General features: G+C 54.4%; 52 protein-coding genes and 1 pseudogene. 17 read left to right on the top strand and 36 right to left on the bottom strand.

Features of this window, described 5'->3' with window-relative positions; translation table 11 throughout:
• Nucleotides 1–293: 293 nt before the first annotated feature.
• Complete coding sequence (oprI, locus tag ACZ9IM_RS25045) at nt 294–545, top strand: outer membrane lipoprotei OprI (RefSeq protein WP_003172710.1); 252 nt, start codon at nt 294–296, stop codon at nt 543–545.
• A gap of 124 nt (nt 546–669) precedes the next feature.
• Here oprI and ACZ9IM_RS25040 read toward each other — a convergent pair whose 3' ends face one another.
• The 3 genes from ACZ9IM_RS25040 to ACZ9IM_RS25030 all read right to left on the bottom strand — a co-directional run bounded on the left by ACZ9IM_RS25040 (nt 670) and on the right by ACZ9IM_RS25030 (nt 2,900).
• Complete coding sequence (locus ACZ9IM_RS25040; RefSeq protein ID WP_427624287.1) at nt 670–1,641, bottom strand: L,D-transpeptidase family protein; 972 nt, start codon at nt 1,639–1,641, stop codon at nt 670–672.
• A 303-nt stretch (nt 1,642–1,944) separates the two neighbouring features.
• Complete coding sequence (locus tag ACZ9IM_RS25035) at nt 1,945–2,238, bottom strand: hypothetical protein (protein WP_008075246.1); 294 nt, start codon at nt 2,236–2,238, stop codon at nt 1,945–1,947.
• Between the two features lie 56 nt (nt 2,239–2,294).
• Nucleotides 2,295–2,900, bottom strand: coding sequence for an arylesterase (locus ACZ9IM_RS25030; RefSeq protein WP_476225231.1), 606 nt, complete (start codon nt 2,898–2,900; stop codon nt 2,295–2,297).
• A gap of 10 nt (nt 2,901–2,910) precedes the next feature.
• Between ACZ9IM_RS25030 and ACZ9IM_RS25025 the strand changes: the two genes are divergently transcribed.
• The 4 genes from ACZ9IM_RS25025 (at nt 2,911) to ACZ9IM_RS25010 (ending at nt 7,666) form a co-directional block, all read left to right on the top strand.
• On the top strand, nt 2,911–3,594 hold the full coding sequence (locus ACZ9IM_RS25025; RefSeq protein WP_007899869.1) for an ABC transporter ATP-binding protein: 684 nt from the start codon (nt 2,911–2,913) through the stop codon (nt 3,592–3,594).
• Nucleotides 3,594–6,098 carry an ABC transporter permease gene (locus tag ACZ9IM_RS25020; protein WP_476225228.1) on the top strand — a complete coding sequence of 835 codons (2,505 nt, stop codon included), beginning with the start codon at nt 3,594–3,596 and terminating at the stop codon, nt 6,096–6,098. The genes ACZ9IM_RS25025 and ACZ9IM_RS25020 overlap by 1 nt, the downstream gene beginning before the upstream one ends.
• A gap of 34 nt (nt 6,099–6,132) precedes the next feature.
• Nucleotides 6,133–6,630, top strand: a complete 498-nt coding sequence (gene greB, locus ACZ9IM_RS25015) for a transcription elongation factor GreB (protein WP_123501220.1) — start codon at nt 6,133–6,135, stop codon at nt 6,628–6,630.
• Between the two features lie 172 nt (nt 6,631–6,802).
• Nucleotides 6,803–7,666: a PI-PLC domain-containing protein gene (locus ACZ9IM_RS25010; protein ID WP_427624284.1), complete on the top strand. Its 864-nt coding sequence runs from the start codon at nt 6,803–6,805 to the stop codon at nt 7,664–7,666.
• A gap of 14 nt (nt 7,667–7,680) precedes the next feature.
• On the opposite strand, the gene ACZ9IM_RS25005 is transcribed toward ACZ9IM_RS25010, so the two are convergent.
• The 3 genes from ACZ9IM_RS25005 to ACZ9IM_RS24995 all read right to left on the bottom strand — a co-directional run bounded on the left by ACZ9IM_RS25005 (nt 7,681) and on the right by ACZ9IM_RS24995 (nt 10,209).
• A complete protein-coding gene (locus ACZ9IM_RS25005) occupies nt 7,681–7,989 on the bottom strand; it encodes a class I SAM-dependent methyltransferase (protein ID WP_123723182.1) in 309 nt (102 codons plus the stop codon).
• A gap of 260 nt (nt 7,990–8,249) precedes the next feature.
• Nucleotides 8,250–8,684: a DoxX family protein gene (locus tag ACZ9IM_RS25000; RefSeq protein ID WP_063341098.1), complete on the bottom strand. Its 435-nt coding sequence runs from the start codon at nt 8,682–8,684 to the stop codon at nt 8,250–8,252.
• A 103-nt stretch (nt 8,685–8,787) separates the two neighbouring features.
• Entirely contained in the window at nt 8,788–10,209 is a 1,422-nt protein-coding gene (locus ACZ9IM_RS24995; protein WP_476225292.1) for an MltF family protein, read from the bottom strand.
• Nucleotides 10,210–10,445: 236 nt separating this feature from the next.
• Between ACZ9IM_RS24995 and ACZ9IM_RS24990 the strand changes: the two genes are divergently transcribed.
• Entirely contained in the window at nt 10,446–11,255 is an 810-nt protein-coding gene (locus tag ACZ9IM_RS24990; protein WP_427624283.1) for a TatD family hydrolase, read from the top strand.
• A 203-nt stretch (nt 11,256–11,458) separates the two neighbouring features.
• Entirely contained in the window at nt 11,459–12,940 is a 1,482-nt protein-coding gene (locus ACZ9IM_RS24985) for a methyl-accepting chemotaxis protein (protein ID WP_427624282.1), read from the top strand.
• 40 nt (nt 12,941–12,980) lie between these two features.
• Here ACZ9IM_RS24985 and ACZ9IM_RS24980 read toward each other — a convergent pair whose 3' ends face one another.
• A complete protein-coding gene (locus tag ACZ9IM_RS24980) occupies nt 12,981–13,172 on the bottom strand; it encodes a hypothetical protein (protein ID WP_427624281.1) in 192 nt (63 codons plus the stop codon).
• Between ACZ9IM_RS24980 and ACZ9IM_RS24975 the strand changes: the two genes are divergently transcribed.
• Nucleotides 13,158–13,526: an Mpo1-like protein gene (locus ACZ9IM_RS24975; RefSeq protein WP_008071687.1), complete on the top strand. Its 369-nt coding sequence runs from the start codon at nt 13,158–13,160 to the stop codon at nt 13,524–13,526. The genes ACZ9IM_RS24980 and ACZ9IM_RS24975 overlap by 15 nt on opposite strands.
• Here ACZ9IM_RS24975 and ACZ9IM_RS24970 read toward each other — a convergent pair whose 3' ends face one another.
• The 3 genes from ACZ9IM_RS24970 to ACZ9IM_RS24960 all read right to left on the bottom strand — a co-directional run bounded on the left by ACZ9IM_RS24970 (nt 13,527) and on the right by ACZ9IM_RS24960 (nt 15,645).
• Nucleotides 13,527–14,324: an acyl-CoA thioesterase gene (locus ACZ9IM_RS24970; RefSeq protein WP_427624280.1), complete on the bottom strand. Its 798-nt coding sequence runs from the start codon at nt 14,322–14,324 to the stop codon at nt 13,527–13,529. It lies immediately after the preceding gene.
• Between the two features lie 230 nt (nt 14,325–14,554).
• The gene (locus ACZ9IM_RS24965; RefSeq protein ID WP_427624279.1) at nt 14,555–15,322 is read right to left on the bottom strand and encodes a CHAD domain-containing protein; all 768 of its coding nucleotides are present in this window, start codon (nt 15,320–15,322) and stop codon (nt 14,555–14,557) included.
• 44 nt (nt 15,323–15,366) lie between these two features.
• Nucleotides 15,367–15,645 (bottom strand): hypothetical protein, encoded by a 279-nt coding sequence (locus ACZ9IM_RS24960; RefSeq protein WP_052964059.1) that lies wholly within the window; start codon nt 15,643–15,645, stop codon nt 15,367–15,369.
• Between the two features lie 232 nt (nt 15,646–15,877).
• Between ACZ9IM_RS24960 and ACZ9IM_RS24955 the strand changes: the two genes are divergently transcribed.
• Complete coding sequence (locus tag ACZ9IM_RS24955) at nt 15,878–16,918, top strand: patatin-like phospholipase family protein (RefSeq protein WP_476225224.1); 1,041 nt, start codon at nt 15,878–15,880, stop codon at nt 16,916–16,918.
• A gap of 123 nt (nt 16,919–17,041) precedes the next feature.
• Here ACZ9IM_RS24955 and ACZ9IM_RS24950 read toward each other — a convergent pair whose 3' ends face one another.
• From ACZ9IM_RS24950 to kdpF, 6 genes are all read right to left on the bottom strand, one after another.
• Complete coding sequence (locus ACZ9IM_RS24950; RefSeq protein ID WP_123357720.1) at nt 17,042–17,740, bottom strand: response regulator; 699 nt, start codon at nt 17,738–17,740, stop codon at nt 17,042–17,044.
• 48 nt (nt 17,741–17,788) lie between these two features.
• Nucleotides 17,789–20,440 carry a DUF4118 domain-containing protein gene (locus tag ACZ9IM_RS24945; RefSeq protein WP_427624277.1) on the bottom strand — a complete coding sequence of 884 codons (2,652 nt, stop codon included), beginning with the start codon at nt 20,438–20,440 and terminating at the stop codon, nt 17,789–17,791.
• Nucleotides 20,441–20,518: 78 nt separating this feature from the next.
• On the bottom strand, nt 20,519–21,064 hold the full coding sequence (kdpC, locus tag ACZ9IM_RS24940; RefSeq protein WP_063341105.1) for a potassium-transporting ATPase subunit KdpC: 546 nt from the start codon (nt 21,062–21,064) through the stop codon (nt 20,519–20,521).
• 263 nt (nt 21,065–21,327) lie between these two features.
• Nucleotides 21,328–23,385 (bottom strand): potassium-transporting ATPase subunit KdpB, encoded by a 2,058-nt coding sequence (kdpB, locus tag ACZ9IM_RS24935; RefSeq protein WP_427624275.1) that lies wholly within the window; start codon nt 23,383–23,385, stop codon nt 21,328–21,330.
• A gap of 10 nt (nt 23,386–23,395) precedes the next feature.
• Nucleotides 23,396–25,090, bottom strand: coding sequence for a potassium-transporting ATPase subunit KdpA (kdpA, locus tag ACZ9IM_RS24930; RefSeq protein ID WP_008071672.1), 1,695 nt, complete (start codon nt 25,088–25,090; stop codon nt 23,396–23,398).
• An 8-nt stretch (nt 25,091–25,098) separates the two neighbouring features.
• The gene (gene kdpF, locus ACZ9IM_RS24925) at nt 25,099–25,188 is read right to left on the bottom strand and encodes a K(+)-transporting ATPase subunit F (protein WP_007899818.1); all 90 of its coding nucleotides are present in this window, start codon (nt 25,186–25,188) and stop codon (nt 25,099–25,101) included.
• A gap of 405 nt (nt 25,189–25,593) precedes the next feature.
• Here kdpF and eat point away from each other — a divergent pair, with 405 nt between their 5' ends.
• Both eat and ACZ9IM_RS24915 read left to right on the top strand, forming a co-directional pair.
• Nucleotides 25,594–26,958, top strand: a complete 1,365-nt coding sequence (eat, locus tag ACZ9IM_RS24920; protein ID WP_063341108.1) for an ethanolamine permease — start codon at nt 25,594–25,596, stop codon at nt 26,956–26,958.
• Nucleotides 26,959–27,101: 143 nt separating this feature from the next.
• Nucleotides 27,102–27,269, top strand: a complete 168-nt coding sequence (locus ACZ9IM_RS24915) for a DUF2897 family protein (protein WP_008006000.1) — start codon at nt 27,102–27,104, stop codon at nt 27,267–27,269.
• Between the two features lie 125 nt (nt 27,270–27,394).
• Here the strand turns inward: ACZ9IM_RS24915 and ACZ9IM_RS24910 are convergent, their stop codons facing one another.
• The 6 genes from ACZ9IM_RS24910 to ACZ9IM_RS24885 form a co-directional block, all read right to left on the bottom strand.
• On the bottom strand, nt 27,395–28,246 hold the full coding sequence (locus tag ACZ9IM_RS24910) for an urea carboxylase-associated family protein (RefSeq protein WP_401172976.1): 852 nt from the start codon (nt 28,244–28,246) through the stop codon (nt 27,395–27,397).
• A 15-nt stretch (nt 28,247–28,261) separates the two neighbouring features.
• On the bottom strand, nt 28,262–28,915 hold the full coding sequence (locus ACZ9IM_RS24905; protein WP_476225223.1) for a GntR family transcriptional regulator: 654 nt from the start codon (nt 28,913–28,915) through the stop codon (nt 28,262–28,264).
• Nucleotides 28,916–28,986: 71 nt separating this feature from the next.
• Nucleotides 28,987–30,261 carry a beta-ketoacyl-ACP synthase II gene (gene fabF, locus ACZ9IM_RS24900; protein WP_476225222.1) on the bottom strand — a complete coding sequence of 425 codons (1,275 nt, stop codon included), beginning with the start codon at nt 30,259–30,261 and terminating at the stop codon, nt 28,987–28,989.
• Between the two features lie 32 nt (nt 30,262–30,293).
• Nucleotides 30,294–31,088: an SDR family NAD(P)-dependent oxidoreductase gene (locus ACZ9IM_RS24895; protein ID WP_476225221.1), complete on the bottom strand. Its 795-nt coding sequence runs from the start codon at nt 31,086–31,088 to the stop codon at nt 30,294–30,296.
• Between the two features lie 207 nt (nt 31,089–31,295).
• On the bottom strand, nt 31,296–31,631 hold the full coding sequence (locus ACZ9IM_RS24890; protein WP_476225220.1) for a ComEA family DNA-binding protein: 336 nt from the start codon (nt 31,629–31,631) through the stop codon (nt 31,296–31,298).
• A 112-nt stretch (nt 31,632–31,743) separates the two neighbouring features.
• Nucleotides 31,744–33,738: a polysaccharide biosynthesis protein gene (locus tag ACZ9IM_RS24885; protein WP_476225219.1), complete on the bottom strand. Its 1,995-nt coding sequence runs from the start codon at nt 33,736–33,738 to the stop codon at nt 31,744–31,746.
• Between the two features lie 398 nt (nt 33,739–34,136).
• Here ACZ9IM_RS24885 and ACZ9IM_RS24880 point away from each other — a divergent pair, with 398 nt between their 5' ends.
• From ACZ9IM_RS24880 to ACZ9IM_RS24855, 6 genes are all read left to right on the top strand, one after another.
• The gene (locus tag ACZ9IM_RS24880) at nt 34,137–35,075 is read left to right on the top strand and encodes a glycosyltransferase family 2 protein (RefSeq protein ID WP_476225218.1); all 939 of its coding nucleotides are present in this window, start codon (nt 34,137–34,139) and stop codon (nt 35,073–35,075) included.
• A gap of 545 nt (nt 35,076–35,620) precedes the next feature.
• Entirely contained in the window at nt 35,621–36,451 is an 831-nt protein-coding gene (locus tag ACZ9IM_RS24875; RefSeq protein ID WP_476225216.1) for an ABC transporter permease, read from the top strand.
• Nucleotides 36,441–37,760 (top strand): ABC transporter ATP-binding protein, encoded by a 1,320-nt coding sequence (locus ACZ9IM_RS24870; protein ID WP_476225215.1) that lies wholly within the window; start codon nt 36,441–36,443, stop codon nt 37,758–37,760. The genes ACZ9IM_RS24875 and ACZ9IM_RS24870 overlap by 11 nt, the downstream gene beginning before the upstream one ends.
• On the top strand, nt 37,757–41,332 hold the full coding sequence (locus ACZ9IM_RS24865; protein WP_476225214.1) for a polysaccharide pyruvyl transferase family protein: 3,576 nt from the start codon (nt 37,757–37,759) through the stop codon (nt 41,330–41,332). The genes ACZ9IM_RS24870 and ACZ9IM_RS24865 overlap by 4 nt, the downstream gene beginning before the upstream one ends.
• A gap of 79 nt (nt 41,333–41,411) precedes the next feature.
• Nucleotides 41,412–42,830, top strand: coding sequence for a mannose-1-phosphate guanylyltransferase/mannose-6-phosphate isomerase (locus ACZ9IM_RS24860; RefSeq protein WP_476225213.1), 1,419 nt, complete (start codon nt 41,412–41,414; stop codon nt 42,828–42,830).
• A 59-nt stretch (nt 42,831–42,889) separates the two neighbouring features.
• Nucleotides 42,890–44,779 carry an acyltransferase family protein gene (locus ACZ9IM_RS24855; protein WP_476225212.1) on the top strand — a complete coding sequence of 630 codons (1,890 nt, stop codon included), beginning with the start codon at nt 42,890–42,892 and terminating at the stop codon, nt 44,777–44,779.
• Between the two features lie 530 nt (nt 44,780–45,309).
• Here ACZ9IM_RS24855 and ACZ9IM_RS24850 read toward each other — a convergent pair.
• The 14 genes and pseudogenes from ACZ9IM_RS24850 to ACZ9IM_RS24785 all read right to left on the bottom strand — a co-directional run.
• A pseudogene (locus tag ACZ9IM_RS24850) lies at nt 45,310–45,600 on the bottom strand (transposase domain-containing protein); the annotation flags it as partial.
• 191 nt (nt 45,601–45,791) lie between these two features.
• The gene (locus ACZ9IM_RS24845; RefSeq protein WP_476225211.1) at nt 45,792–47,207 is read right to left on the bottom strand and encodes a hypothetical protein; all 1,416 of its coding nucleotides are present in this window, start codon (nt 47,205–47,207) and stop codon (nt 45,792–45,794) included.
• Nucleotides 47,200–48,261, bottom strand: a complete 1,062-nt coding sequence (locus tag ACZ9IM_RS24840; protein ID WP_476225210.1) for an acyltransferase family protein — start codon at nt 48,259–48,261, stop codon at nt 47,200–47,202. The genes ACZ9IM_RS24845 and ACZ9IM_RS24840 overlap by 8 nt, the downstream gene beginning before the upstream one ends.
• On the bottom strand, nt 48,251–49,222 hold the full coding sequence (locus ACZ9IM_RS24835) for a glycosyltransferase family 2 protein (RefSeq protein WP_476225209.1): 972 nt from the start codon (nt 49,220–49,222) through the stop codon (nt 48,251–48,253). Before ACZ9IM_RS24835 ends, ACZ9IM_RS24840 begins: the two co-directional genes overlap by 11 nt.
• A 1-nt stretch (nt 49,223) precedes the next feature.
• The gene (locus ACZ9IM_RS24830) at nt 49,224–49,598 is read right to left on the bottom strand and encodes a GtrA family protein (RefSeq protein ID WP_476225208.1); all 375 of its coding nucleotides are present in this window, start codon (nt 49,596–49,598) and stop codon (nt 49,224–49,226) included.
• Nucleotides 49,599–49,667: 69 nt separating this feature from the next.
• Complete coding sequence (locus ACZ9IM_RS24825; RefSeq protein ID WP_476225291.1) at nt 49,668–50,687, bottom strand: MraY family glycosyltransferase; 1,020 nt, start codon at nt 50,685–50,687, stop codon at nt 49,668–49,670.
• Nucleotides 50,684–51,646: a UDP-glucose 4-epimerase family protein gene (locus ACZ9IM_RS24820; RefSeq protein WP_476225207.1), complete on the bottom strand. Its 963-nt coding sequence runs from the start codon at nt 51,644–51,646 to the stop codon at nt 50,684–50,686. The genes ACZ9IM_RS24825 and ACZ9IM_RS24820 overlap by 4 nt, the downstream gene beginning before the upstream one ends.
• The gene (locus ACZ9IM_RS24815; protein WP_476225206.1) at nt 51,643–52,566 is read right to left on the bottom strand and encodes a glycosyltransferase; all 924 of its coding nucleotides are present in this window, start codon (nt 52,564–52,566) and stop codon (nt 51,643–51,645) included. Before ACZ9IM_RS24815 ends, ACZ9IM_RS24820 begins: the two co-directional genes overlap by 4 nt.
• 56 nt (nt 52,567–52,622) lie before the next feature.
• The gene (gene rfbA / locus ACZ9IM_RS24810; protein ID WP_476225205.1) at nt 52,623–53,513 is read right to left on the bottom strand and encodes a glucose-1-phosphate thymidylyltransferase RfbA; all 891 of its coding nucleotides are present in this window, start codon (nt 53,511–53,513) and stop codon (nt 52,623–52,625) included.
• On the bottom strand, nt 53,510–54,403 hold the full coding sequence (gene rfbD / locus ACZ9IM_RS24805) for a dTDP-4-dehydrorhamnose reductase (RefSeq protein WP_476225204.1): 894 nt from the start codon (nt 54,401–54,403) through the stop codon (nt 53,510–53,512). The genes rfbA and rfbD overlap by 4 nt, the downstream gene beginning before the upstream one ends.
• Nucleotides 54,400–55,476 carry a dTDP-glucose 4,6-dehydratase gene (rfbB, locus tag ACZ9IM_RS24800; RefSeq protein WP_476225203.1) on the bottom strand — a complete coding sequence of 359 codons (1,077 nt, stop codon included), beginning with the start codon at nt 55,474–55,476 and terminating at the stop codon, nt 54,400–54,402. Before rfbB ends, rfbD begins: the two co-directional genes overlap by 4 nt.
• A 226-nt stretch (nt 55,477–55,702) precedes the next feature.
• Nucleotides 55,703–55,942, bottom strand: coding sequence for a LapA family protein (locus ACZ9IM_RS24795; RefSeq protein WP_476225202.1), 240 nt, complete (start codon nt 55,940–55,942; stop codon nt 55,703–55,705).
• 27 nt (nt 55,943–55,969) lie between these two features.
• Nucleotides 55,970–56,266 carry an integration host factor subunit beta gene (gene ihfB, locus ACZ9IM_RS24790; RefSeq protein WP_007899751.1) on the bottom strand — a complete coding sequence of 99 codons (297 nt, stop codon included), beginning with the start codon at nt 56,264–56,266 and terminating at the stop codon, nt 55,970–55,972.
• Between the two features lie 150 nt (nt 56,267–56,416).
• Nucleotides 56,417–56,695, bottom strand: coding sequence for a hypothetical protein (locus ACZ9IM_RS24785; RefSeq protein ID WP_008071618.1), 279 nt, complete (start codon nt 56,693–56,695; stop codon nt 56,417–56,419).
• Nucleotides 56,696–56,956: the final 261 nt, after the last annotated feature.

The following is a 56,956-nucleotide window of genomic DNA, read 5'->3' as shown; positions in this document are numbered from 1 at the left end:
TCCGAACAAAAGTCTGGACGATTCCATCTAGACAGACTTTAGTCGAGACTGAAAAACAGCTGCCGAGGTGGGGAACTTTTCTTTGGCGGCTCGCTCAGCTCGGGCCTCGCAGCTGGATATTTTTTATACAATGCAGTTAAAAGTTGCTCGAAAAAGAATCAACGCCTACAATTTTTTTTGCTTCTTGCTCTACGTCAGTTTACTTACTACAAGTAATGGGTAGTATGTACGCCGGCTATTTCCTCACTCTGAGGAGACAGCTACTTAATAGAAAGTCCTTGAAGGGGAACACGATGAACAACGTTCTGAAATTCTCTGCTCTGGCTCTGGCCGCAGTTCTGGCTACCGGTTGCAGCAGCGTATCGAAAGAAACCGAAGCACGTCTGACTGCTACTGAAGACGCAGCAGCTCGCTCCCAGGCTCGTGCAGACGAAGCTTACCGTAAAGCTGATGAAGCTCTGGCTGCTGCTCAAAAAGCACAACAGACTGCTGACGAAGCTAACGAGCGTGCTCTGCGCATGCTGGAAAAAGCTAGCCGCAAGTAATAGTCCTTCGGGATTGTTATCAAGCCGACCCATTTTTTGGGTCGGCTTTTTTATTGCCCGCTGTTTCTGCAGGCCATAAAAAACCCGCCGACGCGGCCTGCGTCGGCGGGTTGCTTTTAACGCGTTACTGCTGCAGATCGATCGGTGCACTCGATACCATCGGCGCCGACGCATTCGGCACGGCGATTTCCACCGGCAGGCCATCTTCAGCGGCAACCACGTCACGCACCACATCCCAGTTCATGCGCAAGTTGTTAGTGATGTCTTCACGCTTGAGCATCGCGTTGATGACTGCGGTGTGTTTGTCGACCACCGAAGGGTTGCCCTTGTCGTCCAGCGGCGTGTGCGCTTCCAGATAAACCTTGCCGGCGCTGAGGCCGAACTTGTACGGGTCATTGATGATCCGCACCGACGTCCCGACCGGCACCATGCTGGCCATTTCCAGCACGTTGTTGTTGAACATGCGGAAGCAACCGTGGCTGGTGCGCATGCCGATACCGAATTTCTTGTTCGAACCGTGGATCAGGTAGCCCGGAGTGCCAAGAGTGAACTTGAACGGCCCCAGCGGGTTGTCTGGGCCAGCTGGCACCACATTCGGCAGTGGATCGCCATCAGCGGCGTGCTCGGCCTTGATCGACGCTGGAGGCGTCCAGGTCGGGTTCGGCGTCTTGGCGATGATGCTGGTATGGGCAATCGGCGAGCCCCAGCCTTCACGGCCGATACCCAGCGGGAAGGTGTACACCACGTCCCGGCCTTTCGGGAAATAGTAGAGACGGTATTCAGCCAGGTTGATGACGATACCTTCACGAGGACCCGGCGGCAGGATGAAACGCGTCGGCAAGACGATTTCGGTCCCGGCGCCCGGCAGCCATGGATCGACCCCTGGGTTGGCCGCGACCATTTCCGAGTAGCCCAGATCGTAGGTGGTGCCAAGGTCGGCGAAGGTGTCTTCGTACTTGGCCTTGATCACTTGCACCTGGCCGATGATGTCTTCACCGGCAGGTGGCAGGGGTAGCTCCAATGCTGCTACCGGACCCGCGACACAGAGGGCGGCAAGAGACAGGCAGCGGGTGACGGCGGGAAAGCGCGGCAACATCCGGAAAATCCTTCGCATGATCGACAAGGGTATAAAAACGGGATTGTACACCGCCTCCCGTTATTTCGGGGAGACGTAAAGACCTGTGGTTGGGGGATCTGCGGATGGAGGCTTGCCTGTGGCGAGGGGGCTCTGTGGCGAGGGGGCTTGCCCCCGTTGGGTCGCGCAGCGGCCCTGAGACAGGCGCTGCAGTCTATCAGGCATGTCTCATTCATCCGCTACGACGGCTGCGCCGCCGAACGGGGGCAAGCCCCCTCGCCACAAGAGCCCCCTCACTACAGGGGGGTCCTTACCACAGGCGATCTAAAGCTCGAACCGCAACTCAGGCCAGATCGGTGAGGTGCCGCGTTTTTGCGACTCCAGAATGGCCCGGCACAGCGAGCACAGACGCTGGTCCTGGAACACGGTACGGTCGACGCTCGACCAGCGCGGTTGCGCCGGCAACAGGCTGCCGCACAAGGTTCGGTCCACCGAGCCGCCCAACTCCAACTGACGAGTCACCAGATGCACACGCACTTCCTGGCAGGCGAACAGATCCAGCTGTTCGTCAGGCTCGATCAGTTGGTAGGCAAATAAGGACCAGGCAGGACGCGGCATCGGGGGCTCCAAATCGGGGGCGCCACCTTAGCCGAAACACCGCCGCTAGAAAAGCGTCAAAGCAGCGGTTTCAGTGTCGGCCAGACATTTTCCAGCAACTTGTCCTGAGCCTCCGCAGCCGGGTGCAGGCCGTCGCCTTGCATCAGGTCCGGATGACCGCCCACACCGTCGAGAAAAAACGGCACCAGCGGAATCTTTTTCTCGTTGGCCACCTTGATGAATACCTCGGCAAAGGCCTGGGTGTAACGCACGCCATAATTGGGTGGCAATTGCATGCCCAGCAACAGCACCTTGGCGCCACTGACGCGGGAGCTGTCGATCATCGACGCAAGATTTTGTTGCAATTGTGTTGGCGGCATTCCGCGCAGGCCGTCATTGCCCCCCAACTCGAGGATAACCAGCGCAGGCTTATGCTCTGCAAGCAGCGCCGGCAGGCGCGCCCGGCCTCCGGCACTGGTGTCGCCGCTGATGGACGCATTGACCACCTTATCGTCGAAACCTTCGCGCTTGAGCCGTTGCTCAAGCAATGACACCCACCCCAAGCGGGTATCCAGGCCGAAACCGGCGCTGATACTATCGCCAACGATCAGGACTGTACCCGCCGCTGCGTTCTGAGCCATGCACATCAAGGCCAGGCCAGCACTCAAAAACCACACACGCATCGGATTCTCCATGGGCGCAAGCATTCTCACCGCGAAGAACCTCAGCAAAGTGGTTCCGAGCGCGGAAGGTGAACTGACTATCCTGCACGAACTCAGCCTGGAACTGAACAAGGGCGATAGCCTGGCCATCGTCGGCGCCTCCGGTTCCGGCAAATCCACCCTCCTGGGCCTGCTCGCTGGCCTCGATCTGCCGAGCAGCGGTGAAGTCACCCTCGCCGGGCAAGGCCTGAGCAATCTCGATGAAGACCAACGCGCACGCATCCGCGCCGAGCATGTGGGGTTTGTTTTTCAATCATTCCAGCTGCTCGACAGTCTCAATGCTTTAGAAAACGTCATGCTGCCGCTGGAGCTCGATGGCCGTAAAGACGCCCGCGAGCGCGCCACCGAACTGCTGCAACGGGTCGGTCTGGGCCAACGCCTGACCCACTCGCCGCGCCAGCTTTCCGGTGGCGAGCAGCAACGCGTAGCGATTGCCCGGGCCTTCGCCGCCGAGCCCGACGTGCTGTTCGCCGATGAACCCACCGGCAACCTCGACAGCCACACCGGCGAGCGCATCAGCGATTTGCTGTTCGAACTCAACCAGGAAAGCGGCACGACCCTGGTGCTGGTGACCCACGATGAACGCCTGGCACATCGCTGCCGGCGCCTGATCCGCCTTGAAGCCGGCCTGCTGGTCGCCCCTCTGGAGCCTTGATGGCACGCTTGCCGCTGTTGCGCCTGTTCAGTCTCGCCCTGCGCCAACTATTGCGCGATGCCCGTGCCGGTGAGTTGCGCGTTTTGTTCTTCGCCTTGCTGGTGGCCGTGGCGGCGAGTACCGCTATCGGTTACTTCGGCGCTCGCCTGAACGGCGCCATGATGCTGCGCGCCACCGAGTTTCTCGGTGCCGACCTGGTACTCGAAGGCAGCTCACCGGCGCGACCGGAACAGGTAAGGAGCGGCACAGAGCTGGGCCTTGAACACGCTCAAGTGGTGGAGTTTTCCAGCGTCATCGCCACCGACAACGGCATTCAGCTGTCCAGTATCAAAGCCGCCGATGACGTCTACCCGTTGCGTGGCGAACTGAAAAGCGCCCCCGCGCCCTTCGCGCCGGAAGAACCCGGTGGCGGACCGAAACCCGGCGAAGCCTGGGTCGAAGCGCGACTGCTGACCGCATTGGACTTGAAGATCGGCGACAGCATCGACGTCGGCATGAAAACCCTGACGCTGGCGAGAGTGCTGACCTACGAACCGGATCGCGCCGGCAATTTCTACAGCCTGACGCCACGGGTGCTGATCAACTTCAGCGACCTTGAGGCAACCGGCGTGGTGCAACCCGGCAGCCGGGTCAGTTACCGCGAACTCTGGCGCGGCAACGCCTCGGCGCTGGAAACCTATCGGCAACTGATCAAGCCAGGCCTGGCGGCCAACCAGCGTATCCAGGATGCTCGCGATGGCAATCGGCAGATCGGCGGCGCCCTGGGCAAGGCTGAACGTTATTTGAACATGGCCAGTCTGGTGGCGGTGCTGTTGTCCGGTGTGGCGGTGGCGTTGTCGGCGACACGCTTCGCCACCCGCCGCTTCGATGCCAGCGCATTGCTGCGCTGCCTGGGCCTGTCCCGTCGGGAAACCATGGTGCTGTTCAGTCTGCAGCTAACCGTACTCGGACTGCTCGCCAGCATCAGCGGCGCCCTGCTCGGCTGGCTCGCGCAGCTCGGGCTGTTTGCGCTGCTGCGTGATTTACTGCCGACCGATGTTCCACCGGGTGGCCTGTTGCCGGCCATCGCGGGGATCGGCACCGGGCTGGTGGCGCTGGCCGGTTTCGCCCTGCCACCACTGGCTGCTTTGGGTCGAGTGCCACCGTTGCGCGTGTTGCGTCGCGACATGCTGCCGATTCCGTCCAGCACCTGGATAGTTTATGGCGCGGCATTGGGCGCCCTCGGCCTGATCATGTGGCGCTTGAGCCTGGACCTGTTGCTGACTTTCGCCCTGCTCGGCGGCGGTGTGATCGCGGCACTGGTGCTGGGCGGCTTGCTGTTGCTGCTACTGAAAAGCCTGCGCCGGATGCTGGCGCGCGCCGAATTGCCATGGCGCCTCGGGTTGGGCCAACTGCTGCGCCATCCACTGGCGGCGGCCGGTCAAGCCCTGGCCTTCGGTTTGATTCTGCTGTCCATGGCACTGATCGCTTTGCTGCGTGGCGAATTGCTCGACACCTGGCAAAACCAGTTGCCGAAAAATGCCCCGAACTACTTTGCCCTGAACATTCTTCCGGCGGACAAACAGGCCTTTGCCGATCGACTGATGGAGCTGTCGGCACAATCGGCGCCGCTGTATCCGGTGGTGCCGGGACGGCTGATCAGCATCAATGGCGAACCGGTGCAGGACATCGTCAGCAAGGATTCGGCCGGTGATCGAGCCATTCAACGCGACCTGAGCCTGACTTGGGCGGCCGACCTGCCAGCGGGCAACAAACTCACCGCCGGCAACTGGTGGGACCAACAACCGGCAGATGAAATACCCGGAGTTTCGGTGGAAGGTAAAGTCGCCGAAAGCCTCAAACTCAAGCTCGGCGATCACATGGTGTTTACCGTCGGCGGAGCCAATCGGGAGGCGAAAGTCACCAGCCTGCGGGAGATCAACTGGGACAACTTCCAGCCGAACTTTTTCATGATCTTCCAGCCCGGCACCCTGAAGGACTTGCCGGCGACCTACCTGACCAGTTTCTATCTGGCGCCCGGTCACGATCAGCAGATCGTTGATCTGTCCCGAAGCTTTCCGGCAGTGACCATTCTGCAAGTCGAAGCCTTGCTGGCGCAGCTGCGCAGCATTCTCGGCCAGGTCACCCTGGCAGTAGAATACGTGCTGTTGTTTGTGCTGGCGGCGGGCATGGCGGTGTTGTTCTCCGGTTTGCAGGCAACGCTGGATGAACGCATACGCCAAGGTGCATTGCTGCGAGCGCTAGGCGCCGAGCGACAGTTGCTGGTCAGGGCCCGGCGGATCGAGTTCGGTCTGCTCGGCGCGGTCAGCGGATTGTTGGCGGCACTGGGTTCGGAATTGGTGAGCCTGGTGCTCTACCGTTATGCCTTCGACCTGCCCTGGCATCCGCATCCATGGCTGCTGGTATTGCCGCTGATCGGCGCCGCGTTGATCGGAGGCGCCGGTGTATTTGGTACACGCCGCGCTCTTAACGCCAGCCCCCTGACAGTCTTGCGCGAGGGTTGATAGACTCAAGCTCTCTTTACCACAAGAAGTTGCCATGAGCCGTTATCGCCCTCCCCGTACCGCCGGCACCGCGTTGATCACCCCCGAAGGTGAAGCGCGGATGCGCGCCGAGTTTCATGAGTTGTGGCATGTTCGACGCCCTCAAGTGACACAGTCGGTCAGCGAGGCCGCAGCCCAGGGCGATCGCTCGGAAAACGCGGAGTACACCTACGGCAAAAAAATGTTGCGCGAGATCGACAGTCGCGTGCGTTTTCTCACCAAACGGCTGGAAGCACTGAAGGTCGTCAGCGAGAAGCCCAGCGATCCGAACAAAGTCTATTTTGGCGCCTGGGTCACCATTGAAGATGAAGAAGGCAAAGAGTCGCGCTATCGCATCGTCGGGCCAGATGAACTGGACTTGAAACAAGGGCTGATCAGCATCGACTCGCCGCTGGCACGCGCCCTGATCGGCAAAGCGCTGGACGCCGAAGTTCGAGTGCAAACACCGACTGGCGAACAGTGCGTTTATATTATAGACATCAATTACCCGTAACACCCTACCTACAACATCGAAACAATAAGCTGCAAACACCCCCATCTTCCTACTTGACTTAAAAACAACAAAGAACAACTATCAAGCCGCCAGACAGCCCGACAACTGACAATCTTGTTGGCGGATGCCTGCCTCACTTACTCAGTTAACTTTATTCAAAGGAATGAATAACATGCTTGATCGCTGGATGAACAATACGCTACATATCGGCAACTTGCGTATCGACGAACTTATTCTGCCGGGGTCGCATGACTCAGGCTTTGACAAAAAAGCGCCGAACGCATTTTTTCCTCAAGAGATCACACAAGATGTCAGCCCTCAGGAGCAAGTGGCCGCCGGCGTACGGGTGCTGGACCTAAGGGTAGAGTTCTATAGCAACAAGCCTGTCGGCCGGGCACACCGCTTCCAGATTTTCCACAAGACGTCGTCCGGACGCACGGTCAGCGTCGATATTCTAGACATGGTGAATGACTTCTATGATACGCCTTCAACCAAATCGGCCCGGGCGCGGGAAATTTTCATTCTGGACTTTCACGAGTTCAAGAACTTTACCCCACAGGCTCATCAAGAGTTGCGTGAACTTATCAATAGTAAAATCGGTTACAGATCCATCTCTAAAGATCTGCGCCACTTGACGCTTGACCAACTATGGAATCAACACCCAGGAAAAACGGTCGTCGTTGCTTATAATCATTTCATTCAAAACTCCGACTTCTGGCCCGGAGTGGAACAAAAATGGTCTGGCGACAATGTCATGACCACCCAACAATTGAAAGCCTTTATGGACGAGGTCGCCACGCAATACAAACCTTCTTATGTGCTGCGTTCAATACAATGCGCCAAATACGTTTTACCACTCGTTGTACCCGACGATTTCAGCAACAAAATAGATACTTGGTTTGAATCGACTGACGAAAATAGTTATATCCAGAAGTTCTTCATTATCAATACCGACTGGACAACCCGCAGTCGAATTATCCTGAACTGCTTGCACGCCAATCAATTTCGCGGCAGGCAAAAAAAACACCCACAATGACACGCAGGCCTCTTTCAGCGGCGAGTAATCAGCCCTTGGCGAGCCACGCGAGTCAGCTGCCTGATCACTTCAGGCGCATCCTCGGCGTTGGGTGCCAGAATCACCGCCAGATCGAAACTGTCGTTGGCAAACCGTGCCAGTGACTCGCCGTCGTCGACAAACTGAATCAGGAAGGCAGCAGGCCCACCGGTACGACGTGGCCAGCCATCGAGGTAACGCAAAAGCGTCGGCTGATGTTTACCGCCAAGCAGGATTTTTGGATTGCGCTGGGTGAGGTGTGCCGTGATCGGCGCGGGGCGTATAACGGGGTTTAATGCATTCATTGTGTCGTGTCTCTGCCTCAAAAGTCTGCATGGCAGGTGAGAGGCAACACCGAACCAGCGCTTTAGCGGTATTTCGAAGCCTGTTTCAAGCTTCTATCGGCAACTGAATGAGTTACCTGGCGCCCCGCAAGTAGCTGTTTAAATCGGCGCATGGGCAGCATCCTAGAGAAGCTGACCGGACAGTGTCAAGAATCACCAGCAACAAAAAAGGCCTGCACAGTGCGTCGCACAATGCAGGCCTTTTCGTTGAGCCAGGGCAGTCAGTTGGTGATGGCGCGGTCTACCGACAGTTTGCCTGCACCCTCAATCAGCACCGCGAGGCTGCCACCGAGCAAAGCCAGGGCGAACTCATAACCGTTGTTAGCCATGAACAGACCGTTGCTGATGTGCACTGTGAAAATAGCCACCAGAGAGAGAAAGGTCAGCCCCAGCGCTGCCGGGCGTGCCAGCAGACCGATGATCAACGCCAGACCGCCGAAGAACTCGGTACCACCGGCCAGGATCGCCATCACATTGCCCGGAGCCAATCCAATGCTTTCCATGTACTGCGCAGTGCCGGCAATGCCGTAGCCGCCGAATGCCCCAAAGAGTTTCTGTGAACCATGGGCCGCGAAGATGATGCCGACGAAAATGCGCAGAATCGTCAGACCGTAGCCCGCGCGAGTGAACAGTACCTTGTTGATCAGAGTGCTCATGCTGTGTCATCCATTGTGAGTGTGTGTTGGTTGGCCGCTATATTAATCAGTAAAACTCATGTTAAAAGCGCAAAAAACGCACCATAACAATCAGCTTAGTCGATCATTTGCGCGAGACCACTTTTTGCCCCTGGGGCTCCAACGACTCCCGCTCCCGATCGAACGCCAAGTAATACTTGTTCACGCTATTAACATAGCTGACAGCCCCCATCCCCACCTGCTCCATGGCGATGCGCTCGACCTGGAAAAACCACTGATTAGGATTCAAGCCGCGCCGCCGGGCCTCGGCGCGCATGCCTTGAACCCGCTCCGGTCCCATGTTGTAGGCCGCCAGCACGAACGCCATGCGCTCGCGCTCATTGAGTTTGGGGCTGGCAAAAAACTTGCGGCGGATCATCGCCAGGTACTTGGCGCCGGCCTGCACATTGGTGTCGAGGTTTTGAATATTACTCACGCCAACCCGTTGGGCGGCGGACGGGGTGATTTGCATCAAGCCGGTGGGGCCGCTACCGCTTCTGGCGTTGGGTTGCAGCGCCGACTCCTTGAAGGCCAGCGCTGCCAGGTTCAGCCAGTCCATGCCTTGGGCTTCAGCGTGTTTCTGCAACACCGGGCGAAGTTTTTCCAGGCGCTGCCGATCGGCTTTGGCCAAGGGATAGTGCACTTGATACAGGCGTCGATAGATCCGCAGGAACGCCGCATCCTGGTCCGACGGTTTCTTGTAAGTAGTCAGGAAGCGATCGATGCTCGAACGCAGCATTGAAGCGTCGCGGCGTACAAACCAGTATTCCTCGCCTGGCTCGCTGATAAGGACCTGTCGATCGAAGCGTAATTTGGGCAGGATTTTGCCCCAACGTTCGGCAATCGGTTGCTCGACAATCGTCAGATGAAAAATCCCGCCCTGGACCATTTCCAGCACGTCCTCGACCGCCAGACTGGGATCGACCCACTCGATCTTCACTGGAGGCAGTTTGTGCAGCGCGAGTTTCTGATTGATCTGGCTGACCGCATCCCCGGCGGCACTGCCGGTGGGCAGCGCGAGGGTTTTGCCCGAGAGTTGTTCGAGACGGGTGTAACGTCGTTCGCCTTTAATCCCCACCAGCAGCAACGGCACGTTACTGGCAATCGGCTGACTGGTACTGACGGCGAGGCTCGGTTGCGGGTCGAGTAATTCTCCCGGCGCAACCAGATCACCCTCCCCGCGCTGCAACGCGCCGAGCAGTTGATCCTTGGCTTTGGGAATGATCTTGAGGGTGATTTCCTGGCCATCGCGGGCATGGCCATTGAGGTATTGTTCGAAAGCGCGCAGGCGGTGGTATTCGACGCCGATGGCCTGGCCCTGGACTTCACCGGAGCTGTTGCGGCTCTGGTTGACCAACACCCGCAACACGCGACTGCTGCGAATCTCCGCCAGGTCGCGGACCTTGGCCGCCGGCACGGCTTGCAACGGCCCGGCCAGACGCGCAACCGCCGGCATGGGCAGCAGCAACGAACAACACAGCAGTAACAAAACCGAGGGACGAGTCATCCACTCTCCGGAAAGAATACTGGTCGACTTCATGGGTGATTTCATGACGTCGAGCGACAGAAACAGAGCGCCTGAAGCGCTGGTAAAGTGCGTGAGAGTGGCACAGTGATGGCAAATCTACCAATCCGACCTGTCTCGCGGCCTCAACAGACAGCTTTAACTCGTTGTAGTTCTTGGTTTTTCTTATAAATCCACAGCTCTGATATGCTTTCCGGCCTTTGGTCCGAGGTAGCACCATGCAACTCATCGATATCGGCGTCAACCTGACCAACCCCAGTTTCGCCGACAAACACCAGGCTGTACTCGACCGTGCCTATGCTGCCGGAGTCTGCCAATTGGTGCTCACCGGGACCAGCGTCGAGGGCAGTGAACAGGCTCTGGAGCTGTGCCAACAACTGGACGAAAGCGCTCAGCGGCTGTTCGCTACGGCCGGTATTCACCCGCACTCGGCCTGCGACTGGAACGCCGACAGCGCTAAGCGCCTGCGCAGTTTGCTCAAGGAGCCGAACGTGGTGGCCGTGGGTGAATGCGGCCTCGATTTCAATCGTGATTTCTCGCCCCGCCCGCAGCAGGAAAAGGTCCTCGAAAAACATCTGGAGATGGCGGTCGAGCTGCAATTGCCGGTGTTCCTGCACGAGCGCGATGCCAGCCAACGATTGCTGGAGATCCTGCGTGATTACCGCGACCAGTTGCCGGCCGCCGTGGTGCACTGCTTCACCGGTGAAAAGAAGGCGCTGTTCAACTACCTCGATCTGGATCTGCACATCGGCATCACTGGCTGGATTTGTGACGAGCGCCGGGGCACGCACCTGCATCCACTGGTCAAAGAGATTAAACGCGGGCGCTTGATGCTGGAGAGCGATGCGCCGTATCTGCTGCCCCGCAGTTTGCGCCCCAAGCCGAAGAATGGCCGCAACGAGCCGGCGTATCTGACTGAAGTGTTGCGTGAGGTGGCGTTGCATCGCGGGGAAAGCCAGGAAGACCTGGCAAACCACACCACAGCATGCGCACGGGCATTCTACGGGTTGCCTTCGATCCCCCAATAACCACAATTCCCTGTGGGAGCGAGCCTGCTCGCGATGGTGGCACCTGCAGCATTCATGTTGCTGACAGACCGCTATCGCGAGCAGGCTCGCTCCCACATTTGGATAGGCTGTACTCGTTGACCTGCATCAACATCTGAATCCCTGCATAGCGGCACAATGCTGGCACCTTGCCAAAACTGTTTCCGCTATCAGAGAAGACCTCCATGGGTGCCTGGCTTAGCAACATCTCGCTGAAATACAAATTCTGGGCGGTCAACGCCGTTGCCTTCGTCACCACCCTGTTGCTGGTGCTGTACGCCGTGCAGCTTGAACAACAGGCCCGCAGCCACGCCGCCCAGGCTTCGGCTCAGGCCCAGGCGCGATTGCTCAATGCCTGGCCTGCCGGGCAGCCGCTGCCCAAGGCCGATAACCTGTTGACCTTCAATCGCGGGCAGGCACCGTTACTGAATGGGCAACCGGTGCTGGAGCTGACCGATACCAATGGTTGGGTCGAGTTCAACGCTATGCCGCTGTTCGGTGAAAACCCGTTGATGGGCGCCGAGATACTCACTCGCCCCGATGGTCAACAGATCGCGGTGATTGCCCATGGCCCGAGCCTGAGCCAAGTGTTCGGCGAACGCTTCACCCACTACGCGGTAGCGGTGTTCATCCTGATGCTGGCAATGCTCGGCGCCTCGCAACTGTTGATCCGCTTCCTGCTCAGCCAGCTCAACACGTTGAAAGACGTGATGCTCCATGTCGAGAAAAGCGGCGACCTGTCGGCCCGTGTGCCGCTGGCTTGCAAGGATGAAGTCGGGCAGATGGCCAACGCCTTCAACGCCATGCAGGCCGGTTATCAGCGGGTGGTCAACACCGTCGCCAGCACCGCCCGGCAACTGGATGTCGGTGCCGCGCGGCTGGCCTCTAGCATGAACGAGGTGCGTCACGGCATGCTCGGTCAGCAAAGCGAAACCGATCAGGCCGCCACAGCGATCAACGAAATGACCGCCACGGTCCATCACATCGCCCAACACGCCGGCGCCACCCGCGACCTCTCGCAAACCGCCGACACCCTGGCCGGCAGCGGCCAGGAAGTGGTCACTCGGGTGCAGAAATCGATTGGTGGGTTGTCCACCGGCGTGCAGCAAACGGCCGAGATGATTCAGCGTCTGGCCGAGGACAGCCAGAAGATCAACGGCGTGGTCAGCGTGATCCACAGCATCGCCGAACAGACCAACCTGCTGGCCCTTAACGCCGCCATCGAAGCGGCCCGGGCCGGGGAAATGGGCCGCGGGTTTGCGGTGGTCGCCGATGAGGTGCGTAACCTGGCCAAGCGAGTCCAGGCGTCCACCGACGAGATCACCACCATGGTTTCAGCGCTGCAGGCCGGCACTCGGGATGCCGTGGACTTCATGCAGGAAAGCTCGTACAAGGCGGACGACTGCATGCAGCAGGCTCAGGAAGCCAGTGTGGCTCTGGTCGAAATCACCAGTGCGGTGGCGCAGATGCGTGAAAGCAATACGCAGATCGCAGTGGCGGCCGAACAGCAGAGTCATGTGGCGGAGGAGATGAATCGGGCGGTGGTGAGCATTCGCGACGTCACCGAGAATACCGTGCAGCAGACCGTGAATTCGGCGATTACCAGCAATGAGTTGGCGATGTTGGCCGGGGAGTTGAGCAAGGCCATAGGTCAGCTGAAACTGTGACGGCCCCATCGCGGGTAAGCCCGCTCCCACAGGATTTGCGCTATTTTAAAATTTGCGCATGACCTGTGGGAGCGGGCTTGCTCGCGAAGGCGTCAGACCGGTCAACATCAATATTGACCATGACCCCTATCACTTCGATAGCCAGCCTCGATTCGCCGACGGCTTTCGCCCGGCCTATTCTTTGTTCAAGAGCCTCATCGAACCAAGGATAAGCATCATGGGCAAACGTCATCCCAACCTTCCCGCCTGGCAATGGCGAGCGTACCCGCATAATCACCAGCACCCGACCAATCTGGTGTTGCACCTGATTGCCGTGCCGCTGTTCATTGTGGCGTTTTTGCTGATGGTCTCGGGGGTGTTCAGCCTGGATCTGGCGAGTATCGCGATCGGCGTTATCGGCCTGATCGCCGCCCTGGGTCTGCAGCGCCAAGGTCATCGCCTGGAGGCGCAAGCCTCCGAGCCCTTCAGTGATCGCAAAGACGCCGTATCACGCTTGTTGGTCGAGCAGTTCCTGACCTTCCCACGGTTTTTCTTCAGTGGCGGCTGGTGGCGCGCCTGGCGTGAACGCCACCGCCGTCGTCACTGATCAGGCGAAAATCGTGACTGTCTGCCGGCTCATGGCGATCAACTGACCGTCTTCGCTCCACAGTTTTGCGGCGGCGTGCCCGTAGCCGTCAGCGGCATACTCGATTTCCACCAGGTACTTGCACCAGTCCAGCGTGCTCAACGCAAGTAACGGCTGGACGAATTCGATGGTCCAGGTCAGCGTGCTGCCTGCCGCCGGCTTCTTCAGATACGACAACAAGGACGGCGGCCAGGCATCGACCAGCGCCAGAATATGCGCCTCGCTGACCACCTCGTCCTTCCCTTCTCCACGCAAGCGGACCCAACCTCCCATGTCGCGGGAGGTGTTGCCGGTGAACGGCAGGCCACCGACACTCCAGCGCATTGCCAAATGACGCATGAATTCCGGGGTCACCCCTTTGATATAGGGCATTTCCTGGCAGTCGTCCCAGTGCTTCATCTCGGGCGCAGCGTTAGCCGTGACCGCCACTTCGGAAGGTCGCGAGGCGCCGAAGCTGCCCTGGACCAACGTCACCACTTGCCCCTTCTGTATCGCCCGGCCCAGCACCTGGCTGACGGCTTTGCCTTCGCGCAACACATCGACTTCAAAACTGACTGGCACATCGGGTTCGACCGGGCCGACAAAGGTGATTGCCAGAGAACGCACCGGACGATCCGCCCGGACTTTTGCGCGCATGGCTTCGTATTGCAAGGCGGCTATCAGCCCACCAAAACTCGCCCGGCCCTGGCCCCATTCCGCCGGAATAGACAGCTCCTGCGGCTGACTGCGCACAGCGTCGAGCAGATCGGAAAAGTGCATGGGAACCTCAGAGACAGGAAAATGGATGGAACGATCTTAACCAGCGCGCAAAGCTGACACAGCGCTTATTCCGGCCAAAATCACTGACAGATGAGCCGTGCCAACATTGAACACACAAACTGATGTGGGAGCGGGCTTGCTCGCGAAAGCGCTCTGACATTCAACATTTACGTTGAATGTTATGCACTCTTCGCGAGCAAGCCCGCTCCCACATTTGATCTTTAGGGTTTTCAGGATTTGAAGCAGGCGGCGCTGAATTTGTCGAGGACGTGGTCGGCGCGTGCTTCGGCCTCGGCCAAGGTGGTTTTCCAGACCGCGACACAAGGCTGCAGATCGGGCTCTTCTTTGGCGCGGTCCAGCCACTGCCAGCTGTCGTGCCAATCGCCCAAGGCAGCCTGCGCCGATTTCAGTCTGGGCAGGGCCGCTTCCGGTAAGCGATCCAGTTCGGGGTAGGCTTCGATGCCATAGCGCACGCGCTTGATCAGCAGGCGCAGGCGATGGCGGTCATGGGCGGGATCATGCAACGCCTGGTCGAGTTTCTTCCATTGTTTGCCCAGGCGTTTTTCGATGCGTTTGCGCAAGCCCTTGAGCAAACCCTGACGCTGAGAAGCCCGCAGGAAACGCGGAAAGGCATCGAGGATCATCAGCATCTGCGCCACTTCCGGGCTCGCCGCGACGACGGGATAAGCCTCGTCCATCCGCGCCATGCGCCGGTGCGCGGCCTCGGGTTGATCGTGCCGGAGCAGGTACGCCGCCAGCACTTCGCGATCGCGCAACGGCGTGGTCAGGTCACCAACCCGGGATGCCGCCGCTTCCAGTTGCTCGACCCCGGGCAAACCGCGCAAAGGCCGCAGCAAGCTGCGCAAACGCCGCACGGTGGTGCGTAGATCGTGCAGCGCTTCAGAGTCGGTTCGGGTACTCAAGCGTGCCTGACAGGCGAGCAGGCGAATGTCCAGGCTCAGAACGTGAGCCACCAACCGATCAACCAAGGCAGACATCGCTTGCTCCGTGAATCGAGTTCCCCCATTGGCTATAGCATGCTTCAGCGGCCGGCGCGAGACTCACGAATGTAGAAGCGCGCCTTCTCGGCTTTCTTGGTGCAACCCTCATAGGCTTCGAATTGCTGCTGGGTCTTGGCACCGGTCAGCAACGACAGCGCCTTGGAGTAGCTGACGGTCCCAGCAAAGCCCTCGACCTTGGCCAGGTCCAGTTCATGCCAGGCGGCGTCGAGCTGGCTTCCGCAGCTGTCACGGTAAGCGGTTTTACCGGCACAACCGGCGAGTGCCAGGGCAATCAACGGCACACAGATCCAGACTTTCATCACTCACACCTCGAAGATAGGTAAACATGCATGCACGTAAGACGGTCTGGCACGTGAAAAGTGCCTTGGGCCGCAGTGGAAACCCGCCTTGAAAATTACAGCGCCCGCGAGAATACCTATTCGCCCTCCCGGAGTGTCAAAAAACGACGCACTGGCCCCGTCGAACGACCATAGCGATTGAAGCGTGCCCCTCGATAGGTGCATTGTTGAACCTTGTCAGAGAGGTCGATTCATGAAAAAGCGTGTCGCACTGGTGTTGGGCTCGGGTGGCGCCCGGGGCTACGCCCATATCGGCGTCATTGAAGAGATCGAACGGCGCGGCTACGACATCGCCTGCATCGCCGGTTGCTCCATGGGCGCAGTGGTCGGCGGGATCTATGCCGCCGGTAAACTCAACGATTATCGCGACTGGATCGAGAGCCTGGATTACCTCGACGTGTTGCGTCTGGTGGACGTCAGCTTTCGCCTGGGCGCAATTCGCGGGGAAAAGGTCTTCGGGCAGATCCGCAAGATCGTCGGCGAGATCAATATTGAAGACCTGCGCATTCCCTACACGGCGGTGGCCACGGACCTGACCAACCAGCAGGAAATCTGGTTCCAGGAAGGCTGCCTGCACCAGGCCATGCGCGCCTCGGCGGCGATCCCCAGCCTGTTCACGCCGGTGATGCAGGGCAATCGAATGCTGGTGGACGGCGGCATTCTCAACCCATTGCCGATCGTGCCGGTGGTGTCGAGCCATTGCGACCTGATCATCGCGGTCAACCTCAACTCCACCAACCAGCGTCATTATCAACTGCCAGTGATCCAGCGCCCGGCCGCGTTCAAGACCCGTTTTGACAGCCTGATCAACTCGTTGGGTTCGAAAATGCCCTTCCGCCGCAAACAGGCGGAACAATTGCTGCTGCTGGAAAAGGAAGCGTTGATGGCAGAAGCGGCCGATATCAATCCGTGGATCGAATCCGCCGCACCCGAAGGCCAGCAACCGGCGGCGGCCCCGGAAAGCAACGGCGCACCGAAATCCGCCACCGGGTCGTTCATCATCGACAACGTCGGGCCGGCGTCCTTGCTGGATCTGATCAACCAGAGTTTCGAGGTGATGCAGACCTCATTGGCGCAGTACAAGATTGCCGGGTATCCGCCGGATATCCTGATCAACGTGCCCAAGCGGGTGTGCCGGTTTTTCGAGTTCTACAAGGCGCCGGAATTGATCGCGCTGGGGCGCGAGATTGCGCGCGATACGCTGGATCGGTATGAGAATGAGCGGGACTCTTGAGGCCTGACGATCGTTCCCACGCTCTGCGTGGGAATGCATCCTGTGACGCTCCGCGTCACGACTTCAAAAGCGGACGCAGAGCGTCCATGGCGGCATTCCCACGCAGAGCGTGGGAACGATCAACTAAAGGCTACCCTCACTCAACAACCGATACCCTACCCCGGCTTCGGTAACGATAAACCGTGGCTGAGTCGGATCATCCGCCAGTTTCTGCCGCAGGTGCCCGACGACGATCCGCAGATAGTGGCTGTCTTCGGTGTGTGTCGGGCCCCAGATGTCCTTGAGCAATTGCTGCTGGGTGATGACCCGCCCCGGATGCCGCGCCAGTTGCGCCAGTACGGCGTATTCCTTGCGCGTCAGCGCCACTTCGGTGCCGTCCAATAGCACCCGGCGATAAGCCAGGTCCACGGTGAGCGGGCCGAAACTGAGCGCCGCTTCCTGAGCCTCACCCGTCGGCGCCTGACGCAGCAACGCGCGCACTCGGGCCAAAAACTCCTGGATGCCGAACGGCTTGGTCACGTAGTCGTTGGCGCCGCCATCCAGGGCTTGTACTTTCTGCCCTTCGCTGGCGCGCACCGAGAGTACCAGTACCGGCACCGTCGACCACTCGCGAAACTCGCGCAGCACCTGCTGGCCGTCCATGTCCGGCAGGCCGAGGTCGAGCACCAGCAGGTCGGGTTTGTTCAATGCAGCCTGGGCCAGGCCTTCCGTGCCGGTGCCGGCCTCCAGCACTTTGTAGCCTTGGGAGGCGAGGCTGATGCGCAGGAATTTGCGGATCTGCGGTTCATCATCGATGACCAAAATGGTCGCAGTCTGGCTCATGAATTCATATCAACACAAAGAAGTGGCAAGAGAGTAGCGCAGGCGAGATCAGGCTTCACTGTCCAATCCCGGTTGAGTCTGCAACGGCAGGTGCAGCGTGATGCAGGTACCGCGCCCTTCGATACCGTCGGCGACGCTGATCCGCCCGCCATGGGCACCGACCATGCCCTGACAGATCGCCAGCCCCAACCCGGTGCCCTGCCCGCCGCGATCACCGCGAGCGGCGGTGTAAAACATGTCGAAAATCTTCGCCCGGTCCTCCTCGGGAATCCCCGGCCCCTCATCGCTCACCGAAAAAAACAGCTCGCTGTCAGTGGCCCCGGCACGCAATTCAAGACGCCCGCGGGGGGGCGAGAAACGCGCGGCGTTTTCCAGCACGTTGACCAGTGCTTGTTCGATCAGCGCGGCATGCACATAGAGCAGCGGCAATTCGGCCGGCACTTCGGTAATGACCTGCAACGATGCCAGCACCGCGCGCAGACGATTGAGCGAACTGCCGACGATGTCTGCTGGCGACACCCAGTCTCGCGCCAGTTTCAGGGCTCCGTGACCGAGGCGCGTCATGTCTAGCAGGTTTTGAATATAGCGATCCAGCCGTTCGGCTTCATCGCGGGTGCCTTCGAGCAGTTCGCGGCGGTCCTCCAAGGGGATCGCCTCGCCAAGCGCCAGCAGGCTGTCGATGCTGCCGCGCATGGAGGTCAACGGCGTGCGTAAATCGTGGGACACCGAGGCCAACAGTGCGCTGCGCAGTTGCTCGGTTTCGCCATGCAAGCGCGCCGCCTCGAGGTCATCGGCCAGTTGTGCGCGGGCCAACGCCTGGGCCAGCGGTTGGCTTAACGCGGTCAACAAGCGCCGCCGCTGGCCGCTCAGGGTCTGACCTTCTTTGGCACACACGCCGAGCAGCGCCAACGGTCCATCATCCACCGACAGTGGCCACCACCACCAGCGCCCGAACGGCAACGTACCGGTGCCTGCGCCGGCCGGTTGGTCGTGTTGCCAGGCCCAATCGGCAGCAGCGCGCTCGGCTTCGGAGAACTCTAGCGGCCCGCCGGTTTCGACTTTCCAGCCGCTCTGGCCATCGCGATTGAGCAGGCACAGTTTCAGGTCGGTCCAGCCATTGAGGTGCTGCGCCGCAGCGCTGACCACGGCCTGACGGTCGGTGGCGGCAGTGAGTTTGCGCGACAGGTCGAGCAGTTCGCTGGTTTCTTCCTGGGTGTCGCGCAAGGCCTGCAATTGCCGCCGTTGCCGCGCCGCAAGGTTACCGGTCAAGGCTGCCATCAACAGGAAGAACAACAAGGTCAGCACGTCTTCTTCGCGCTGGATTCTGAAGGAGAAATTCGGTGGAATGAACAAAAAATCATAGGTCAGAAACGACAGCGCCGCGCAGGCCAATGCCGGGCCGAGGCTGCTGCGCACCGCCACCAGCAACACCGCGGCGAGGAACACCAGCGAAATGTTGGGCAGCGGCAAGACGCTCGACACCGCCCAGGCCAGGGCACTGGCGAGCACCGTCGCCACCAGTGCCAACGCGTAGTCGAACCAGACCAGCGACTGCGCCGAGCGTTGGCGCGGTTGATGCTGTTCGTGGTCTCTGTCGAGCACGTTGATTTCCAGCCCGCGAGCATCACGCAGTAAACGAGACGCCAGACCGCCACCGAACAACCGTCGACGCAAACGCTGGCGCGACTGGCCCACCAGTACCAGGCTGGCGCGGCGTTCAGCGGCATGCTGGATCAGCGTTTTCGCCACCTCACCGGCGCGCAGTAACACCACTTCACCACCGAGGCGTTCGGCCAGTTGTTGAGCGCTTTGCAGGCGCAGCCGCGATTGCTCGTCGCGCACACGGCCGTTGTCCACATGCACCAGGCTCCACGGCAGATGCCGACGCTGGGCCACACGACTGGCGTGACGCACCAGGCGCTCGGCCTGAGCATCGCCATCGACGCCCACCAGCAAGCGACCGCGCACAGCCGGCGCGGCCTGCCCCAACTGGCGATAACCCTGGGCCAGATCGTTATCCACCTGAGCGGCGGCGGTTTGCATCGCCAGTTCGCGCAGGGCGGTGAGGTTGGTCTGGGTGAAGAACGCATCGATAGCCGCCCGCGCCTGCTCCGGCACGTAGACCTTGCCGTCGCGCAGACGCTCCAGCAACTCGCGCGGCGGCAGGTCGATCAGCAGCAGTTCGTAGGCTTCTTGCAGCACCCAGTCCGGCAGGGTTTCGCGCACCTGTACGCCAGTGATGCCGCGCACCTGATCGTTGAGACTTTCCAGATGCTGGACGTTGACCGTGGTGAACACGTCGATGCCGGCAGCCAGCAATTCCTGAATGTCTTGCCAACGTTTGGCGTGACGACTGCCGGGGGCGTTGCTGTGGGCCAGTTCGTCCACCAGCACCAGTTTCGGTTTGGCGGCAAGCAGACCGTCGAGGTCCATTTCTTCGAGCATCACGCCGCGGTATTCCGAGCGCACCAACGGTTGCTGCGGCAAGCCAGCCAACAGCGCTTCGGTTTCGGCGCGACCGTGGGTTTCGACCACCCCGGCCATGACTTTCACGCCTTGGCGCAGTTGAGTGTGGGCGGCTTGCAGCATGGCGTAGGTCTTGCCGACCCCCGGGGCGGCGCCAAGAAACACCTTGAGCCGGCCACGGCCATCGCGGGGCAGGTCTGCTAACAGCGCGTCGGCGCGGCCGGAGTCACTCATGCTTGAAGTTCTCTCTCATTCTGATGTTGATCGTTCCCACGCTCTGCGTGGGAACGATCCTTTCCAAACTTTTGACCTTTACAACTTTTCCAGCGCCATATTCAGCGCCAAGACATTCACCACCGGCGGCCCCACCAAGGGCTGTTCAATGTGCGCGTTCAGCAGTTGCTCAAGCGTAGACACTGGCAGATTGCGCGCCGCCGCGACACGCGCCAGTTGATAGGCAATCGCGGCCGGTGGCAAGTGCGGATCGAGGCCGCTGCCGGAGGTGGTCAGCATCGCCAACGGCACCGGCCCCTGGCCAGCTACCTGCAATTTACTGGCCTCGTCGATAACCCGAGTGGCGAGCGCCGGATTGCTGGGCGAGAGGTTGCTGGCGCTGCTCGACACGGTGGCAAAGGCACCGGCCGATGGCCGTGGGTGGAACCAGCCATCACCAACGAAATCCTGGGCGATCAGCGACGAACCCCGAACCTTGCCGTCGGCGTCGCGCACCAGGCTGCCGTTGGCCTGGTCCGGGAAGGCGACCTGGGCGACACCGGTGACCACCAAGGGATAGGCGACGCCGGTGATCAGGGTCATCAGCAACAGCAGGCTCAGGGCCGGACGTATCAGTGTGGACATTTCAAAATCCTCGATTCGATAAAAAACTCAGGTCTGGAAGCTACTGCTCAACCCGGTGGCAAAGGAGCTTTTGTGGCGAGGGGGCTTGCCCCCGTTCGGCTGCGAAGCAGTCGCCAGAGCGATGCATGCGGTATGTCTGAAGAAATGAGGTTTTAGGTTTTGGGGCTGCTGCGCAACCCAACGGGGGCAAGCCCCCTCGCCACAAAAACCCCTCACCACTGGCAAGCGCCTCAGCACAAAAAAACCGCACACTCAGATCAACCTCAAACCAAATGCAACGCCGTCAACAACATGTCGATCGCCTTGATGCCCACGAACGGCACCAGAATCCCGCCCAGCCCATAAATCAGCAGATTGCGCCGCAGCAACGCCGCCGCGCTCACCGCTTGCACCCTCACACCACGCAATGCCAAAGGAATCAGCACCACAATGATCAAGGCGTTGAACACAATCGCCGACAGAATCGCGCTCTGCGGGCTGCTCAGGTGCATGACGTTGAGCACACCCAGTTGCGGGTAGATCGAGGCGAACAACGCCGGCAGGATCGCGAAGTACTTGGCCACGTCGTTGGCGATGGAAAAGGTCGTCAGCGCACCACGGGTCACCAGCAATTCCTTGCCGATTTGCACCACGTCCAGCAGCTTGGTCGGATCGCTGTCGAGGTCGACCATGTTCGCCGCCTCCCGCGCCGCTTGCGTACCGTCGTTCATCGCCATGCCGACGTCCGCCTGGGCCAGGGCCGGGGCATCATTGGCGCCGTCACCGCACATGGCGACCAGGCGACCGTCGTTCTGCTCGTGACGAATGCGCGCCAGTTTTTTCTCCGGTGTGGCTTCGGCCAGCACGTCATCCACGCCCGCTTCGGCGGCAATCGCAGCGGCGGTCAGCGGGTTGTCGCCCGTGACCATGACCGTGCGAATCCCCAGCTTGCGCAACTCGGCGAAACGCTCGCGGATGCCGGGCTTGACCACGTCCTTGAGGTGAATGACACCGAGCAATTTGCCGTCGGCGCAGACCAGCAGAGGCGTGCCGCCACTCTGGGCGATCTTGTCGATTTCCCGGGACAGAGGCGCGGCCAGATCGGCGCGTTTCAGGCCGACGAAAGCCAGCAGCGAATCCACCGCGCCTTTGCGATAGACCCGGCCCTGATAGTCAACGCCAGACAAGCGGGTTTCAGCACTGAACGGCACCGCGGTCAGCACCTCGGCGGACGGCTCGGGTTGCGGATGAAGACCGCGCAGGTACTCGACGATGGATTTGCCTTCAGCCGTGTCATCGGCCAAGGAGGCAAACAACGCGCCTTCGGCCAGTTCCTTGGCAGTGACACCAGGCGCGGCATAGACCGCTGAGCAGCGCCGGTTGCCGAAGGTGATGGTGCCGGTCTTGTCCAGCAGCAGGACGTGAACGTCCCCCGCCGCTTCCACGGCGCGACCGGATTTGGCGATCACGTTCAGGCGCACCAGACGGTCCATCCCGGCGATACCGATGGCCGACAACAAACCGCCAATGGTGGTCGGAATCAGCGTGACCAATAACGCCACCAGAAACACCAGCGGCAGGCTGCCATTGGCGAAGTGGGCGAACGGTTGCAGGGTCACCACCACCAGCAGAAAGATCAGGGTCAGGCCGATCAGCAGGATATCCAGCGCCACTTCGTTCGGGGTTTTCTGGCGTTTGGCGCCTTCGACCAGCGCGATCATGCGGTCGAGGGTCGACTCGCCGGGGTTGGCAGTGATACGCACCAACAGCCAGTCGGACACCAGTCGGGTGTTGCCGGTGACGGCCGAACGGTCGCCGCCGGACTCACGAATCACCGGTGCCGATTCACCCGTAATCGCCGCTTCGTTGACCGCCGCGATGCCTTCGATCACCTCGCCGTCACCGGGGATCATCTCCCCCGCTTCGACGCGCACCACATCACCCTTGCGCAGGCTGGTGGCGGGCACCACCTGAAAGCTGCCATTGGCGTTTTTGCGCCGGGCACTCAAGCCTTCACTGCCGGCCTTGAGGCTGTCGGCACGGGCCTTGCCGCGACCTTCGGCCAGCGCTTCGGCGAAGTTGGCGAACAACACGGTGAACCACAGCCACAACGCGATTTGCGCGGCGACGAAAGTCGGCACGGCACTGTCGGGAATGAAGCACAGCACAGTGGTCAGAATCGCAGTCAGTTCCACCACCAGCATCACCGGCGCACGTTGCAATTGCCGTGGGTCGAGCTTTACGAACGCTTGCACCAGCGCCGGGCGCCAGAGCGCGGCGATCGCGGTTTTCGGTTGTTCCGGCGCCTTGACGACGGCGGCTTTAGTTGCGGGCATATTCATCATTGACTCCTTAGAAGCCCAAGCTCAGATGTTCGGCAATCGGGCCCAGCGCCAGGGTCGGCAGGAAGGTCAAACCACCCACCAGCAAAATGGTCACGGTCAACAGCACCACGAACAGCGGGCCGTGAGTCGGGAAGCTGTTCTGGCCGATCGGCGCGGTTTTCTTCATCGCCAGGCTGCCGGCCAGGGCCAGTACCGGGAGGATGTAACCGAAGCGACCGATCAACATGCCCAGCCCCAGCATCAGGTTGTGGAACGCGGTGTTGGCACCGAAGCCGCCGAACGCCGAGCCGTTGTTGGCACTGGCCGAGGTGTAGGCATAAAGCAACTGGCTGAAACCGTGAGCACCGGGGTTACTCACCGCCGCGACCGGGCCAGGCAGGCTGGCAGCAATCGCGCCGAGCACCAGCACGCCGACTGGCATCACCAGTAAGGTCACCACCAGTAACTGGACTTCTTTGGCTTGCAGTTTCTTGCCGAGGTATTCCGGCGTGCGGCCGATCATCAGCCCGGCGAGGAATACCGCGATCAGCACGTTGAGCAACATGCCGTAGAGCCCGGCCCCGACGCCGCCGAAGATCACTTCGCCGACCATCATGTTGATCATCGCCACCATGCCGCTCAGCGGGTTGAGGCTGTCGTGCATGCCATTGACCGAACCGTTCGACGCCGCAGTGGTGGTCACCGACCACAGCACGGTGGCGGTGGTACCGAAGCGCGCTTCCTTGCCTTCCAGCGGCGCGGTCTGTTCGACGGCGACGTTGTTCAGGGTCGGGTTAGGCTGGTACTCAGCCCACAGTGAAGTGGCGCCGCCGATCAAAAACAGCGCCAGCATGCAGGCGATGATCGCGCGGCTCTGACGCAGGTCTTTCACGTAATGGCCAAAGGTGAACACCAGCGCCACCGGGATCAGAATGATCGAAGCGACTTCGAACAGGTTGCTCCACGCCGTCGGGTTCTCGAACGGGTGCGCCGAGTTGACGCCGAAGAAGCCACCACCGTTGGTGCCCAGTTGCTTGATCGCAATCTGGCTGGCGGCCGGGCCGAGCGGGATCACCTGATCGACGCCCTGCATCGTCACGGCGTTCACGTACTGGGCGAACGTTTGTGGCACGCCCTGCCAGACCAGATACAGCGCCAGCAGCAGGCACAGCGGCAGCAGGCCGTAAAGGGTGGCGCGGGTCATGTCGACCCAGAAGTTGCCCAGGGTCTTGGTCGACTTGCGACCGATGCCGCGACATAACGCAACCAGAACCGCCAGGCCGGTGGCAGCGCTGACGAAGTTCTGCACGGTGAGGCCGACCATCTGACTCAGGTAGCTGAGAGTCGCTTCGCCGCTGTAGGACTGCCAGTTGGTATTGGTCATGAAGCTGACGGCGGTGTTGAACGCTTGCGTCCATTCCTGACCCGGCAAATTTTGCGGATTGAGCGGCAAATAATCCTGAAACAGCAGGATCGCGAACAACAGCAAAAAACCCGCGAGGTTGAAGGCGAGCAAGGCCAGGGTGTATTTCTGCCAGCTCTGCTCAGCCTGTGGATCGACACCGGCCACCCGATAGCAACCCCGCTCCACCGGCCCGAGGATCGGCGACAGCCAGGTGCGCTGCCCTTCCATCACCTTGTAGTAGAAGCGCCCCAGAAACGGTGCCGGGATCAGCACCACGGCAAAGAAGGCGAGGATCAGCCAATAGTCATAACTGTGCATAGCCGCTCCTAGTTCCGGTCCGCGCGCAACAGCGCAACCAACAGATAAATGAACAGCCCCACTGCCAATAGCAGTGACACCCCGTCCAGAACGCTCATGGAAATTCTCCGTGTTACGGCGTATTGCCGCGTGTGGAGTGATTGTCGGGAGGGAGGCTGTAAAGGCGCGAGATCGAGGGGTGTGGCGGGGCATAAATAAAGCGTAAAGAGTGGGGTTAAGGCTTTGTTACAGCGGTGTTCCGGCGGGCCTCATCGCGAGCAGGCTCGCTCCCACAGGAGTTCGGCGTTGTATGGACGGCAGCATTCCAATGTGGGAGCGAGCCTGCTCGCGATAGCGCCAGAACAGGTGTCGACGCCCCTAACTGGAGCACAAAAAGCACTCATCCAGCCGCGAACATCCCCGATACGACAGCTTTCAGCACTTTACGACGCCCACCTGAAAAATGGCACGCCCACTGCACACGCCCTCCCCCGAGCTTTTCCAAACCGTTCAGGGAGCAAGGCATGAACACACAACTCAAACCTACGCTGGGTACGCTGCACCTGTGGGGTATCGCGGTCGGGCTGGTGATTTCCGGTGAGTACTTCGGCTGGAGTTACGGCTGGGGCGTGGCCGGGACACTGGGCTTTCTCGTGACCTCATTCATGGTCGCCACGATGTACACCTGCTTCATCTTCAGTTTCACCGAACTGACCACCGCCATTCCCCATGCCGGCGGTCCCTTTGCCTACAGCCGCCGCGCCTTTGGCGAGAAAGGCGGTTTGATTGCCGGGTTGGCGACCCTGATCGAGTTCGTCTTCGCCCCTCCGGCGATTGCCCTGGCGATCGGCGCCTACCTGAATGTGCAGTTTCCCGCCCTCGACCCGAAACACGCGGCGGTCGGTGCCTACATTGTGTTCATGGGCTTGAACATTCTCGGCGTGAAACTGGCCGCGACCTTCGAACTGGTGGTCTGCGTATTGGCGGTCGCCGAATTGCTGGTGTTCATGGGCGTGGTCGCCCCGGCGTTCAGCTTCAGCAACTTCGCCCTCAATGGCTGGGCTGGTGCTGATGTGTTCGGTGCGCCAGCGATTGCCGGCATGTTCGCAGCCATTCCGTTTGCCATTTGGTTCTTCCTCGCCATCGAAGGCGCGGCCATGGCTGCCGAAGAAGCCAAAGACCCGAAACGCACGATTCCCAAGGCTTACATCAGCGGCATCCTGACCCTGGTGCTGCTGGCCATGGGCGTGATGTTCTTTGCCGGCGGCGTCGGCGACTGGCGCACCCTGTCGAACATCAACGATCCGCTGCCGCAAGCCATGAAAGCCGTGGTCGGCGAAAGCTCCGGCTGGTTGCACATGCTGGTGTGGATCGGCCTGTTCGGCCTGGTGGCGAGTTTCCACGGGATTATTCTCGGCTACTCGCGGCAATTCTTTGCGCTGGCCCGGGCCGGTTACCTGCCAGCATCCCTGGCCAAACTGTCGCGCTTCCAGACCCCGCACCGGGCGATCATCGCCGGTGGCGTGATTGGCATCGCGGCGATCTACAGCGATGGCTTGATCAACCTCGGCGGCATGACGCTGACGGCGGCGATGATCACCATGGCGGTATTCGGTGCGATCGTGATGTACATCATGAGCATGCTCAGCCTGTTCAAACTGCGCAAAACCGAACCGAACCTGGAACGCACCTTCCGCGCGCCCTGCTACCCATTGGTGCCGTTCATTGCGTTGATGCTCGCGGTGGTTTGCCTGGTGGCGATGGCCTGGTTCAACACCTTGATCGGGTTGATCTTCCTCGGCTTCATGGCAGTGGGTTTCGTGTACTTCATGCTCACCGCGCAATTGCGTGCCGATGCGCCGGTGGATGCGATGTTGACCGGGCTGTAAACAGTCGCGGTGTTGCTGTCAGTTCAGGCATAGAATGGAATCATAGCGAATGGAACCACTGCGAAATTCCATCGCTCAAAAGTGGTAGGCACGATCGGTTGGCGAAACCATCGCCAAGCGGCCTGCCCTTAAGGAGAAACCCTATGCCTTGGTATGCCTGGTTGATTCTGATCGTTGCCATCGGCTCGATCGTTGGCGGCTTGATGATGCTGCGCGACACCGCCAACAAGGTCGAATTGACTGAAGAGCAACGTAAACGCGTCGCCGAACGCAATGCGGAAGCGGATGCCAAGGATGCGCAGGACCGCTAGCAAACAATTGTGGCGAGGGAGCTTGCTCCCGCTGGGTCGCGTAGCGGCCCTTGAGGTCCCTCGCACATTTTTTGCGCCCGCTGCGCGGTCGAGCGGGAGCAAGCTCCCTCGCCACAAAACCGTTTCTATTTCTCCCAATCGGCCTTGGCGATGTGCAAGCCATGCAGCCCCTTGTAAGCCGCACGCTCCGGCTGGCTCCAGCCTTCAAGTAACGACTCCTCCAACCGATAAATCTCCACCCCCAATGGCCGACACACACTCAGCGGATCCTGCGCATCCGGCCCCCACATGGCCAAGGACAGATCCCCACCCGGGCAGGTCGACAACGCGCACAGCAGATCAATCTCGGCAAAGAACTCCAGATAATCACCCTTCTGTGCCGGGCAGGCTTTCATGAAGTACATGTCGTCGTGGTTCAGACCAGTGCACTGGAAAATGTTCAGCACATCATGCACGTCAAACTCGGTCAGGCCATGGGGTAACACGGCGCGGGTCAAATTCGAGTGGCAGTGATGATGGAAGTCCTCGCCGGTGAGCATTTTGTTCACATACGGATCGCACCGCGTCCCCAGCAAGTCGTGCAAACGCCCGCCATGTTCGTCGATGCCGTACCCGGCCAGGCTATCGTCGGTGATGGTCACCAGCGGCCGCAAAAATGGCAGGTTCGACCAGAGCCGGTCATGAATGCTGACATGAGCACCCTGCAACTGCCGGGTCCGCGCCGCCCACAAGCGTTCGCGCGGGTCATGGGCATTCCAGACATTGAAATCCCCGACTTGCGGGCCAACCGGGGTCGTGACCCTGAACACGTGCCCCGCCGGCACATTCCAGGCGCGGCCAGTGCGGATCGGCACTTCGAACTGTTCGATCAGCGTGCGCCCCTCTTTCTTGTCCCGGACTCTCTCGTAGAAAGCCGTGTCCACCTGCAAGGCCGAGCCTTTGCTGACTTGATAGGCCGCCGGATAGTCTTTGTACATGGCACAAATCCTCGATCAGTGATGGGAAGAAGGGGCAAGCATCTGCAACAGGAGGTGTTCGGAGTCGTCGAGATAAAGGTTCATCGCGTCCCCGGCCGCGGGTTTATCGCCGTCGGCCAGCAAGTCATGTATCTGCCGGTCACGCGCCAGCCAAGGCGCCTGAAAACGTGATTCATCGGGAGCGGTGCAAAACACCAGGCGCAGTTGCGCGACGACATTGGTGAAGAACTCATCGAACAATGGACTGCGCAGCAATCCGACGATGTGTTGATGAAACGCCAGGCTGTGAGTGCCAACGGCGCGCCAGTCCTCACGCTCCCGAGCCAGTTCGGTGGCCTCCAGGGCTTCGAGCATCCGGTCGGACTGGTATTCACGCAATGGCTGACTGGCGCTGATGGCTTGCAGCTCCAGGGTGCGACGAACCTTGAACAGATCGCGCACATCCTCGACACCCAACCGGCGCACCATCACACCCTTGTTACGGACATAACGGGTCAGCCCTTCCTGACCCAGACGGTGCAACGCCTCGCGAATTGTGTTGCGCGAGGCGTTGTAAGCCGACACCAGATCGTTTTCCACCAGCGCCATGCCCGGCAGCAAACGACCGCCGATGATGTCAGCGCGCAACTCCAATGTGATGTGGTCGGCCAGGGACAGTCCGCTGCTCATACTCAATGCCTCATGATTGTTCAACAATCGTCAGCGAATGAGTAATCACTATTCGTGCCATCTACCTTGAACTACTCATCCCAGTATTTGAACAACACACTGGCGTTCACGCCACCAAATCCGAAGCCGTTGGATAACGCGTAATCGATGGTCATCGGCCGCGCCTGACCGTGAACGATGTCCACCCCTTGCGTTGCCGGATCCGGGTTATCGAAGTTGAGCGTGGCCGGCACCACCTGATCGCGGAGCGCCAACAGCGTAAAGATCGCCTCGATCCCGCCAGCAGCGCCGAGCAAATGCCCGGTGGCCGATTTGGTCGACGTCACCGCTATCTTGTTGTCCGAGCCGAACAACGATTTGATGGCCGCCAACTCCCCCAAATCCCCCACCGGGGTCGAGGTTGCATGGGCGTTGAGATGCTGCACCTGCGCCGGCGAAATGCCCGCCTGGGCCAACGCCAGCGACATCGCCCGACGCGCACCGCTGCCATCTTCAGGCCCCGCGGTCAGATGATAGGCATCGGCACTGGTGCCGTAACCGACCAGCTCGGCCAGCGGCTGAGCGCCGCGCGCCAAGGCATGCTCCAAGGATTCGATCACCAGAAGGCCCGAGCCCTCGCCCATCACAAAGCCATCACGCCCACTGTCGAACGGCCGCGAGGCGCGTTCCGGGGTGTCGTTGTAACCGCTGGACAACGCCCGAGCCGCCGCGAACCCGGCAAGGCTGACACGATCGATTGCCGCTTCCGCACCGCCACACACTGCAATATCCGCTTCGCCACAGCGAATCAGCCGCGCAGCGTCACCAATCGCCTGAACCCCGGCCGCGCACGCTGTTACCGGAGCCCCCAAAGGCCCCTTGAAACCATGCTGGATCGACACATGCCCTGCCGCAAGGTTGACCAGAAACGAAGGAATGGTGAACGGCGACAAACGTCGCGGGCCACGGTTGTCGGTGGTGCGCACCGCATCGGCAATCGCGCCGAAACCACCCACGCCCGAGCCAATAATGGTGGCAGTGCGTTCCTGGGCGTTGACGTCCTGCGGATGCCAACCGGCCTGCTCCAGTGCCTGACGCGCCGCCTCCATGGCAAACATAATGAAGCGGTCCATCTTCTTCTGCTCTTTGGGCGGCGTCGCCCGGTCCGGATCAAAACCCGCCTCGGGATCTTCCGCCAGCGTCTGCACCGCGCCACCGACCTTGGTGGTCAGATCGGCAACCACCTCGTCCGGCAACGCCCGCAACCCGGAACGCCCGGCCAACAAACGTGCCCAAACCGCTTCGACGCCACTACCCAACGGCGACACCAGGCCCATGCCCGTGACGACCACTCGACGATTACTCATAACGCAAATACCTCAAGCCGATTCATGGCGCCTCACTTGTAACGCGTGGCGGCCGTGCTTCTAGACAGATTCGGCGCCATCGCATGACGCGCCGCCATAAAGGCCTCCCACTCGGAGGCATTCGGTAACGAAGGAATGGTGATCAACTCACCCTGGTCCAGACCCGATAACGCCGCGTCGACCATCTCCCCCGCTTCCATGATCATGTCCGCCGGAATCTGGGACGCATCAATACCGGACCGCTCCAGGATCTCGGTACGTGTGACGCCCGGCAACACCGCTTGAACCTGAACCCCGGTGCCCTGCAGCTCGGCGTTCAACGACTGGGTCAGGCTCAACACATAAGCCTTGCTCGCGCTGTACGTCGCATTGAACCGCTCCGGGAACAACGCCACCACCGAGGCAATATTGATGATCGTCCCGCGACCGGCCTTGGAAAAACCCGCCGCCGCTGCCGAGGCCAACCGCGTCACCGTGGTGACGTTCAGCTGAATCAAACGCTCCAGCTGATCCATATCAGCGTTGGCGAGCAAACCATCCGCCGCGACACCGGCGTTATTCAGCAACAGGCTGATACTCGAATCGCTGCGTAGGCGCTGCTCAAGCTTTAACACATCATCCTTTTGCGTCAGGTCCGCCTTCAGCACCTCCACCTGAACACCATGCGCCGCGCGCAACTTGCTCGCCGCAGCCTCCAGCCGCTCCTGATCACGGGCCACCAGCAACAAATCAAAACCACGCGCCGCCAACCGCTCCGCGTAAACCGCACCGATGCCGGAAGATGCGCCGGTGACGAGGGCCGTACCTTCGTTCTGGACAGAATTCATGACTGTGCTCCAAAGAGGATTGCGTGAGAGAAGGTCTGCGCCTGAACACCAGTGCGCATCAGCGAACGGAAGATATTATAGGCATAATCCAATCGCCATATGACAGCCGTAATTTTTCCAGTCCCGATGAAAGGCGCCAGATCGCCCTCTGCGGCACTATGCAAAAAGGCCGGTCAATGACCGGCCTCTTGGTGTGGATCTACAAGCTTAGTTCACTTCCAGCTTCTCGCGATTCTTGTCCAGAATAGCCTTGCCAATCCCCTTCACTTCCAGCAATTCGTCGACCGACGAAAACGGCCCATTACTCTCACGATAAGCAACAATCGCCTTGGCCTTCGCCTCACCAATCCCGGACAACTCGCGCTGCAGAGTCGGCGCATCGGCGCCATTGAGATCGACTTTGGCGGTTTTAGCCTGGGCGGCAGCATCCAGCATCAAGGGTGCCTTGGCAGCCTCTGGCGCACTCGTCGGCGCAGCAATGGCCGCAATAGAGGCGCTGGTGAGCAGGGCAAAAACCAGAGAGTAGAAATAGCCAGTACGCATAAATGAAGCTCCATGACATCGATTGAGAAAGCAGCTTTTCCGAAGCTGCCTTCCAAACTTAGGCGATGTGGTGGAGCTGTCAAAAATGTGTCCGTTACAGGATGTGAAACAATCAGGGCTCGAGGCGGCGTTGCTGATGAATCCAGTCAACGATCTCCCCGTCGGGGGTATAGCCGCTGACCGTTTCGCGCAGGAGTTGGCGCACGCGGGAATAATCGTCCTGCTCGACAGCCAGCAACAAATCAGTCAAACGGCTCTTGAGCACATCCCAGGGCAAATGATCTTCATTGGCCGTCATGATCATCGGATGCGGCGTCGCAGCGACGTTATCCCCGATCAACAACTCTTCGTAGAGCTTCTCTCCCGGACGCAACCCAGTGAACTCGATCGAAATATCGCCCTGGGGATTTCGCTCGGAACGGATGCTCAAACCAGACAGGTGAATCATCTTCTCCGCCAGCTCGACAATCCTCACCGGCTCGCCCATATCCAGCACAAACACATCACCGCCCTGCCCCATGGAACCGGCCTGAATCACCAGTTGCGCGGCTTCGGGGATGGTCATGAAGTAACGGGTAATCTTCGGATGGGTCACCGTCAAAGGCCCACCCGACTTGATCTGACTATGGAACAACGGAATCACCGAACCGGACGATCCCAACACATTGCCAAAACGAACCATGGTGAAACGGGTTTTATTGACCCGGGATACATTGGCTTTATCGCCAAACAGCACCGGGGCGATTTCACGACTGAGGGCCTGAAGGGTCAACTCCGCCAGACGCTTGGTGCTGCCCATGATGTTGGTCGGACGAACGGCTTTATCGGTGGAGATCAACACAAAGTTCGCCACACCCGACTGCAAGGCAGCCTGAGCAGTGTTCAACGTGCCGATGACATTATTGAGCACGCCTTCAGCGATATTGTGCTCGACCATCGGCACATGTTTATAAGCCGCTGCGTGATAAACGGTATCCACGCACCAGGTCTTCATCACATCGAGCAGTTTGTGCGGATGACGGATGGAGCCAAGAATAGGCAGCAACTGAACCGACACCGACTCACGGCTGGCACGCTGCTCCAGCTCTGACAGGATGCTGTAGAGGTTGAACTCACTGTGTTCGAACAGAATAAGCGTGGTCGGGCCAAGGGAGAAAATCTGCCGGCACAGCTCTGAACCGATCGATCCGCCGGCGCCAGTAACCATCACTGTCTTGCCTTTGATACAGCGCTCGAGCAAATCAGCCTGGGCTGGCACGGCATCGCGGCCGAGCAAATCGGCGATATCCACTTCCTGAATGTCTTCAACCTTGACCCGACCGCTGGCCAGATCGGTGAAGTTCGGCACGCTTCGTACGTGAAGCGGATAACCTTCCAGCAGATTGAGAATTTCCCGGCGCCGTGCGCGGGTGGATGACGGTAGCGCCAAGAGGATTTCCTGAGCGCCGGTGACGTCGATCATCTGCTGGATGTGTTTGGGTTTGTAGACCTGGAGGCCTGAAATTGAGCGATCGGAGATGCTGGAATCGTCGTCGATGAAGGCCACTGGGCGCATGACTCGGCCCATGCGTAATGCAGCAACCAACTGATTGCCGGCCACGCCTGCGCCGTAGATGGCGACTTTGGTCAGGCCGTCATCGCGGCTGGTGAAAGGCACGTGCTGGGCGGCGGTGAACCAGTCGCCCATGAAGTATTGGCGCATGCATAGGCGTAGCCCGCCGATGATTACCATGCTTAGCCACCAGTAGTTGAAGATGATGGAGCGTGGGACGACGGTTTGGTGGTTGCTGTACCAGTAGACAACGACCGCCAGGATCAGGGATGACAGGCTGACAGCTTTGATGATGGCTATCAGGGCATCATTGCCAAAATAGCGCATGACCGCTCGGTACATGCCGAAGCGGATGAACAAGGGAATGGCTATCACAGGCGCGCAGGCGAAGAGCCAGAAGTGGACCTTCAATGGGTTGTACATGTCATCGATGCCGAGGCGGACGATGAAGGCGAGCCAGAGGGCGACCCACACCAGCACAACGTCTGTAGCGACCTGAAGCAGTCGTTTCTGCCTGCGTGGCAGCCCCAGCAAAAGAGCTCGTAATTTATCCATAAATCTGTGGACCTGACCGGCCAGCTCCTCGTACAAAATTCAGTGGCACATTGTACCCGCTAGGCCTACAAAATGCTTAAAATGGGCCTTCGACTGGCTTAACAAGGGCACGTCAAAAAAGCGTTCAAGTGTTGCCTAGCAAAAATGATTCCAACTAAACTAGCGATAATTCAGACTCTAATCATGGCCTTTAAACTAGTCAAAAATCGCAAATTTGTCGTTTGGAGTCTGAGCATCAGATTCAAGCTAGCACAACTCAAGCATACCAAAGAATGAAAACCGCAAAATAAAAAATATGTCAAGAAAACCTTGCAAATAGACACCTGCCACCTACAGCCACTCAAACCTTAATCCACCCAACCAACAGCCATATCCTAACAACCAACCACTCAGAAAATATGACCCAAACCACCTCAGAGAAAACCGTAGCAATTTTGCTCTGCACCTTTAATGGATCGAGATTCCTCAATGAACAACTCGAATCAATTAAGCAGCAGACGCACAAGCAATGGAAAGTCTATATATCTGATGATGGCTCATCAGATGAAACCCTTGACATACTCATGCGCTTTAAAGAAAGCTCCCTCCCCGGGCAGGTGCAGATCTTTCACGGCCCAAGGAAAGGATTCGGAAAAAATTTTATGTCCCTGATATACAATCCCAAGGTATCTGGCGACTACTACGCTTTTAGCGATCAAGATGACATATGGCATACTGATAAACTTGAAAGAAGCCTAGCAGCGCTGAGCAATAGCCCAACGCATACTCCCGCACTGTATTGCACTCGAACCCATCTTATCAATACTACCGGCGAAAGCATTGGCTTATCCCCCCTCTTTAGAAAGGCACCATCATTTCAAAACGCGATAGTTCAAAGTATTGCCGGCGCAAACACGATGACCATTAACGAACCAGCAAGAGAACTACTACGCACCGCCGAGGAAAACAACCAAGTAGTTGCGCATGACTGGTTAGCCTATATCATAATCAGCGGATGCAACGGACATGTCATTTACGACCCACTCCCAAGTATTGACTATCGCCAGCACGAAGCGAATCTGATCGGTGCAAACTCCGGAATAATCGACAAACTAAAAAGATTAGGAAAAATGACGTCAGGCCGCTTCAGAACCTGGAATGACTCAAATTTAGCAAATATTGAAAAAATCATCCCAATGTTATCTCATGAAAACAGGGACACGCTACTGCATTTCGTAAAGGCTAGAAATAGTAGCTTTCCGAAAAGAATGTTTTACTTCAAGAAATCGAAAATTTATCGTCAAACCTTTGCAGGAAATGCAAGCCTCATAGCAGCCATAATGCTCAATAAAATATAAGCACACCAAACCAAACATTCGCGACAATCAGCAACCAATAGCACACCCAACATCACAAAAAAAACCATCCACCCGCCCGCATCAAAATGCAGCAGCATCAGCCCTCCCCCCCCAGTCCGCCCCATCACGGTTCGGGTACTGCCCCTCCATCCAAACTGGCCGCAGGCAAAACACTCCCGAAGCACACAAAATCGATGACTTTTTGAGACAAATTCGATACCCTGACAAGTTGATGCTTGCTCTCCCAAACCCTTAAAAATTGGAACCGTTACTGAAGCAGCTTCGGATTCCGGGAGGGATATTGAGAATGTGTGGCAATTACCAAATCTGCGAGGAGCGTGCAAGAACATGAAGATGAAGATACAAACGGGGAAAACGCAATAGAAATTGCGCATACAAAAAGCAGACAGTGAAGGGTAGGAAATAATGACAGCAGGCAAAAGAGTCTTAATAAAAGCTAGTGACGAAAAATCCTATTTAGCTCTTTTGCAGCTTGACTGCCTAACACACCGCAGTAGAGATACATTTTCTTTGGGCCACATCTAATGAATCCTCATGCACTACATTCAACCACATTCAAATCGATGCTTTTAGGATTGTGGCAGAATAAAAATCTAATTGGACAACTCACACGTCGCGAGGTCGTAGGTCGCTACAAAGGATCTATGATAGGTCTGGCTTGGTCCTTTTTGAACCCTTTGTTCATGCTGGTAGTATACACCTTCGTTTTTTCTGTCATATTCAAAGCACGCTGGGGGACGGGGGTCGATGAGTCAAAAACACAATTTGCAGTAATTTTGTTCATAGGCCTCATTGCACACGGACTATTTGCTGAGGTTCTCAATCGTGCGTCAACGACCATAATCAGCAATACAAACTATGTCAAAAAAGTAGTTTTCCCGTTAGAGGTATTAGTAGCGATTAATATGGGGTCCGCCCTGTTCCACTTAGCAGCGAGCGTAATCGTATTGCTGGTGGCACTGGTAATTTTCAACGGTGGCTTACACTGGACCACCATATTTCTACCGCTGGTACTGATGCCTCTCATTATATTATGCATGGGGTTATCATGGATCATCGCATCTCTTGGGGTATTCGTACGCGATATGGGCCAAGCTATCAACATCTTGACAACAGTGATGCTTTTCCTATCCCCAGTTTTTTTCCCAATTACCGCTCTTCCGGAACAGCTCAGACCCGTCATCATGTTCAATCCGCTTACTTTCATTATTGAACAAGCGAGAGCCGTGACCATATGGGGGCTGCTTCCGAACTGGCAAGGTCTTCTAATTTATACCGTAGTTGCTCTCTTGGTAGCCTGGGCAGGTTATGCCTGGTTCCAGAAAACAAGAAAGGGTTTTGCAGATGTCCTCTAACGAATATGCAATTCAAGTCAGCAATATTAGTAAGTGCTACCACATTTACACAACTCCTCGTGATCGCTTGAAGCAGTTCGTAATTCCGAGACTGAATAGTGGACTTGGCCGAGCAAGCAGGAACTATTATTCTGAGTTCTGGGCCTTAAAGTCCATGGGATTCAAGATTAATAAAGGGGAAACGGTCGGGATTCTCGGAAAAAACGGGTCTGGAAAATCAACTCTTCTGCAAATTATATGCGGAACGTTAACTCCGACAGACGGAGAGGTCAGTGTTAATGGTAGAGTTGCCGCACTCCTTGAGCTAGGCTCAGGTTTCAATATGGAGTTCACCGGGAAAGAAAATGTTTATATGAACGCGGCTGTTCTAGGTCTAACCAAGAGCGAGATCGATGCAAGATATAACGCAATCATTGAGTTTGCTGATATCGGGCATTTCGTTGAACAACCGGTAAAAACGTACTCCAGCGGAATGATAGTTCGTCTTGCCTTTGCTGTAGCGATCAATGTAACACCCGATATTTTAATTGTTGATGAAGCCTTGGCGGTTGGTGATGCGGCCTTTCAGCAAAAATGTTTTAAGCGTATTGCCGAGATGCAGGAAGCTGGTTGCTCGATACTGCTCGTAACCCATGATCTTTCGTCGGTTGTGCAATTCTGCAATCGTGCGATGATCATTTCTCACGGTGAACTTGTCGAAGCAGGTGACGCAAAGTACATTGTCGGACAATTCAAAAAGCTTATGTCGGTGAAACCGCTTGCCGATAACTCGACTGGGTCTAACGATATTTCAGTACTCAAGGTCACTGACAACCTGTTACATACTCATTACGAAATAAATCCAAATCACTCCCATTATGGCGAGGAAAAAATCACCATTGTTGACTGGGGAATCATCGACCAACATGGCGTACCTATCGCCGCCATCGATAACGAAGAGACAGTTGAAGTCACAATTACCCTTTTATTCAAGACCCTTTGTGAAAAGCCTATTATTGGATATTTTTTAACTGATCTGAAGGGACGAGAAATCGCGGGAACTAATACGCTGTTTGAGAAAGCCGAACTTAAAACCTGTAAACCCGGGGAAACTTTGACCGTTCGTTTCAAACAAAAACTCGCACTCGCAGCAGGGACCTACGCATTAAACCTAGGTTGCAGTGAGTATCGGAATGATGACCTCATTGCTCATCATAGACTCTATGATATCACCTTAATAAATATTACCAGCAAGAAGCAATTTGTTGGCTTTTGCCATTTAGATACAGTCATCACCAGTGAAGTTTTGTCCAACGGGGAAATTCAATGAAAAAACTAATCGCACACTTTGGTGCTTTTGACCATGACAGCTATGGTGACTTGCTTTTTCCCCATATTGCCCAGCACTATTTAGGCGATGAATTCGAAATAGTTAATGTGGCCCCCACCAGCCGCCATACACCGTGGCCTGATCAGCCACCTATCATAAGCGTAGAAGAGGCTCTGAATCGAAATGATTGGCAGGGAGTGATCGTAGGCGGTGGAGATATTGTCCAAGCGGAAGATTGGACCCCCGAAAAATGGCAATCCGATCCGAAACTATATATTGCGGCGCTTCCCAGTTTGTGGATTGGCGGGTCATTATTGGCTGCTCGCTTGAATATCCCTTTAGTTTGGTGCGCCCCCGGGGTTCCGAAACCAATAAATCCAGATTTCATTGAGAGTGCAACCCTTGCTCTTAAAGCAGTAGACTACCTCTGTGTTCGTGATGAATACAGCAAAAGCAATATTTCAGCAATTACTGAAAAGGAGATATTTGTAGTTCCAGATACCGCTATTGCTTTGAGTAGCGTCTGGCCAATTCCTTCTACCTCCATAGAAAGAGAAAAGACTTACTTTGCGCTCTGCTTTTCGACAGCAGACCTAAACAACAAACATCTAGAGATATCTAAAGCTTTTCAGGGTATTGAAACCCACAACCAACATGAATACAAAGCTTTGCCGCTGATGCTTTGGCAGCAAGCAGAGTACGAATACTTAGATCCAATAAAAGAACTTATCGACGGCAAAATAAAAATATTATCACGCGAACTTTCACTGCAGCAGTGCGCGCACCTTATTGCCTCATCTTCCGGATATATTGGCAACTCACTACATGGACTTATCACCGCTATTGCGTACCAAGTCCCAGCAGTGTTAGTAGTGCCGTCGAACGCACCTTCCGCACATAAATATACTGGCTTCATTGAAAGTATCGGCTTAGTCCCGGCCGATTACATTACAGACTCCTGGTTACAGGCGGAGACACTATTAAAGCATCAATCCAACACTAGCGCCCAGTATTCGACACAAGACCTGATAACAAAACACTGGGAAAATATTGCTTCAATTTTACGCGCCCCTCAAACAGACAAGAGCAGTTTCTGGCTAGAGGCTGAAAAAATAGCAGCCGATCAGGCTTCAGCCTTCTTGAAGTATGGGATTCTTCCGACCTCCGCCGAAAATCGTCACATCAAAGATATAGCCAAATTGGCAAAAGAAATAACCGAACTGACAGCGCAGCATCAAAGCGCTCAGCGATTGAATATAGAACTAACAACTACACTCCAGAATGTTCAACAAGCGAACAGTGAATTATCTGATTTAAATATTCATTACGAAAAAGTGATCCACAAGCAAGTAATCGATACTCAAGCACAAATCACCCACATGAAAAATTCTACGTCATGGAGGCTCACGAGACCGCTTCGTTTATTGGGAACCGTAGCAAAAGGTGATTGGCAAAAAATCTATAGCTTATTAAGATCGTCTCAAATCAGTCGACTACCGTTTATAAAGATCCTTGCCAATCCAGTGCGCAAATCGCTAATGCGCCGCATCCAATTACCGATACTCCCAGATCTGATGCTTCCCGAAGTAACAGCCAATATTGATTCAACTATAAAGACTCTGACATTTAAACCAGCAGCCAATCCAATAGTATCCATCATCATCCCCAGTTATGGTCGACTTGACTATACTCTAACCTGTCTGGCATCTATTGCAAGATACACCCCAAACGTTTCATTCGAGGTCATAGTAATCGAAGATGCTTCTGGTGACCCAGAAATAGAGAAGCTAGAAAACATCCCCGGTCTCAGATACATTCATAACGACAAAAACCTTGGCTTCCTTCGCTCTTGCAACAAGGCGGCAGCGTTAGCTCATGGGAAATATATTTATTTCTTGAACAACGACACTGAAGTAACCAATGGTTGGTTGGATGCTTTAGTTTCTACATTTGACCAGTGGCCAGGCTGCGGTTTAGCCGGCTCAAAACTCGTGTACCCAGACGGTCGCCTACAAGAAGCAGGAGGCATCGTATGGAAAGATTCAAGCGCTTGGAATTTCGGAAAGTTCGATAGCCCAACTCGAAGTGTATACAACTATTGCAGAGAAGTTGATTATATTTCTGGGGCCTCAATTCTTATTCAAAAAGATTTGTTTCTAAGGCTCGGCAGCTTTGACGAGCATTATCTGCCCGCGTATTGCGAGGACACCGATCTGGCATTCAAGGTAAGGGCCTCAGGCCTGAAAGTAATATACCAACCGCGCTCGAGCGTTATCCACTATGAAGGTATTTCACATGGCACTGACACCAGCAGTGGCATTAAACTCTATCAGGTAGAAAACCAGAAGAAGTTCGCAGTACGATGGAAGAATGAACTTGAAAACTTTCATTATGAAAACGGGTTCCGCCCACTCGTTGCCTGTGAGCGCGCACAAACAAAAGGCCGGGTATTATTAATAGATCATTATGTACCACAACCGGATCGAGATGCAGGATCACGAGCTATATCTCAGCTTATGACGCTAATCCTCTCTAACAATCAAGTTCTCAAGTTATGGCCTGACAATCTTTGGTATGACCCCGAATATACGCAACACCTCCAAGACAAGGGCGTAGAAGTTTTTTATGGCATAGAGTACTTTGAAAAGTTCGAAGAGTGGTTTTCTGAAAACGGCGACACATTTGACACCATTATTTTGAGCCGCCCTCATATTTCCGTAAAGTATATCAACGCAATAAGGAACCACTCAAAGGCCAAAGTATTATTCTACGGTCATGATATACATCACCTACGATTGATCGAACAAGCCAAGATGAACAGTGAGCCTGGTATTCAGGAGCAGATTGAGTTGTTCCGTAAATATGAACATCAAATGTGGAAAAGCGCAGATGCGGTATACTACCCTTCCGCCTTTGAAACCAACTATGCAAACGAATGGTTATCGGCGCAGGCTCTTCATGAAACTGCCGAGACACTTCCGCTGAACGCTTACGACACACTTCCTGCTAACCCTGGTGAAAACCTAAGCCGTCGAAAAAATATTCTTTTTGTAGCAGGCTTTGCGCATGCACCCAATGTCGACGGGGCACTCTGGTTCGCCAAAGAAGTACTTCCCCTCGTTACTAAAATGCATCCCGACATTCATGTGTACATGGTCGGTTCAAATCCAAAAGAAGAAATCCAAGCACTTGGCTCCTCAAAAATCACCGTTACGGGTTATGTAAGTGATGAGGTTCTCGAGAATTTTTACACAGACTCCCGCGTCGCCGTCGCACCATTGAGATTCGGTGGTGGAATGAAAGGAAAAGTTCTTGAATCCATGAAGTTTGGAGTTCCTTGCGTAACAACACCTACGGGTGTCCAAGGTCTTGATGAAACATTAGTTTTCATGCCTGTGTCTGAAAGCAGCGAAGAGTTTGCCCACCTAATAAATGTTATGCTAAGTAATGATGAAGAATGGGAAAAAGTCTCCAAGGCCGGGCAGAATTTCATTCGGCAAAACTTTACGACAGAATCAGTTTGGAATGTAATCGGTCGTCAGTTTTTAAATTCCCCGAAGGGCACCGTTTAACAATTCAGCGACGAGCGGCTCAAACGCCGCTCGGTATCGTTAAGAGCGAATAAATTTACATCTAAGGACGTGTAAGCCCATGCTAATCCCAATGATCCTCAGCGGTGGTAGCGGTACCCGCCTATGGCCGATGTCTCGTAAGAATTTACCCAAACAGTTCTTAGCTTTAACTGACAAGGATAAAACTCTGTTTCAGCAAACGATTGCTCGAGCATCTGATATCCCAAATTCTGCTGCTCCAATTATTGTGTGCAGCGAAGACCATCGCTTCATTGCCGCCGAGCAATTGCAATGCGAGCTGGGAGGGCCTGCCACTGCAATACTACTTGAGCCAGTTGCCAGGAACACTGCCCCGGCAATCGTTGTGGCTGCACTATATGCTCAAAATCTAGATAGCGAGGCTGTGCTTTTAGTACTACCCGCAGATCACTTGATAGCCGATAACTCAACGTTTATAAAATCAATACAGCAAGCAGAGCAGTTAGTCAAAAAAGGCTATCTAGTTACATTTGGGATAAAACCAGAATCCCCCCAAACTGGCTTTGGCTATATTCGCCGAGGTAAAACAATCAATGAATTTGCATATTGCGTAAAGGAATTCGCCGAAAAACCAAACGTAGTGACTGCAAAAAAATATGTCGAGAGCGGTGTATATGACTGGAATTCCGGCATTTTCATGTTTAAGGCATCTACACTTCTCGAAGAAATCTCAGTATTCAATCCCGAAATACTAGAGCATGCAGAGCGTTCGCTGAATAATGCAGTATCTGATATAGACTTCATTAGATTGGAGCACGAGAGCTTTTCCGCGTGCACCGATATATCTATAGATTATGCAGTTATGGAAAAGACTTCTAAAGCAGCAGTTATTCCAATGAGTTGTGGTTGGAATGACATTGGGTCTTGGTCAGCACTGTGGGATATTTCCGAAAAGGACCAAAACGCGAATCATGTCCAAGGTGACGTGATTATGCAATCAACCAACAATAGTCTAATAATGGCACACGATAGTCATTTGATAGCTACCGTTGGTATTGATAATTTGATAATTGTCTCAACACCAGATGCTACCTTGATAGCCGCTCGAGATGAAGTACAGGAAATCAAGAAAATCGTTGACCTCTTGAACTCATCAAAACGTAAAGAACATCTCTACCATCGAAAGGTCTATCGCCCATGGGGTAGCTACGACTCCCTAGACATGGGCGAGCGTTTCCAAGTAAAGCGAATCGTAGTAAAGCCAGGAGCGTCATTAAGCTCACAGATGCATTATCATCGCGCAGAGCACTGGATTGTAGTCTCAGGTACCGCAGAAGTTATACGAGACGGCGAAAAAATCTTGTTAGCAGAAAATCAGAGTACTTACTTACCGTTAGGATGCGTTCATCGCCTAATTAACCCAGGGAAAGTCAATCTCGAGCTTATAGAAGTACAATCTGGAAGCTATCTAGGAGAGGACGATATTGTTCGGTTTGATGACGTATACGGTAGAAAATAAAAATCCGATGAAACACAAAGCTAATTATATAACTGCCTCACATCTGGACTTTTCATTCAATGACTAAATCGAGTTTAAAAAACCCCTATCGACCGGATATTGATGGTTTAAGGACGATTGCTGTACTAGCGGTCGTCCTTTATCATGCTGGCTTCAGTGCTTTTAAAGGAGGATTCGTCGGCGTTGATGTTTTTTTTGTCATTAGTGGCTTTTTAATCACTCGAATCCTTACACAAGAAATCGAGAAAACTGGAAGAATAAACTTTGGAAATTTCTATCTGCGCAGAGCAAGGAGATTATTACCCGCATTATTTTTTACATTATTAATTACCACATTCATTGCTATTTATGCGCTATCTTCACAGGCCCTGCAGAGATTTGGAGCATCACTACTTCATTCCGTCCTTTCAATATCTAACATTTTCTTTTTTTCAGAGTCCGGCTACTTCGACACCGACTCACATCTAAAACCCCTGTTACACACATGGTCGCTTGCGGTAGAGGAACAGTTCTACATCATCTGGCCATTAATTCTGCTGCCATTGGTTGCTCGTAATGCACCTGCAAAAGTAATGATTCTCCTGCTGGGTTCCATTAGTTTGATTTCAGCACAAATACTAATAACAACAAACATTAGCTCCGTATTCTTCTTAATGCCTTTCCGGATCTTTGAGTTCTCTATTGGAGCATCATTGGTATGGCTAAAGCCTCCGAGCGTACACTCGATAAAAACCAATAACTCGCTTTTATTGGCAGGGCTCGGGCTAATTGCTTATTCCATATTCTTTTTTGATGAGAAAACCGTTTTCCCAGGACTCAGCGCTCTTATCCCCTGCATCGGAACTTTTTTATGTATCTATGCAAATAACCCCTCATCCTGTGGAAAATTAATCAACAACAAACTATTTGTATCCATCGGCTTAATTAGTTATTCACTTTACCTTAGTCATTGGCCGATTATCGTATTTTACAAAATTTTCTCCTCAAACTTACAGCTTCTGATTCACGACAAGATACTAATAACAGCACTTTCCATTGCGACTGCTTATGCAATGTATTTTTTAATTGAGAAGCCATTTAGACAGTCTAAAACCTCAAACTCGAAATTCTTAGCAGGTTGTCTAATTTTCTGTCTTTTGCTTTGCTATGTTGGCGCATCGATTTGGGCCCAAAATGGATGGACATGGCGTCCATGGGTAAAGACCGCTATTCTCAGTAATGAGCAGGTCAAGCAAGGAATGGACAAACGTTTCCAAACGCGTCGAATGGTATGTGAGCGAAAAGGTTGGAGCGAATGTGATCTCCCCGAATCCGCTAAAACTAATGTTCTTATTATTGGGGATAGTCATGCTGTTGATGCGCTAACCGCTTTCGAAAGACTATATCCTTACGAAAGCTTTTCAGTCTCTGAACAGGGTGGATGCCCTCCCTATAATGATATTGAACGCATCACGCTTCCAACACACCCAGACCGTGAAAAATGTAAGCTGCTAAACCTAAAACGTTATGATGTAAACTATTTAAAGCAATACGACTATATTGTTATAAACGTACTTTATGGTTGGTATACGCCAGAACACTTGAAATCATACTTAGAGTTTCTTCACGCTAACGAAGTCAATAAAGTTATTGTGCTTGGCGGATACCTAGTACTTAAAAAAGATTTATCGGAGTTAGTAAATCAGTTCGGACAGACCCCTCAAGAGATTACAAAGTGGCTGGACGAAAATACGGCCATAGAAAAGCGCATCAAAACTTATACAGAAGACAATGGCTTTCTATTTATTAGCAAACGTGAAACTTTTTGTGGCACTGGTGAATGCGCCATTTTCGACAAAATGGGGATACCATTCACCTACGACCAACATCATTTGACCTACGAATTCTCTTCCAGGCTGGCCGTCGAGAACCAAGCTAAAATTGAAGCTTATTTAACTCATAATAAATAATCTTGAAACGACAGTATCTCACAAGAGATACTGTCGCCAAAACAGATCGAGAACTCTCTCCGCACGCACGCTATCTAATACGCCCCTAATTAACAACAAAAACAACCCAGTAAAGCAAGTATCAAATATGCATTATCACCTTCCCCTTAAAACTTCAATTACTCGCTACTGTTGATCAATTGTTAGATCTCACCTATAACGATAAGCGAACGATTCGCTCGAACGGTCGCGGTAGGGATGGCAGTTACCTGCCCCCCCGCACAGATCCGTACGTGCGGAACTACTGCATACGGCTCCTGCCTCAGGTACGAGACGCGAAGCGTTCTTCTGGGTAGGGATGAGCGGTTCTGGGTCGTGGTATATAAAGGTCGGCAAGGCGTCCATATCGCGACCACTGAAGCCTGTTCCTCTGGCTACGACGTTTGAGGGCTTGCCGCCATAAGCGACAAACCGCAACTCGAAAACCATCAAGACGTAACAGGTTTGTAAGCGCTCCATGAACCCCACATTTTAAAGGTGGGGATCTACGGCTATCTTGAAATTTGCGGCGTGCAGTTCCACGGCAGCAAAGGCCTCGAAGTCTTCTACGTTCGAGGCTTGTGGCAGGCGCTCAAGTGCGTGGCGCAGCCACGCATAGAGCTCTTGGCTCTTGGCTCTTGGCCGTTGGCTTTAGCCGTCTCGGCCAAACTGTAAAGTCGAGCGCTGGCCATCGTGCCTTTGGGCGTGTCGCTGAACAGCAAATTATTGCGCTCGATAATGAATGGCCTGATCGGACGCTCTGCCGCATTGTTGTCAATCGGCAAATAACTGGCATCGGTGTAGCACTTAATCGTACATTTAATATCGAGTGCCTCATAGAGCACCCGAAAAAATTCACATCACTATTTTATTAGTTTTAATCCAAAAAAAGAGCTTTAAAAAATATACATTTAACTATAAATACGCTTTTCTGCGCCAGATTTTTCTAGCACAGAAAAGCGGATACATTATTACAAGCCTGACAATTATATATCTATTTTTTATATACGAGACACTGAGCGGTCATTGCTAATGACAGTGCTCCATCTGGTGACTTATCTCCCCAATTAGATACAGTAAGCTTAACCGGATACCAACTACCAATCTGCTCTCTTCCTGTGTTTATTTTCATCAAAATGTAATTCGGAGCACCTGGTTCCGCTTGGAAGTCGACAGCGGCTGGACGCCCATTAGCCTGATACATAGCTTCCGTCGAAATCATTGCTTTGTTCATGCAACTGCCTTGCGTATATACAAAATTTTGCAATACCACTGTATGTATCAGCAGTATCAGCAAAGCTGCACTCCCGAAAATTCTGCCTATATAATACTTATCTGCCTTGTTAAATATAATCACACCAAGCCCCACACTTAAAACAAGTGAAGAGCCGTACATATAATGTGCTCCCTTTATCGGAATCAAAAGAACTGGAGCGAGAAACAAAAGATACATTAGAACATAAACAATTGAAGCTTTAATCCCAACTTTTACCCCCACAAAATAAACAACCAGAAAGTGTATAAAAACTCCCGCCCACATACCTAGGGAAGATATGAACACCCAGTTATTAGCCTCAGTCAAACTATAAATAAACGGATAGGCCATATAAATGAACAACCCATCTGGCACATTAGTAACAGATGCCTTGTAATCAGCAACGGAAGGCGCGCCGAATGAGGCTATTATAGATGGAAGCCTATAAACCATAAAGAGTAGTATTGGTATTGACCAAGCCATACCGGCATACCAAAATCTTTTAGATTTAATACTAGACAGGTCAGCGGCTACAATTAACAACAAAAGCCCAGGCAATATCATAGCTGTTTCTTTTGATAAAATGGACATTGCCGACCAGAGACATATCCAAACCAATGATAAAGCCGATGCATTTTGTCTAATAAATTTCTCTGCACATAGTAGCGTGATAAGTCCAAACAGAATATAACAGCGATCCATTAGCGCAGCAGACCAGCCGGTAGCCAGCACAGCCAAAGGATTCAGTACAAATATTATCGCAATAGTTAGCGATAGTGACTTGGTTTTTGAAAATCTATTAGCAACTACGTAAAGAAGACACCCAACTACTGCATGGGTCATAACCGAAAAAAGATGGACAAGTACCGGATACTTGTCCATAAATAAAGCCAATACCCCTTGCACGAAGAAAGCAAAAGGTCGTACTGGCGAGCCAAACGCAGCAGTCTGCTGAAGCTTCACATACGTGGATATGTAATGATCAAACCCATACCGTAATACATGATCATACTTTTGCAGCTCATCATGACTGAAGTACCCTGGATTTGCCGACAGCAAAATCAGCCCCGACAACGAAACTCCGACTATTATTAGAAAGTTTTTAATATCCTGCATGAGATCGTACGAAAGCTTATCATGAAAAAGCTTAAACATATTCAGTCTTCCCTACTCTTGCGACATTACGCTTAAAGTATTCCTTTAGATTAATTGTCGGCTTTTCAACAAAACGCCAAGAAAGCACGGCAAAGAAAAATGCCAACAAACAACTTAGGATAGTATTTTGAAAATTATTAGCCGCAGGAATAAAAGACATCACAAGTTGTTGGGAGAGCCAACCATACAAGTAGACGCCATACGAGTAATCTCCAAATCGATTAAACCATTTAGCTCCAGGGGCAAATGCGACATACAGCACAAGATATGGTAACAACAAGTTATAAATTAGCCCAAAAGAGAGTGTACCATGAGTAGCGGCAGCTAAGAAAAATAGCACCAACAAGATCCATGGATTCAAACTAATTAGATCTCTATTAATCCAAGCAAAACTCCCCATCATAAACATCAAAGCAACATGCCTATGATTTTCATACTCGAATAGAAATGACCAGAACTCTTTACTGAGAAAACCAACAATCAACACACAAAAAAACAGCACATTAAAAACCGAGCGCCTACTCAATACACCAACAACAGCTAAAACAAAAATAATAACATACAATCGTACTTCGACAGCTAGTGACCATAAAGAACCATTTACGGCTTTATCATGTAATGCCTCAAACACTCCAGGCAAAAAATATTCAGTATTATAGGTAGAGGCATTAATCCAGAGATATGACCATGTTTGCTTCGTAGTCAGATAATTATCAGCGGTTGTAAGAGTCAGCCCCACAACAAAAACTGTAAAAACCACACAAACAATAAGAGCAGGATAAATTCGTAACGCTCTCGATACTATATAATATTTTAGCCCCTGACTTCCCAAAGCGCTAGCGGTAATCAGAAATCCGCTAATAACAAAGAAGACATCAACCGCAACACCTCCAATAAATTTAAACCCAACTAACTGTACAAATATGTCAGCCGGACCTTGTCCGGTAATGGCTGTAGCATGCCCATAGATGACAGACAATGCTGCCAAAAGCCGTATAAGATTAAAGTTATTACTTGACGTCTTAAATGTCTCACCAAGCGAATTAGTGATCATTTCGCTCAACCTCGCCCTGCTGAACAACCCTGGAGGGTATATTTTCTGAAATTAGGTAAAGAGGACGCTTTTTCGTCTCGCCGAATATTCTCCCTAAGTATTCGCCCAACACACCGATGAAAAATAATTGAACTCCGCCAATGAACAGAATCGTAACCATTAAAGTTGGATAACCTCTGACGACATCACCCCACAGAATCGTTTTTGCAACAATAAACAGCCCAAAAAACAAGGAGATCAGTGAAACCAAAAAACCCAAATACGTCGCCATTTTCAACGGAGCAATCGTGAATGACGTGATACCCTCCAGAGCAAAATTCCACAACTTCCAATAGTTAAACTTAGTTTCTCCAGCAACTCGCGGATCTCTCCGGTATTCTACTGCAACAGACGGAAAACCAACCCATGCAAACAACCCCTTCATAAACCGATGATGCTCACGAAGCTCACAAAGCGCATCTACAACCCTTCGTGTCATCAGCCTACAATCACCAGTATCTTGAGGGATCGAAATCCGAGAAACTTTCAACATCAATCGATAGAATAGTGACGCAGTGCTCTTCTTTAGCCACGTCTCCCCATCACGATGTGTTCGCTTGGCATATACAACGTCAAATCCTTCTTCCCACCTTGTAACAAAATCGATTAACAATGAGGGTTGATCTTGTAGGTCAACATCAAATATAGCAACTGCATCGCCCTTGACTATGTCGAGCCCAGCAGTCATCGCCGCTTCCTTACCAAAGTTCCTGGAAAGCGTAACCGAACTAACTCTAGGATCCTCCTGAACCAACTGATTCATTATGAGCTGAGTATTATCGGTACTGCCATCATTAACAAAAACCATTTCACAGAGATAATTACTAAGCTGATCAAATACCTGAGTCATCTCTTTATGAAATAGCCGGATCACAGCCTCTTCATTGTATGCCGGAACGATAACGGATATTAATTTTTTCATATTATTTTAATTTAAAAACCCATAGCTTTGAGATGATAAAATTCGAAACCAGCGACAACACAGTCGCTAGCACCTGTGCGAGCCAGTTATTCCAACCTAGAAAGTCTGCTAACAACGCCATGCAGCCGGTATTTATTGACCATCCTATCGCAACCATTATATAAAATCGCGCTACAGCCTTAACATGTGACTGTTCACTTGAGAAGGTAAAATAATAATTAATTGCGTAATTAAGCACTGATCCAAATAAATACCCAACACCAGATGCCACCGCTGCTACGGAGTGAAAAGCATGTATTCCAATCCCCAATATGAAATATTGGAGTGCTGTCGCCATCCCTCCTGCAACCAAAAAACGAAATGCTACTGTCTGCATTTTTTCAACTCGCCATCCTTCATACTATACTGGTAATCGATTTTATCGGTCGCGCCCTCACTAACCAACTCAAACTTTATTTTCAAGCCCTCCAGCATCAAACCTGTACGCCAGCCAACAAAGTGGTAAATAGGCTACGAGTAGTCCAAGCAATCCACTCCCTTGCCAAACACCCACCCACAAGGCGATTGGAAACAACCAAAGGATATTAACTCCAATGATTAGTAAGGTAACTTTCTTATGACTGGAGAATATTCTTGATGCGAACTGATATCCATGGCTACGGTGAGCTTCATATATTTTGTCTCCACGCATAAGCCTTCGAATCAATGTCCAAGTTGCATCGACTATAAAAACGCCCATTAGAATGAGCCAACTCCATAAAAACTGAGAGGAGGTCCAGGCTGCCTGGATCGAGAGCATCGCAAGAATTATACCTAAAAACCCACTCCCAGCATCGCCCATAAAAATACGAGCGGTAGGAAAATTCCAACATAAAAATCCCGCTACGGCCGCGGCCAGGATTATAGCCGGCCAGATAAGCGCAATTGTGTCGGCAAACCAATATACAATACATGCACCCAAGCATACGAAGATAGCCTCGGCACCAGCCAAACCGTCAATACCATCCATAAAATTATATAGATTCAACAGCCACACAACATAAATTATTGCCAGTAGATGACCAATCCAAGACAACTCAAGCTTAACGCCGAACATCAATATCGGCGGCAAGCCTTTCAAAAAAAACAAGCCCCAACTTGCTGCAATAAAATGACCAAGTAAACGCCACCTAGCGGGGATGTGTCCGTGATCATCAGCAAATCCGATCACAGAAACCAACAGCCCAGTCCCCAAAAATACAATCATTACGTCTCTATCAAGCAGTCCATAAATATAAAGGAATGGAACAGCCATGAGAAACACTGCGACTATTGCGACTCCTCCCCCACGCGGCGTCGGGATCGAGTGAGAGCTTCGCTCGTTGGGTATGTCCATCAATCTCTTGGTCAAGGCATAACGACGTAACACAAGCGTCAATACCCAAGAGACGGCGAATACCGCCAACACCAGCCACCAAACAGTCATTTCGTTTGCTTTTCCAGATAATGGCCAGCGGTTTGACGCATGGCTTTGTCCATTTTGACGGGTGGCGTCCACCCCAATAATTCGCGATTTTTATTGATATCGACTTGCAGCGAGCCACATATGCGTTGAGCAGCGGCTTGTTTGCCCAGTGTCGAGGCTGCCAGTTTCAACAGCCCCTCAGGTAAAGGCAAGAGTCGGGCAGGTTTGCCTAGTGCCTTGGATAGACGATGCAGCAGTTGAGTGGTGGATAGGTCTTCGCCGTCACTGACCAGAAAGGTCTGATTGGCTGCGGCGGGATGATCAATACAAGTAACTATGAAGCTCACCAGGTTTCCGATTGCTACCAGGCTACGCTGATTCCGAATCGAGCCAAGCGGCAAAGGAACCCCCTTATTGAGCCAGCTCAGCATGCTTAGAAAATTAGCTTTCACGCCAGGACCGTAGACCAATGGCGGACGGATGATCACCACTTCCATGCCGGTATCGTGGCCCATTCGCTTCAGAGCCTCTTCGGCTTCGTACTTGGACACACCGTAAGGATCTTGCGGATCCGGATGATCATCGGCTTTGAAGGGTTGACCCGGGAGAGTGCTTTCGCCGTTGACCTTGATCGAGCTGATGAAGATAAAACGCTTTACTCCCGATTCCGCAGCGCACTGAGCCAGCTTGAGCGTCCCCTCCACATTGACCTTACGAAACTCGGCCAATGCATCCACTGCGGTTTCATTCATGACATGCACTCGGGCAGCGGCATGAACGACTACCTGGACATCGTCGAGTGCAGGCAAGATCTTGGCATGGGTGAGATCGAAGGGCACCACTGGGCACAATCCGTGCAACCGCGTGGCACCGCGTGCCGCCGCTATCGGGCTGAACTTCTTGTCCACCAACAGCCTGAAAACCAACGCCTCTCCAACGAAACCGCTAGCCCCCGTCACTAATACCTTCGGGGTGGTCATTTAGCCTTCTTCCCTATCAACGCGGTCGCCCAGCAAATACAAAAGAAAAACACTTTATCCCGCACTCGCCGTCGGCAACGCCAAGCACTGAAGGAAAGTTTCATAAGTTGTCTGCGGCGCAGTTTCAGCCATGTCTGCACGAAAGGATCGCCCCCCTGCCCCACCAAGCGTGCAATCAACTGAACCTGATTGAACCACCAACCGTCATGAATTGTTTTGTAGCGGGCTATCAATGGGCTCAAGCCCTTATTCGCGCCCACCTGGTTACGCTCATGCTGGCGATAATCCATGGACGGTTCAGGGTCGATACACCAGCGGTAGCCATGGCTACGAGCGAAGGCGTAGCAATACCAGTCATGCAAGCTGACATCTTGCAGCTGCTGCCAGTTGTCGAGCATCGAAGCTTTTAGCGAGTTCATGAGCTTTTTGCTCATCACGTAGGTACAGCCGGGACCCGCCGCTTCGAACAGAAAATCCCAAGCGACCTGAGGCTGCGCCTTGTCCAATACATGAGTGCTACCGTCTGGCCAGAAGGCCGTGACATTGCTGGAATAGGCTTCTAAGCGACGAGCCTGAATGGCTTGGGTTGCACGCTGGAGTTTATTCGAATGCCACACATCATCCTGGTCGGCAAAGGCGACAAAGTCGTAGCCTTCAAGGTCGACATCGCGAATGAGGCGGAAAAAGTTTCGTGAGGCACCGCCAAAGCTACCGGCATCCGGCAGAACGATCACTTGGTGATGCTCAGCCGCATAAGCCGCACACCAAGCCTCGGTACCATCAGTGGAAGGATCGATACTGATATAAACGGTTAAGTCGACAGCTGACTGGTCGAGGATCGAGGCCAACTGCTCCTCGATCCACTGCATGCCATTGTAGGCAGCCAGCAAAACCGCAACCTTGGGATGTTTTACTGGCATGCCATTCCTGTCTGGACCGGTTAAACGCTACTGTTCGAAAGGGCTGAGCCTTCGAATCAGTGGGAAGGCGAGTCCAGCAGCTTCTGCAGGTACTGGCCATAGCCAGTCTTCTTCAGAGCATCAGCCTGAGTACCCAACTGCTCGGCTGTGATCCAGCCATTGTGGTAAGCGATCTCTTCCAGGCACGCCACTTTCAGGCCTTGGCGCTGCTCGATGGTATGCACGAAGTGACTGGCTTCCAGCAGCGAATCATGGGTACCGGTGTCCAGCCAGGCGAAGCCACGGCCTAGCATTTCGACGTTGAGGGTCTTCTGCTCGAGGTAGGCACGGTTAATATCAGTAATTTCCAGCTCGCCACGTGCGGATGGCTTGATGCTCTTGGCGATATCGACGACCTGGTTATCGTAGAAGTACAGGCCAGTCACCGCGTAGGCAGATTTAGGCTTCAGCGGTTTCTCTTCGATGCTCAAGGCACGGCCGGCAGCGTCGAACTCGACGACACCAAAACGCTCCGGGTCCGATACGTGGTAACCAAATACAGTCGCGCCGTGCTCTTGAGTGCTGGCGGAACGCAAGTTTTCGGAGAAGTGCTGGCCGTAGAAGATGTTGTCGCCCAGGATCAGGCAGCAAGGGTCTTTGCCGATGAACTCTTCGCCGATGATGAAGGCTTGTGCCAGGCCGTCCGGGCTAGGTTGCTCGGCGTAGGTCAGCTTGATGCCGTACAGGCTGCCGTCACCCAGCAATTTCTGGAACGATGGCAGGTCTTCTGGGGTGGAGATAATCAGGATTTCGCGCATACCCGCGAGCATCAGCACCGACAACGGATAGAAGATCATCGGCTTGTCGTAGATCGGCAGCATCTGCTTGGACACGCCGAGGGTCAACGGGTGCAGACGCGTGCCCGAGCCGCCAGCGAGAATGATGCCTTTACGATTTGTCGTGGTCATTTATTCAGGACTTCCATCAGCATTCGGGTGACGCCACTTTGCCAATCCGGCAAGTGCAGAGAAAAATTGTCGCGCAGCTTCTGAGTGTTCAACCGTGAGTTCAGAGGGCGGCGCGCCGGTGTTGGGTAGGCGGTTGTGTCGATCGGATTGATCGCCGTGACGGCAAGCTCTTCACCGTTGGCCTTGGCAAACCCGATCACATGGCTGGCATAGCCGTGCCAGGACACCTCACCACTGGCCGCCAGATGATACAGGCCCGCCAGTTCAGGGCGTAGCTGGACCTGCTGAATGGCCAGTGCCGTTACGTCCGCGATCAAATCTGCGCCGGTCGGGGCACCGATCTGGTCAGCGATGACGCTCAGGGTGTCGCGATCCTTGGCCAGACGCAGCATGGTCTTGGCGAAGTTATTGCCGCGAGCGCCATAGACCCAGCTGGTGCGGAAGATCAGGTGCTTGCAGCCCGAGGCAATGATCGCTTGCTCGCCGGCCAGCTTGCTGGCGCCGTAGTGATTTACCGGGGCGACGGCATCCGTCTCTTGCCATGGCGTCAGGCCTTCGCCGCTGAACACGTAGTCGGTCGAGTAGTGAATCAGCCAGGCATCCAGGGATGCAGCCTCTTCAGCCATGACCTGGCTGGCTTGGCCGTTCACACGGTCGGCCAGTTCGGTCTCGGATTCAGCCTTATCGACGGCAGTGTAGGCCGCAGCGTTGACGATGACATCCGGCTTGACCTGACGAATCGTCGCGCGCAATGCATCGAGATCAGACAGGTCGCCGCTCAAGCCATCGACCGGGTGACGATCAAGGGCGATCAACTCGCCAAGCGGCGCAAGGGAGCGTTGCAGCTCCCAGCCGACCTGGCCGTTTTTTCCCAACAGGAGGATTTTCATGCTTTGTCCGAACGTTCCGTGTAGTTCTGGTCGATCCATTGCTGGTAGCTGCCGCTCTTCACGTGAGCTACCCATTCAGTGTTGTTCAGGTACCACTCGACGGTCTTGCGGATACCGGTTTCAAAGGTTTCTTCCGGCGTCCAGCCCAGCTCGCGCTGGATTTTGCTGGCGTCGATGGCATAGCGCTGGTCGTGGCCCGGGCGATCCTGAACGTAGGTGATCAGGCTGGCATGGGGACGATGCGTGGAATCTGGACGCAGTTCGTCGAGCAGTGCGCACAGGGTATGCACCACTTCGATGTTTTGCTTTTCGTTATGGCCGCCGATGTTGTAGGTCTCGCCGATCACGCCTTCGGTCACGACTTTGTACAGTGCGCGGGCGTGGTCTTCGACGTAGAGCCAGTCACGGACCTGGTTGCCTTTGCCGTAGACCGGCAGAGGCTTGCCTTCCAGTGCGTTGAGAATGATCAGCGGGATCAATTTCTCTGGGAAATGGCAAGGGCCGTAGTTGTTCGAGCAGTTGGTCACCAGCGTCGGCAGGCCGTAAGTACGAGCCCAGGCGCGAACCAGGTGATCGGAACTGGCCTTGCTGGCCGAATATGGCGAGCTTGGCTGATACGGTGTGGTTTCGGTGAAGAGGTCTTCCGGACCTTCGAGGTCTCCGTAGACTTCGTCGGTGGAGATATGGTGGAAGCGGAAATTGGTTTTACGCGCCCCATCCAGTGCCGCCCAATAGTGGCGTGCAGCTTCCAGCAAGGTGTAGGTGCCGATAATGTTGGTCTGGATGAATTCAGACGGACCGGAGATCGAGCGGTCAACGTGGGACTCTGCGGCCAGGTGCATGATGGCATCTGGTTGGTGCTCACGCAGGACACGGTCCACTTCATTACGGTCGCAGATGTCGACGCGTTCGAACACGTAACGCGAGTTCTGGCTGACTTCGGCCAGCGACTCAAGGTTACCGGCATAAGTCAGTTTATCGACGTTAACGACAGAGTCGGCAGTGTTGGAGATGATATGACGAATGACTGCCGAGCCGATGAACCCGGCGCCGCCGGTAACTAGAATTTTCACGCGAAACCATACCCTTAAGTTGCTGACAGGGCCGCCAACCGCGCACTGTCTAATCCATGAATGCAAAAGCCATCAAGTCAGCCGTGGCTTCTGACAGAGTCAGTCTGAACCGATTCGGGAACGCCTTATCGACCAAGCGCAGCATTTTACAGCTTAATGAAGGTTTTACTAATGGATATGGACAAGCCATGACGCAAATTCGACGCGTGTAACGGGTTTGTCGCGATCAGACAAAGCGCTTGCGTGAAGCCCTGGACGTACGCCCCAGAAACCAGCCGAGAATCGGCCCGATCACCATGCCAATCAGCAACGCAATCACCATGACCAGCGATACTGGCAACTGCGGGCCCGCCCAGCCCAGGAACAGCAGTGACACGCTTTGCTGGTTCTCAAGTACGAACGCCAGGATCGCGAGAACGAGCAACAGGACAAATATAGCGAGAAGTACGCGCTTGAGGTTACGCATCAGCGGTTCCTTGAAGTGCAGCAGCTGTCAAAGCCCCTCCTCCTCTTCCTCGTTCACGCGATCGCGCAGTTCTTTGCCTGGCTTGAAATGCGGAACGAACTTGCCGTCGAGGCTGACGGACTGACCGGTTTTCGGATTGCGGCCTACGCGCGGTGCGCGATAGTGCAAGGAGAAGCTGCCAAACCCACGGATCTCGATTCGATCACCGGTGGCCAGACATTGGGACATTTGCTCAAGCATGGTCTTGATGGCCAGCTCCACATCCTTGGATGAGAGCAGCCCTTGATGGGTGACAATTCGTTCGATCAACTCCGACTTCGTCATATTTTTCCCTTCTTTTTCAAGCAGCTAGGAAAAGCGCTTCAAAGGTTTTAGCATGCCCGGAGAAATTTGAACAGCCTGAGTTTTGACATATCTTTCCTCGTAATGAGGCACCCGATTTCAGAACATCGGAACATTGCTCCAACCCGGCATTCATCTACAGATAACCAGCATGGTGCGCGTCAGATAACCCGCGGGATTGAAGCCGAAAGGGAATACATCCTCTTCCTTGGCATCATCGGACCTGACGACGACTTTATAACCTGCGCCTTTGCATTCCTTTGCAGCTCGCTTGTGGCACTTTTCCCATCCGGAGCCCAACCCGGAACAATCGATCTCTATGCCACTGACTCCGCGTACCGCATGAGTTTTGGCGCTTGTGGTACAGCCCGCTAATGTCAGTACTGCTATCACGACAATGAGCTTGTTCATTCGCTTCCTTATGCCGGGTGCAATGCCCAGCGGTCGTTCACTTCAGACTAAGCCTAGCCTCGAATAGATGATTGACCTGTATGAAGTTACAGACAACTTATATAGATCATTGGTTTCACGAAAGAAAAGCGGTGGTGTCAGCCCTCCTTGGGATTCACCAAATCGCAGTGTCTAGTCCTGAAATAGGTTTACACCTGTTTCACCCTAACGCCCGATGCACCGCATCGGGCGTTTTGTATTTCAAAGACAGGTGCGGACGCT

It is taken from the genome of Pseudomonas sp. TE12508 (assembly GCF_056279485.1).
The sequence above is the reverse complement of the archived record's forward strand: the minus strand, read 5'-3'. Positions and strand labels throughout refer to the sequence as shown.

Excerpts from the sequence above, each read along its gene's own strand:
- oprI (WP_003172710.1), top strand. The coding sequence starts at position 294 with ATGAACAACGTTCTGAAATTCTCTGCTCTGGCTCTGGCCGCAGTTCTG.
- ACZ9IM_RS25040 (WP_427624287.1), bottom strand. The coding sequence starts at position 1,641 with ATGTTGCCGCGCTTTCCCGCCGTCACCCGCTGCCTGTCTCTTGCCGCC.
- ACZ9IM_RS25035 (WP_008075246.1), bottom strand. The coding sequence starts at position 2,238 with ATGCCGCGTCCTGCCTGGTCCTTATTTGCCTACCAACTGATCGAGCCT.
- ACZ9IM_RS25030 (WP_476225231.1), bottom strand. The coding sequence starts at position 2,900 with ATGCGTGTGTGGTTTTTGAGTGCTGGCCTGGCCTTGATGTGCATGGCT.
- ACZ9IM_RS25025 (WP_007899869.1), top strand. The coding sequence starts at position 2,911 with ATGGGCGCAAGCATTCTCACCGCGAAGAACCTCAGCAAAGTGGTTCCG.
- ACZ9IM_RS25020 (WP_476225228.1), top strand. The coding sequence starts at position 3,594 with ATGGCACGCTTGCCGCTGTTGCGCCTGTTCAGTCTCGCCCTGCGCCAA.
- greB (WP_123501220.1), top strand. The coding sequence starts at position 6,133 with ATGAGCCGTTATCGCCCTCCCCGTACCGCCGGCACCGCGTTGATCACC.
- ACZ9IM_RS25010 (WP_427624284.1), top strand. The coding sequence starts at position 6,803 with ATGCTTGATCGCTGGATGAACAATACGCTACATATCGGCAACTTGCGT.
- ACZ9IM_RS25005 (WP_123723182.1), bottom strand. The coding sequence starts at position 7,989 with ATGAATGCATTAAACCCCGTTATACGCCCCGCGCCGATCACGGCACAC.
- ACZ9IM_RS25000 (WP_063341098.1), bottom strand. The coding sequence starts at position 8,684 with ATGAGCACTCTGATCAACAAGGTACTGTTCACTCGCGCGGGCTACGGT.
- ACZ9IM_RS24995 (WP_476225292.1), bottom strand. The coding sequence starts at position 10,209 with ATGACTCGTCCCTCGGTTTTGTTACTGCTGTGTTGTTCGTTGCTGCTG.
- ACZ9IM_RS24990 (WP_427624283.1), top strand. The coding sequence starts at position 10,446 with ATGCAACTCATCGATATCGGCGTCAACCTGACCAACCCCAGTTTCGCC.
- ACZ9IM_RS24985 (WP_427624282.1), top strand. The coding sequence starts at position 11,459 with ATGGGTGCCTGGCTTAGCAACATCTCGCTGAAATACAAATTCTGGGCG.
- ACZ9IM_RS24975 (WP_008071687.1), top strand. The coding sequence starts at position 13,158 with ATGGGCAAACGTCATCCCAACCTTCCCGCCTGGCAATGGCGAGCGTAC.
- ACZ9IM_RS24980 (WP_427624281.1), bottom strand. The coding sequence starts at position 13,172 with ATGACGTTTGCCCATGATGCTTATCCTTGGTTCGATGAGGCTCTTGAA.
- ACZ9IM_RS24970 (WP_427624280.1), bottom strand. The coding sequence starts at position 14,324 with ATGCACTTTTCCGATCTGCTCGACGCTGTGCGCAGTCAGCCGCAGGAG.
- ACZ9IM_RS24965 (WP_427624279.1), bottom strand. The coding sequence starts at position 15,322 with ATGTCTGCCTTGGTTGATCGGTTGGTGGCTCACGTTCTGAGCCTGGAC.
- ACZ9IM_RS24960 (WP_052964059.1), bottom strand. The coding sequence starts at position 15,645 with ATGAAAGTCTGGATCTGTGTGCCGTTGATTGCCCTGGCACTCGCCGGT.
- ACZ9IM_RS24955 (WP_476225224.1), top strand. The coding sequence starts at position 15,878 with ATGAAAAAGCGTGTCGCACTGGTGTTGGGCTCGGGTGGCGCCCGGGGC.
- ACZ9IM_RS24950 (WP_123357720.1), bottom strand. The coding sequence starts at position 17,740 with ATGAGCCAGACTGCGACCATTTTGGTCATCGATGATGAACCGCAGATC.
- ACZ9IM_RS24945 (WP_427624277.1), bottom strand. The coding sequence starts at position 20,440 with ATGAGTGACTCCGGCCGCGCCGACGCGCTGTTAGCAGACCTGCCCCGC.
- kdpC (WP_063341105.1), bottom strand. The coding sequence starts at position 21,064 with ATGTCCACACTGATACGTCCGGCCCTGAGCCTGCTGTTGCTGATGACC.
- kdpB (WP_427624275.1), bottom strand. The coding sequence starts at position 23,385 with ATGAATATGCCCGCAACTAAAGCCGCCGTCGTCAAGGCGCCGGAACAA.
- kdpA (WP_008071672.1), bottom strand. The coding sequence starts at position 25,090 with ATGCACAGTTATGACTATTGGCTGATCCTCGCCTTCTTTGCCGTGGTG.
- kdpF (WP_007899818.1), bottom strand. The coding sequence starts at position 25,188 with ATGAGCGTTCTGGACGGGGTGTCACTGCTATTGGCAGTGGGGCTGTTC.
- eat (WP_063341108.1), top strand. The coding sequence starts at position 25,594 with ATGAACACACAACTCAAACCTACGCTGGGTACGCTGCACCTGTGGGGT.
- ACZ9IM_RS24915 (WP_008006000.1), top strand. The coding sequence starts at position 27,102 with ATGCCTTGGTATGCCTGGTTGATTCTGATCGTTGCCATCGGCTCGATC.
- ACZ9IM_RS24910 (WP_401172976.1), bottom strand. The coding sequence starts at position 28,246 with ATGTACAAAGACTATCCGGCGGCCTATCAAGTCAGCAAAGGCTCGGCC.
- ACZ9IM_RS24905 (WP_476225223.1), bottom strand. The coding sequence starts at position 28,915 with ATGAGCAGCGGACTGTCCCTGGCCGACCACATCACATTGGAGTTGCGC.
- fabF (WP_476225222.1), bottom strand. The coding sequence starts at position 30,261 with ATGAGTAATCGTCGAGTGGTCGTCACGGGCATGGGCCTGGTGTCGCCG.
- ACZ9IM_RS24895 (WP_476225221.1), bottom strand. The coding sequence starts at position 31,088 with ATGAATTCTGTCCAGAACGAAGGTACGGCCCTCGTCACCGGCGCATCT.
- ACZ9IM_RS24890 (WP_476225220.1), bottom strand. The coding sequence starts at position 31,631 with ATGCGTACTGGCTATTTCTACTCTCTGGTTTTTGCCCTGCTCACCAGC.
- ACZ9IM_RS24885 (WP_476225219.1), bottom strand. The coding sequence starts at position 33,738 with ATGGATAAATTACGAGCTCTTTTGCTGGGGCTGCCACGCAGGCAGAAA.
- ACZ9IM_RS24880 (WP_476225218.1), top strand. The coding sequence starts at position 34,137 with ATGACCCAAACCACCTCAGAGAAAACCGTAGCAATTTTGCTCTGCACC.
- ACZ9IM_RS24875 (WP_476225216.1), top strand. The coding sequence starts at position 35,621 with ATGAATCCTCATGCACTACATTCAACCACATTCAAATCGATGCTTTTA.
- ACZ9IM_RS24870 (WP_476225215.1), top strand. The coding sequence starts at position 36,441 with ATGTCCTCTAACGAATATGCAATTCAAGTCAGCAATATTAGTAAGTGC.
- ACZ9IM_RS24865 (WP_476225214.1), top strand. The coding sequence starts at position 37,757 with ATGAAAAAACTAATCGCACACTTTGGTGCTTTTGACCATGACAGCTAT.
- ACZ9IM_RS24860 (WP_476225213.1), top strand. The coding sequence starts at position 41,412 with ATGCTAATCCCAATGATCCTCAGCGGTGGTAGCGGTACCCGCCTATGG.
- ACZ9IM_RS24855 (WP_476225212.1), top strand. The coding sequence starts at position 42,890 with ATGACTAAATCGAGTTTAAAAAACCCCTATCGACCGGATATTGATGGT.
- ACZ9IM_RS24845 (WP_476225211.1), bottom strand. The coding sequence starts at position 47,207 with ATGTTTAAGCTTTTTCATGATAAGCTTTCGTACGATCTCATGCAGGAT.
- ACZ9IM_RS24840 (WP_476225210.1), bottom strand. The coding sequence starts at position 48,261 with ATGATCACTAATTCGCTTGGTGAGACATTTAAGACGTCAAGTAATAAC.
- ACZ9IM_RS24835 (WP_476225209.1), bottom strand. The coding sequence starts at position 49,222 with ATGAAAAAATTAATATCCGTTATCGTTCCGGCATACAATGAAGAGGCT.
- ACZ9IM_RS24830 (WP_476225208.1), bottom strand. The coding sequence starts at position 49,598 with ATGCAGACAGTAGCATTTCGTTTTTTGGTTGCAGGAGGGATGGCGACA.
- ACZ9IM_RS24825 (WP_476225291.1), bottom strand. The coding sequence starts at position 50,687 with ATGACTGTTTGGTGGCTGGTGTTGGCGGTATTCGCCGTCTCTTGGGTA.
- ACZ9IM_RS24820 (WP_476225207.1), bottom strand. The coding sequence starts at position 51,646 with ATGACCACCCCGAAGGTATTAGTGACGGGGGCTAGCGGTTTCGTTGGA.
- ACZ9IM_RS24815 (WP_476225206.1), bottom strand. The coding sequence starts at position 52,566 with ATGCCAGTAAAACATCCCAAGGTTGCGGTTTTGCTGGCTGCCTACAAT.
- rfbA (WP_476225205.1), bottom strand. The coding sequence starts at position 53,513 with ATGACCACGACAAATCGTAAAGGCATCATTCTCGCTGGCGGCTCGGGC.
- rfbD (WP_476225204.1), bottom strand. The coding sequence starts at position 54,403 with ATGAAAATCCTCCTGTTGGGAAAAAACGGCCAGGTCGGCTGGGAGCTG.
- ACZ9IM_RS24795 (WP_476225202.1), bottom strand. The coding sequence starts at position 55,942 with ATGCGTAACCTCAAGCGCGTACTTCTCGCTATATTTGTCCTGTTGCTC.
- ihfB (WP_007899751.1), bottom strand. The coding sequence starts at position 56,266 with ATGACGAAGTCGGAGTTGATCGAACGAATTGTCACCCATCAAGGGCTG.
- ACZ9IM_RS24785 (WP_008071618.1), bottom strand. The coding sequence starts at position 56,695 with ATGAACAAGCTCATTGTCGTGATAGCAGTACTGACATTAGCGGGCTGT.